Origin of the sequence: Methylophaga sp. UBA3192 (assembly GCA_002363955.1) — a bacterium.
Classification (GTDB): domain Bacteria; phylum Pseudomonadota; class Gammaproteobacteria; order Nitrosococcales; family Methylophagaceae; genus Methylophaga.
In genome coordinates this window covers 513,975-571,645 of the sequence record DEXE01000006.1, presented here as the reverse complement: position 1 = coordinate 571,645, position 57,671 = coordinate 513,975, and the positions used below count along the sequence as shown (strand labels likewise).

Annotated in this window: 58 protein-coding genes and 1 tRNA gene (1 of these 59 only partly in view); 42 read left to right on the top strand and 17 right to left on the bottom strand. The window is 44.9% G+C overall.

Translation table 11 applies throughout. The features are described from left to right. Positions 1–446 carry the beginning of an adenylosuccinate lyase gene (gene purB, locus B2337_RS09750; protein ID WP_292359283.1) on the bottom strand. Its footprint begins 922 nt before the window's first position, so the window shows 446 of its 1,368 coding nt (coding positions 1–446); its start codon is at positions 444–446; its stop codon lies beyond the left edge, outside the window. A 138-nt stretch (positions 447–584) separates the two neighbouring features. On the opposite strand from purB, the gene acnB reads away from it, so the two are divergent. After that, positions 585–3,122, top strand: coding sequence for a bifunctional aconitate hydratase 2/2-methylisocitrate dehydratase (gene acnB / locus B2337_RS09745; RefSeq protein WP_292415132.1), 2,538 nt, complete (start codon positions 585–587; stop codon positions 3,120–3,122). A 149-nt stretch (positions 3,123–3,271) separates the two neighbouring features. On the opposite strand, the gene hflD is transcribed toward acnB, so the two are convergent. Genes hflD through B2337_RS09725 form a run of 4 tightly spaced genes read right to left on the bottom strand, consistent with a single transcriptional unit; the run spans position 3,272 to position 6,003 of the window. After that, positions 3,272–3,904, bottom strand: coding sequence for a high frequency lysogenization protein HflD (gene hflD / locus B2337_RS09740; protein ID WP_292415131.1), 633 nt, complete (start codon positions 3,902–3,904; stop codon positions 3,272–3,274). After that, the gene (gene mnmA, locus B2337_RS09735) at positions 3,901–5,004 is read right to left on the bottom strand and encodes a tRNA 2-thiouridine(34) synthase MnmA (RefSeq protein WP_292415130.1); all 1,104 of its coding nucleotides are present in this window, start codon (positions 5,002–5,004) and stop codon (positions 3,901–3,903) included. The genes hflD and mnmA overlap by 4 nt, the downstream gene beginning before the upstream one ends. 2 nt (positions 5,005–5,006) lie before the next feature. Next, positions 5,007–5,384 carry an NUDIX hydrolase gene (locus tag B2337_RS09730; RefSeq protein ID WP_292415129.1) on the bottom strand — a complete coding sequence of 126 codons (378 nt, stop codon included), beginning with the start codon at positions 5,382–5,384 and terminating at the stop codon, positions 5,007–5,009. After that, positions 5,305–6,003, bottom strand: coding sequence for a pseudouridine synthase (locus B2337_RS09725; RefSeq protein ID WP_292359301.1), 699 nt, complete (start codon positions 6,001–6,003; stop codon positions 5,305–5,307). Before B2337_RS09725 ends, B2337_RS09730 begins: the two co-directional genes overlap by 80 nt. A gap of 57 nt (positions 6,004–6,060) precedes the next feature. Between B2337_RS09725 and icd the strand changes: the two genes are divergently transcribed. The 3 genes from icd (at position 6,061) to B2337_RS09710 (ending at position 8,785) form a co-directional block, all read left to right on the top strand. After that, positions 6,061–7,314, top strand: a complete 1,254-nt coding sequence (icd, locus tag B2337_RS09720; protein WP_292359303.1) for an NADP-dependent isocitrate dehydrogenase — start codon at positions 6,061–6,063, stop codon at positions 7,312–7,314. Positions 7,315–7,323: 9 nt separating this feature from the next. Further along, the gene (locus tag B2337_RS09715) at positions 7,324–7,806 is read left to right on the top strand and encodes an FKBP-type peptidyl-prolyl cis-trans isomerase (RefSeq protein ID WP_292359305.1); all 483 of its coding nucleotides are present in this window, start codon (positions 7,324–7,326) and stop codon (positions 7,804–7,806) included. Between the two features lie 70 nt (positions 7,807–7,876). Then, a complete protein-coding gene (locus B2337_RS09710; RefSeq protein WP_292415128.1) occupies positions 7,877–8,785 on the top strand; it encodes a D-hexose-6-phosphate mutarotase in 909 nt (302 codons plus the stop codon). A gap of 41 nt (positions 8,786–8,826) precedes the next feature. Here B2337_RS09710 and B2337_RS09705 read toward each other — a convergent pair whose 3' ends face one another. From B2337_RS09705 to purM, 4 genes are read right to left on the bottom strand one after another with little or no spacing between them, the layout of a single operon-like run. Further along, positions 8,827–9,429, bottom strand: coding sequence for an NUDIX domain-containing protein (locus tag B2337_RS09705; protein WP_292415127.1), 603 nt, complete (start codon positions 9,427–9,429; stop codon positions 8,827–8,829). A gap of 26 nt (positions 9,430–9,455) precedes the next feature. Beyond that, positions 9,456–10,199, bottom strand: a complete 744-nt coding sequence (locus B2337_RS09700; RefSeq protein ID WP_292359311.1) for a DUF3108 domain-containing protein — start codon at positions 10,197–10,199, stop codon at positions 9,456–9,458. 6 nt (positions 10,200–10,205) lie between these two features. Next, positions 10,206–10,796 carry a phosphoribosylglycinamide formyltransferase gene (gene purN, locus B2337_RS09695; protein ID WP_292415125.1) on the bottom strand — a complete coding sequence of 197 codons (591 nt, stop codon included), beginning with the start codon at positions 10,794–10,796 and terminating at the stop codon, positions 10,206–10,208. Continuing rightward, positions 10,793–11,854: a phosphoribosylformylglycinamidine cyclo-ligase gene (purM, locus tag B2337_RS09690; RefSeq protein ID WP_292415124.1), complete on the bottom strand. Its 1,062-nt coding sequence runs from the start codon at positions 11,852–11,854 to the stop codon at positions 10,793–10,795. Before purM ends, purN begins: the two co-directional genes overlap by 4 nt. A gap of 58 nt (positions 11,855–11,912) precedes the next feature. Here purM and B2337_RS09685 point away from each other — a divergent pair, with 58 nt between their 5' ends. From B2337_RS09685 to recJ, 6 genes are read left to right on the top strand one after another with little or no spacing between them, the layout of a single operon-like run. Next, positions 11,913–12,953 (top strand): DUF2066 domain-containing protein, encoded by a 1,041-nt coding sequence (locus B2337_RS09685; RefSeq protein WP_292415123.1) that lies wholly within the window; start codon positions 11,913–11,915, stop codon positions 12,951–12,953. Continuing rightward, complete coding sequence (locus B2337_RS09680; protein WP_292415121.1) at positions 12,950–13,504, top strand: CDP-alcohol phosphatidyltransferase family protein; 555 nt, start codon at positions 12,950–12,952, stop codon at positions 13,502–13,504. The genes B2337_RS09685 and B2337_RS09680 overlap by 4 nt, the downstream gene beginning before the upstream one ends. Beyond that, entirely contained in the window at positions 13,480–14,550 is a 1,071-nt protein-coding gene (locus B2337_RS09675; protein ID WP_292415119.1) for an AI-2E family transporter, read from the top strand. The genes B2337_RS09680 and B2337_RS09675 overlap by 25 nt, the downstream gene beginning before the upstream one ends. A gap of 13 nt (positions 14,551–14,563) precedes the next feature. Continuing rightward, the gene (hda, locus tag B2337_RS09670) at positions 14,564–15,268 is read left to right on the top strand and encodes a DnaA regulatory inactivator Hda (RefSeq protein ID WP_292415118.1); all 705 of its coding nucleotides are present in this window, start codon (positions 14,564–14,566) and stop codon (positions 15,266–15,268) included. Beyond that, positions 15,261–16,193: a hypothetical protein gene (locus B2337_RS09665; RefSeq protein WP_292359326.1), complete on the top strand. Its 933-nt coding sequence runs from the start codon at positions 15,261–15,263 to the stop codon at positions 16,191–16,193. The genes hda and B2337_RS09665 overlap by 8 nt, the downstream gene beginning before the upstream one ends. Further along, positions 16,174–17,922, top strand: coding sequence for a single-stranded-DNA-specific exonuclease RecJ (gene recJ, locus B2337_RS09660; protein WP_292415117.1), 1,749 nt, complete (start codon positions 16,174–16,176; stop codon positions 17,920–17,922). Before B2337_RS09665 ends, recJ begins: the two co-directional genes overlap by 20 nt. Here recJ and B2337_RS09655 read toward each other — a convergent pair. After that, complete coding sequence (locus B2337_RS09655) at positions 17,919–18,869, bottom strand: 1-phosphofructokinase family hexose kinase (protein WP_292415114.1); 951 nt, start codon at positions 18,867–18,869, stop codon at positions 17,919–17,921. The two genes, recJ and B2337_RS09655, sit on opposite strands and share 4 nt — an antisense overlap. 83 nt (positions 18,870–18,952) lie before the next feature. On the opposite strand from B2337_RS09655, the gene B2337_RS09650 reads away from it, so the two are divergent. Then, complete coding sequence (locus B2337_RS09650; protein ID WP_292415112.1) at positions 18,953–19,954, top strand: 2-hydroxyacid dehydrogenase; 1,002 nt, start codon at positions 18,953–18,955, stop codon at positions 19,952–19,954. Next, the gene (gene dinG / locus B2337_RS09645; protein WP_292415110.1) at positions 19,955–22,033 is read left to right on the top strand and encodes an ATP-dependent DNA helicase DinG; all 2,079 of its coding nucleotides are present in this window, start codon (positions 19,955–19,957) and stop codon (positions 22,031–22,033) included. Positions 22,034–22,075: 42 nt separating this feature from the next. Here dinG and B2337_RS09640 read toward each other — a convergent pair whose 3' ends face one another. Beyond that, positions 22,076–22,357 (bottom strand): peptidylprolyl isomerase, encoded by a 282-nt coding sequence (locus B2337_RS09640; protein WP_069295382.1) that lies wholly within the window; start codon positions 22,355–22,357, stop codon positions 22,076–22,078. 34 nt (positions 22,358–22,391) lie between these two features. After that, on the bottom strand, positions 22,392–23,069 hold the full coding sequence (locus B2337_RS09635; RefSeq protein WP_292359336.1) for a type 1 glutamine amidotransferase domain-containing protein: 678 nt from the start codon (positions 23,067–23,069) through the stop codon (positions 22,392–22,394). A 230-nt stretch (positions 23,070–23,299) separates the two neighbouring features. Here B2337_RS09635 and B2337_RS09630 point away from each other — a divergent pair, with 230 nt between their 5' ends. Continuing rightward, positions 23,300–24,571, top strand: coding sequence for an O-acetylhomoserine aminocarboxypropyltransferase/cysteine synthase family protein (locus tag B2337_RS09630; protein WP_292359338.1), 1,272 nt, complete (start codon positions 23,300–23,302; stop codon positions 24,569–24,571). 37 nt (positions 24,572–24,608) lie between these two features. Here the strand turns inward: B2337_RS09630 and pyrC are convergent, their stop codons facing one another. Next, positions 24,609–25,655: a dihydroorotase gene (gene pyrC, locus B2337_RS09625; RefSeq protein ID WP_292359339.1), complete on the bottom strand. Its 1,047-nt coding sequence runs from the start codon at positions 25,653–25,655 to the stop codon at positions 24,609–24,611. A 170-nt stretch (positions 25,656–25,825) separates the two neighbouring features. Between pyrC and B2337_RS09620 the strand changes: the two genes are divergently transcribed. The 10 genes from B2337_RS09620 to argF all read left to right on the top strand — a co-directional run bounded on the left by B2337_RS09620 (position 25,826) and on the right by argF (position 35,536). After that, positions 25,826–27,568 carry an acetolactate synthase 3 large subunit gene (locus tag B2337_RS09620; protein ID WP_292359341.1) on the top strand — a complete coding sequence of 581 codons (1,743 nt, stop codon included), beginning with the start codon at positions 25,826–25,828 and terminating at the stop codon, positions 27,566–27,568. Then, positions 27,568–28,065, top strand: a complete 498-nt coding sequence (ilvN, locus tag B2337_RS09615) for an acetolactate synthase small subunit (protein ID WP_292359343.1) — start codon at positions 27,568–27,570, stop codon at positions 28,063–28,065. The genes B2337_RS09620 and ilvN overlap by 1 nt, the downstream gene beginning before the upstream one ends. A gap of 28 nt (positions 28,066–28,093) precedes the next feature. Next, complete coding sequence (gene ilvC, locus B2337_RS09610) at positions 28,094–29,104, top strand: ketol-acid reductoisomerase (protein ID WP_292360220.1); 1,011 nt, start codon at positions 28,094–28,096, stop codon at positions 29,102–29,104. A 116-nt stretch (positions 29,105–29,220) separates the two neighbouring features. Beyond that, complete coding sequence (pssA, locus tag B2337_RS09605) at positions 29,221–29,964, top strand: CDP-diacylglycerol--serine O-phosphatidyltransferase (protein ID WP_292359344.1); 744 nt, start codon at positions 29,221–29,223, stop codon at positions 29,962–29,964. 168 nt (positions 29,965–30,132) lie between these two features. Then, positions 30,133–31,665: a 2-isopropylmalate synthase gene (locus B2337_RS09600; protein ID WP_292415108.1), complete on the top strand. Its 1,533-nt coding sequence runs from the start codon at positions 30,133–30,135 to the stop codon at positions 31,663–31,665. Further along, the gene (locus B2337_RS09595) at positions 31,665–32,159 is read left to right on the top strand and encodes a DNA polymerase III subunit psi (protein WP_292415107.1); all 495 of its coding nucleotides are present in this window, start codon (positions 31,665–31,667) and stop codon (positions 32,157–32,159) included. The genes B2337_RS09600 and B2337_RS09595 overlap by 1 nt, the downstream gene beginning before the upstream one ends. 16 nt (positions 32,160–32,175) lie before the next feature. Then, entirely contained in the window at positions 32,176–32,631 is a 456-nt protein-coding gene (gene rimI / locus B2337_RS09590; protein WP_292359350.1) for a ribosomal protein S18-alanine N-acetyltransferase, read from the top strand. Between the two features lie 61 nt (positions 32,632–32,692). Further along, on the top strand, positions 32,693–33,274 hold the full coding sequence (gene sodB, locus B2337_RS09585) for a superoxide dismutase [Fe] (RefSeq protein ID WP_292359352.1): 582 nt from the start codon (positions 32,693–32,695) through the stop codon (positions 33,272–33,274). A gap of 164 nt (positions 33,275–33,438) precedes the next feature. Beyond that, positions 33,439–34,638: an aspartate aminotransferase family protein gene (locus B2337_RS09580; protein WP_292359354.1), complete on the top strand. Its 1,200-nt coding sequence runs from the start codon at positions 33,439–33,441 to the stop codon at positions 34,636–34,638. Between the two features lies 1 nt (position 34,639). Further along, complete coding sequence (argF, locus tag B2337_RS09575) at positions 34,640–35,536, top strand: ornithine carbamoyltransferase (RefSeq protein WP_292415105.1); 897 nt, start codon at positions 34,640–34,642, stop codon at positions 35,534–35,536. Between the two features lie 7 nt (positions 35,537–35,543). On the opposite strand, the gene murU is transcribed toward argF, so the two are convergent. Both murU and B2337_RS09565 read right to left on the bottom strand, forming a co-directional pair. After that, positions 35,544–36,218, bottom strand: a complete 675-nt coding sequence (gene murU / locus B2337_RS09570; protein ID WP_292415104.1) for an N-acetylmuramate alpha-1-phosphate uridylyltransferase MurU — start codon at positions 36,216–36,218, stop codon at positions 35,544–35,546. Continuing rightward, on the bottom strand, positions 36,215–37,204 hold the full coding sequence (locus B2337_RS09565) for an aminoglycoside phosphotransferase family protein (RefSeq protein ID WP_292415102.1): 990 nt from the start codon (positions 37,202–37,204) through the stop codon (positions 36,215–36,217). Before B2337_RS09565 ends, murU begins: the two co-directional genes overlap by 4 nt. 162 nt (positions 37,205–37,366) lie before the next feature. On the opposite strand from B2337_RS09565, the gene B2337_RS09560 reads away from it, so the two are divergent. Beyond that, complete coding sequence (locus B2337_RS09560; protein WP_292359362.1) at positions 37,367–37,771, top strand: hypothetical protein; 405 nt, start codon at positions 37,367–37,369, stop codon at positions 37,769–37,771. A 26-nt stretch (positions 37,772–37,797) separates the two neighbouring features. Here B2337_RS09560 and B2337_RS09555 read toward each other — a convergent pair whose 3' ends face one another. Both B2337_RS09555 and B2337_RS09550 read right to left on the bottom strand, forming a co-directional pair. After that, the gene (locus tag B2337_RS09555) at positions 37,798–38,391 is read right to left on the bottom strand and encodes a Maf family protein (protein ID WP_292415100.1); all 594 of its coding nucleotides are present in this window, start codon (positions 38,389–38,391) and stop codon (positions 37,798–37,800) included. Positions 38,392–38,399: 8 nt separating this feature from the next. Continuing rightward, positions 38,400–40,034, bottom strand: a complete 1,635-nt coding sequence (locus B2337_RS09550; RefSeq protein WP_292415099.1) for an alpha-D-glucose phosphate-specific phosphoglucomutase — start codon at positions 40,032–40,034, stop codon at positions 38,400–38,402. Between the two features lie 127 nt (positions 40,035–40,161). On the opposite strand from B2337_RS09550, the gene B2337_RS09545 reads away from it, so the two are divergent. The 18 genes from B2337_RS09545 to fabG all read left to right on the top strand — a co-directional run bounded on the left by B2337_RS09545 (position 40,162) and on the right by fabG (position 57,513). Further along, positions 40,162–41,034 (top strand): cation diffusion facilitator family transporter, encoded by an 873-nt coding sequence (locus tag B2337_RS09545; protein ID WP_292359367.1) that lies wholly within the window; start codon positions 40,162–40,164, stop codon positions 41,032–41,034. Positions 41,035–41,044: 10 nt separating this feature from the next. Further along, positions 41,045–41,662: a nuclease-related domain-containing protein gene (locus B2337_RS09540; RefSeq protein WP_292359368.1), complete on the top strand. Its 618-nt coding sequence runs from the start codon at positions 41,045–41,047 to the stop codon at positions 41,660–41,662. Between the two features lie 2 nt (positions 41,663–41,664). After that, positions 41,665–42,588: a 5'-nucleotidase gene (locus B2337_RS09535; protein ID WP_292359370.1), complete on the top strand. Its 924-nt coding sequence runs from the start codon at positions 41,665–41,667 to the stop codon at positions 42,586–42,588. Continuing rightward, a complete protein-coding gene (locus tag B2337_RS09530; protein ID WP_292415098.1) occupies positions 42,585–44,030 on the top strand; it encodes an HDOD domain-containing protein in 1,446 nt (481 codons plus the stop codon). Before B2337_RS09535 ends, B2337_RS09530 begins: the two co-directional genes overlap by 4 nt. 67 nt (positions 44,031–44,097) lie before the next feature. Continuing rightward, a tRNA-Leu gene (locus B2337_RS09525) sits at positions 44,098–44,182 on the top strand. A 64-nt stretch (positions 44,183–44,246) separates the two neighbouring features. After that, positions 44,247–45,545, top strand: coding sequence for a trigger factor (gene tig / locus B2337_RS09520; protein ID WP_292359374.1), 1,299 nt, complete (start codon positions 44,247–44,249; stop codon positions 45,543–45,545). Between the two features lie 88 nt (positions 45,546–45,633). Further along, positions 45,634–46,269, top strand: coding sequence for an ATP-dependent Clp endopeptidase proteolytic subunit ClpP (gene clpP / locus B2337_RS09515; protein ID WP_292359376.1), 636 nt, complete (start codon positions 45,634–45,636; stop codon positions 46,267–46,269). Positions 46,270–46,298: 29 nt separating this feature from the next. Further along, positions 46,299–47,570: an ATP-dependent Clp protease ATP-binding subunit ClpX gene (clpX, locus tag B2337_RS09510; protein WP_292359378.1), complete on the top strand. Its 1,272-nt coding sequence runs from the start codon at positions 46,299–46,301 to the stop codon at positions 47,568–47,570. Positions 47,571–47,715: 145 nt separating this feature from the next. Continuing rightward, positions 47,716–50,151 carry an endopeptidase La gene (lon, locus tag B2337_RS09505; RefSeq protein ID WP_292359380.1) on the top strand — a complete coding sequence of 812 codons (2,436 nt, stop codon included), beginning with the start codon at positions 47,716–47,718 and terminating at the stop codon, positions 50,149–50,151. 27 nt (positions 50,152–50,178) lie between these two features. After that, complete coding sequence (locus tag B2337_RS09500) at positions 50,179–50,862, top strand: SPOR domain-containing protein (protein WP_292415097.1); 684 nt, start codon at positions 50,179–50,181, stop codon at positions 50,860–50,862. Positions 50,863–50,972: 110 nt separating this feature from the next. After that, entirely contained in the window at positions 50,973–51,464 is a 492-nt protein-coding gene (locus tag B2337_RS09495; RefSeq protein WP_292359383.1) for a CvpA family protein, read from the top strand. Between the two features lie 18 nt (positions 51,465–51,482). Beyond that, the gene (gene purF / locus B2337_RS09490) at positions 51,483–52,991 is read left to right on the top strand and encodes an amidophosphoribosyltransferase (RefSeq protein ID WP_292359384.1); all 1,509 of its coding nucleotides are present in this window, start codon (positions 51,483–51,485) and stop codon (positions 52,989–52,991) included. 119 nt (positions 52,992–53,110) lie between these two features. Continuing rightward, positions 53,111–53,617 carry a YceD family protein gene (locus B2337_RS09485; RefSeq protein WP_292359385.1) on the top strand — a complete coding sequence of 169 codons (507 nt, stop codon included), beginning with the start codon at positions 53,111–53,113 and terminating at the stop codon, positions 53,615–53,617. Positions 53,618–53,644: 27 nt separating this feature from the next. Further along, a complete protein-coding gene (gene rpmF, locus B2337_RS09480; protein WP_069295354.1) occupies positions 53,645–53,824 on the top strand; it encodes a 50S ribosomal protein L32 in 180 nt (59 codons plus the stop codon). Between the two features lie 13 nt (positions 53,825–53,837). Next, positions 53,838–54,857 (top strand): phosphate acyltransferase PlsX, encoded by a 1,020-nt coding sequence (gene plsX, locus B2337_RS09475; protein WP_292415096.1) that lies wholly within the window; start codon positions 53,838–53,840, stop codon positions 54,855–54,857. Continuing rightward, complete coding sequence (locus tag B2337_RS09470) at positions 54,854–55,813, top strand: beta-ketoacyl-ACP synthase III (RefSeq protein ID WP_292359389.1); 960 nt, start codon at positions 54,854–54,856, stop codon at positions 55,811–55,813. Before plsX ends, B2337_RS09470 begins: the two co-directional genes overlap by 4 nt. An 18-nt stretch (positions 55,814–55,831) precedes the next feature. Further along, on the top strand, positions 55,832–56,767 hold the full coding sequence (fabD, locus tag B2337_RS09465) for an ACP S-malonyltransferase (protein WP_292415095.1): 936 nt from the start codon (positions 55,832–55,834) through the stop codon (positions 56,765–56,767). Between the two features lie 2 nt (positions 56,768–56,769). After that, entirely contained in the window at positions 56,770–57,513 is a 744-nt protein-coding gene (gene fabG, locus B2337_RS09460; protein WP_292359392.1) for a 3-oxoacyl-ACP reductase FabG, read from the top strand. Positions 57,514–57,671: the final 158 nt, after the last annotated feature.

Genomic DNA, 57,671 nt, shown 5'->3' with positions numbered 1-57,671 from the left:
GTGTCCATTTCTGGCAGGATAACCTGTTCTCGGGCGTTTTTAAGCATAATGCCATAGGCCGTATTATTGATATCTTCTGAAGTACAGGCAAAATGCACAAACTCATTTACGGCATCCAGTTCGGCATTGTGTTTGAATTTACGTTTGATAAAGTATTCAACGGCTTTGACATCATGGTTGGTTTCCCGCTCGATCGCCTTGATTTCAGCAGCATCCTCAACCGAAAAGTTAGTCATTAAATCGTTAAGAAATTGTTCAGCTGTTTCGCTTAATTTAGGGACTTCATGAATATCAGCATTGGCGCCGAGTAAATGTAACCAACGGCACTCGACCTCAACACGGGCGCGCAGCAAACCATACTCACTGAAATAGGGGCGCAAAGCCTTTGTTTTATCGGCATAACGGCCATCAACCGGTGAGATGGCAGTAAGAGCAGTTAATTCCATGAAAACTCCATTAAAAATAAGCTGAAAATTGGCCGAAATTATAGCAGAACTCGGCCCTGTTTCTGGATTTGATTCAGTTTGATTTGTGAATTTGCGTTAAAATAGCGCCCATCTTAGTTTCAACTTCGGAGCGTTTTCGTGCTGCAAGAATATCAAAAACATGTTGAAGAGCGTGCTGCTGAGGGTTTACCGCCTTTACCGTTGGATGCAAAACAGGTGTCTGACATTATTGAAGGGCTTAAACAACCTCAAAACAGTGATAGAGAAGTATTACTTGAGTTGTTAATTCACCGCGTTCCACCGGGTGTAGACAAATCGGCCTACGTAAAAGCAGGTTTTTTAGCCGCTATTGCCAAGCAGGAAGCCCAATGTGATTTGATAACACCGGTTCATGCCACTGAATTGCTTGGCACAATGATGGGCGGCTATAACATTCAGCCGTTAATCGAATTACTGGATTTAGATGAAACTGCGGAGGCGGCGCAGTTAGCCTTATCCAAAATTGTCATGGTCTATGACGCTTACCATGATGTTGTGGAAAAGGCAGAAACCAATTCATATGCAAAACGCATTCTGCAATCCTGGGCTGAGGCCGAATGGTTTCTTTCCAAACCCATTCTTCCCGAATCGATAACCCTCACTGTATTTAAGGTTCCGGGTGAAACTAACACCGATGATTTATCACCTGCGACTGAGGCATGGAGTCGTCCGGATATTCCCTTGCATGCCAAAGCCATGCTGGTCAGCAAAATGCCCGGCGCATTAGAGAACATTATTACTCTGAAAGAAAAAGGCTATCCACTGGCTTATGTCGGCGATGTCGTCGGAACGGGTTCATCACGTAAATCTGCCATTAATTCTGTGCTCTGGCATATGGGCAACGATGTACCATTTGTGCCTAATAAACGACAGGGTGGTGTCATTTTAGGAAATAATATTGCGCCAATATTCTTTAACACGGCAGAAGATTCGGGTGCTTTGCCGATCGAATGTAATGTCGATAAGTTAGAGATGGGGGATGTCATTACCATCAAACCTTATGAAGGCAAAATTTATAATGAAGCCGGTGACGTGGTTTCTGAGTTCACTTTACGGCCGACCACTATTGCTGATGAAGTGCGTGCCGGTGGTCGTATTCCTTTGATTATTGGTCGTGGTTTAACCGATAAAGCCCGCGAAACATTGGGAATGCCTCCCTCAGAGGTCTTCAAACGTCCCGTTGAACCTGTCCACAGTGACAAAGGTTTTACACTGGCGCAGAAGATGGTTGGTGTTGCCTGTGGTGTGGAAGGTGTGCGTCCCGGTGCTTACTGTGAACCCAAAGTCACCACTGTTGGCTCCCAGGATACAACGGGTGCCATGACCCGTGATGAGTTGAAAGAATTAGCCTGTCTTGGATTTTCGTCTGATTTGGTGATGCAGTCTTTCTGTCATACCGCAGCTTATCCAAAACCGGTGGATATAAAACTGCAACACGAATTACCAGAGTTTATCAGTACCCGTGGCGGCGTTTCACTGCGTCCCGGTGATGGCGTTATACATTCTTGGTTAAACCGGATGATTTTGCCTGATACCGTCGGCACCGGTGGTGACTCACACACCCGTTTCCCGATCGGTATCAGTTTTCCGGCTGGTTCAGGTTTGGTGGCATTTGCTGCAGCACTGGGTGTTATGCCCTTAGATATGCCGGAATCCGTTTTGGTACGTTTTAAAGGTGAAATGCAACCGGGAATTACCTTACGTGACCTGGTTAATGCCATTCCTTATGCAGCGATTCAGGAAGGTTTGCTGACGGTTGAGAAGAAAGGTAAGAAAAATATCTTTAATGGCCGAGTACTGGAAATTGAAGGCCTACCGGATTTGAAAGTTGAGCAGGCGTTTGAGTTATCAGATGCCTCTGCTGAACGTAGTGCCAACGGTTGTACCGTGAGATTGAATAAAGAACCGATCATCGAGTTTTTAACTTCCAATATTTCTTTAATGGAATGGATGATTGCCGAAGGTTATGAAGATGCCAGAACCCTGCAACGTCGGATTGATGCCATGAAAGTCTGGCTGGCTGATCCTCAGCTGCTTGAACCGGATGCTGATGCGGAATATGCGGCAGTTATCGAGATTGATTTAAATGACATTAAAGAACCATTACTGGCTTGCCCGAATGATCCGGATGATATCAAACCGTTATCTGAAGTGGCGGGAGCCAACATTGATGAAGTGTTTATCGGTTCCTGCATGACCAATATCGGTCATTACCGTGCGGCTGGAAAAGTACTGGAAAAAATGGGTAATTTACCGGTCAAACTATGGGTCGCTCCACCGACCAAAATGGATCAGCATCAACTGACCGAAGAGGGGATTTACAGCATTTTCGGCCGGGTGGGTGCTCGTACTGAAACACCGGGTTGTTCATTGTGTATGGGGAATCAGGCGCGTGTTGCTGATAATGCCACTGTAGTGTCAACTTCAACCAGAAACTTCCCGAACCGACTGGGTAATGGTGCTGATGTGTATTTATCCTCAGCTGAACTGGCGGCAGTGGTTGCCAGTCTCGGAAGAATCCCAACGGTTGCAGAGTATCTTGAAAAAGTTGCCGGCATTCAGCCAATGGCAAAAGAGATATACCGTTATCTGAACTTTAATGAGCTGGAACACTATCAGCGTGCTAAAGCCAGTTAATCTGGTAAAGTGCAGAAACAAAAAAGGGCTGTTATGACAGCCCTTTTTTATATGGGTGACCCGTCCTAAATAAGGTTGACACTTTTCAATAAAGACAATTGGAGAGTGTCAACCTTATTTAGGACAAGACAGGGTTTTACTAAAAGTTTTCAGGTTTGAGCGTGTAATTCTGTTGCTGCCTGTAATAATTTATTACTTTGTAATAAAAACTGCCAGCGCCGGCCACCTTTCTGCTGCCATAAAACCGCGGCTCTTATGCCAGTTAATAATAACGCTCGAATACGATTGACGTTGTCAGCTTGTTGCAAAAATCCTGAATCACCGAATACCTGAATACGTGGTGTAAGTTCACTGAGCGTACGCTGATAGATATCGGCAAAACGGGCAATGACCTGTGGGCTGGTGATACTGCCGAAATACTCAATCTGCTGCGGAATCTGGTCCAGTTCACGGGTAATAAGATCCAGCATTGCTGGACGTTTACGCAACTTTCGCTCCAGATGTAAAATGCCAATCGCATAGCGCAACACCACGATATCGCCAGGTTGTTTACGTTTAGATAGCTGATTATTAAACTGACGAATACCGGTTTTTAAATTGCTGATACCACCATAAACTGTCTCCGTATCCGGTGCATCCATTACCAGTAAACTTTGCAGCATGGTTTGCATATCGTCGTTATCAACCTGGCCTGTTTCAGCAATCTGCTGAACCAGCGTAACCGATTGCATTACCGCGGACAGGGCGATTACCCGATCATGAATGATTGTTCTCTGACTCATGGATGCATCCCCGGCGCATTGGTATCCACAATAATGCCGCCACCCAGGCAAACATCATCCTGATAAAACACCACAGATTGTCCCGGCGTGACGGCGCGTTGTGGCTCATCAAATTCAACCTGAATATTGCCCTGTTGATCCTGAGTGATGAGACAGGACTGATCTGGTTGACGATAGCGGGTTTTGGCACTGGCACGACATGGCAATTTCGGGGCTTCGTCTGCCACCCACGAGAGTTGCTCAGCGGTCAGTTTAGTGCTGTAAAGCCACTCATGTTCACCTTGAACAACATATAAAATCCGCTTTTCCATATCTTTACCTGCGACAAACCAGGGCTCACCGCTGCTGTTTTTACGACCACCAATGCCAAGGCCCTGGCGTTGGCCGAGGGTGTAATACATTAACCCTGAATGTTCGCCAATAATTTCTCCCTCGGGGGTGCGCATTTCACCTGGCTGGGCTGGAATATAACGTCCGAGAAACTCACGGAAGCGGCGCTCACCGATAAAGCAGATCCCAGTGCTGTCTTTTTTATCATGATTAATAAAACCGGCTTTCTCAGCAATTTCACGAACCTCGGTTTTTGGTAACTCTCCAAGAGGGAAAAGGGTACGGGATAGTTGTGCCTGACCGAGTGTATAGAGGAAATAACTTTGATCTTTGGTGTTGTCGAGACCTTTTAATAACTGAAATTTTCCATCGCGCTCCCTGACCCGTGCGTAATGTCCGGTTGCAATCAGATAACCACCCAATTCCATGGCGTGATCCAAAAAAGCTTTAAATTTAATTTCACGGTTACACAAAATATCAGGGTTAGGCGTTCGTCCTGCCTGGTACTCCTCAAGAAAATGTTTGAATACATAATCCCAGTATTCCATAGCAAAATTGGCTTCGTGAAAAATAACACCAACTTTGCCGGCTACGGATTGTGCGTCTTTACGATCTTCTTCAACCGTACATTCACTTTCATCCGCATAGTCGACCCAGTTTTTCATAAACAGGCCTTCGACATCGAAACCTTGTTGCTTCAGTAACAACGCAGCGACAGAGGAGTCCACACCACCGGACAGACCGACGACTATTTTTTTGTGTTCAGACATAATTAATCAGCTAATAAATCAAGTGGGTAACGCTTACCGGAAAGATAGTCCTGTAGACACTGCTCGACCAAAGGGCTGCGATATTGTGCCCGCCGTTGCTGGATGGTGGGAGCATCCAGCCAAACTGCCTGATGAATATCACTATCCAATGGCCTATCAAGGTGTTCTCCAAGGCTTCCGCTAAAACAGAAACGTATGTAGGTATTCTGTGTTTGTTGATGTCGCCAGCGATAAATACCTATCAATGATTCAGGAATGAACTGCCAGGCAGTTTCTTCAAGTGTTTCCCGGATAACGGCTTCAACCAGGCTTTCGCCGTCTTCGAGATGGCCGGCTGGCTGGTTGAGTTTGAGTTCGCTGCCGATCATTTCCTCGACCATCAGAAATTGCTGGTCGCGTTCTATTACGGCGGCTACGGTGGTTCTTGGAGTCCAAATCATCGGCGTATTTTATCACGGTCTGAAAATTAACTTCGCACCATTGTCCCGGTTGCAGATCATTTAATTGCCATTGACCAATCGCGACACGGATCAATCTTAATGTTGGATGACCAACGGCTGCGGTCATCCGGCGTACCTGACGGTTTTTGCCTTCACTGATTTGCAGTTCAATCCACTGGGTGGGAATGGATTGCCGAAAACGAACTGGTGGATGTCTTTCCCATACTTCAGGTGGGTCGATCAGTCGAGCTTTTGCAGGTTTAGTCACTCCATCTTTTAGCAGAACGCCTTGTTGCAATTGTTTAATTGCAGAGGCATCCGGGATGTTTTCCACTTGTGCCCAGTATGTTTTGCTTAATTTATGACGCGGATCGCTGATATGATGTTGTAATCGGCCATCGTCGGTCAGCAATAATAATCCTTCACTGTCACGATCCAGGCGTCCAGCCGGGTAGACATCCGCTATATCAATGTAATCTTTTAACGTTGTTCGACCGTCTTTGTCATTGAATTGTGTCAGTACATCGTAGGGTTTATTAAAAGCAATTAATTTGGTCATGGTTATATCAGTGCCAGAGATCATGTAAAATGCCACTTTTATTTTCAGGAGCCGTGCATGGCATATCAACACATTAGTGTACCGGAACAGGGTGCAGCCATCGGCGTTAATGCCGATTATTCATTAGATGTACCAAGTCAACCGATTATTCCTTTTATTGAAGGTGATGGCATCGGTGTTGATATCACGCCGGCCATGATTGATGTGATTGATGCAGCAGTATACAAAGCTTATAGCGGCGAACGTAAAATTGCCTGGATGGAAGTCTATGCCGGTGAAAAAGCGACACAGCTCTATGGCACAGAAACGTATCTTCCAGAAGAAACCATTGAGGCTTTGAGAGAATACTCTGTCTCAATTAAAGGCCCGTTAATGACTCCGGTGGGGGGGGGGATTCGCTCTTTGAACGTTGCATTGCGACAAACGCTGGATTTATATGTTTGTCAGCGTCCGGTTCGTTACTATCCAGGTACACCGAGCCCGGTAAAATCGCCTGAAAGTATTGATATGGTTATCTTCCGGGAAAACTCTGAGGATATTTATGCCGGTATTGAATGGCCTGCAGAAAGCGCTGAAGCAAAGAAAGTCATTGCTTTTTTACAGAACGAAATGGGGGTAACCAAAATCCGATTCCCGGATACATCCGGTATCGGCATCAAACCCGTTTCACAGGAAGGTACCGAAAGATTGGTGCGCAAAGCTATCCAATACGTTATTGACAACGATCGTGATTCGTTGACCCTGGTACATAAGGGAAACATCATGAAGTTCACTGAAGGCGCTTTTAAACAGTGGGGTTATGATCTTGCTGAGAAAGAGTTTGGTGCAACACCGCTGGATGGTGGTCCCTGGAAAACCTTTAAAAATCCAAATACCGGTAAAAAAATCGTTATCAAAGACTCGATAGCCGATGCTTTTTTACAGGAAATCCTGTTACATCCTAAAGATTATGATGTGGTTGCCACATTGAATCTGAATGGAGATTATATTTCTGATGCTCTGGCCGCACAGGTTGGAGGAATCGGCATCTCACCGGGTGCAAATTTAGCGGATGCCGTTGCGATGTTTGAAGCAACACATGGCACAGCACCAGCCCTGGCTGGAAAAAATAATGCGAATCCGTCATCATTAATCCTATCGGCCGAAATGCTTTTACGGCATTTAGGTTGGGTCGAAGCGGCAGATCTGGTCGTTTCCGGCGTCTCAGGCGCCATTTCAAATGCACGTGTCACCGGTGATTTAGCTCAGGCTATTGGCGTCGATGCGTTGAGTTGTAGTGATTATGCTGCAGCTGTTATTCAAAACATGTAAGGAGTTTCCATGAAAGTTGCAGACAATAAAGTAGTCGTGATTGACTACACGCTCACCGACAACAGCGGCACAGTCATTGATAGTAGTGAAGGTGCCGGCCCGCTGGCGTATCTGCATGGTGCAGGCAATATTATCCCTGGTTTGGAAGATGCCCTGATGGGCAAAGAAACTGGCGATAAAGTTCAAGCCAGTATTGAACCAGCCAATGCTTATGGCGAACGCCATGAAGCATTAAAACAAGATGTCCCTGCTGAATTGTTCAGTGGTGTTGAAAAAGTTGAAGTGGGTATGCAGTTCCAGTCAGAAACTGAGCAAGGTCCGGTTTTAGTCACTGTCGTTGCCATCAACGATGAAACTGTTACTGTAGACGGAAATCACCCACTGGCGGGTGTTCATCTGAACTTTGATGTAGAAATACGTGAAGTGCGTGAACCGAGTGCAGAAGAGCTGGAACATGGACATGTTCATGGTGAAGGCGGCCACCAGCACTAAAAGCTAGATTTAATACTTAGTCTCAAAGGCGGGCATTGTGCCCGTCTTTTTGTTTCAGACGTAGAAATACATGCAAACTATCGAACAATTAAAACAACAATTTGCCATAACTGATCGCCTGGACTTTTCCATGGGATCTTCCGGGTGTGTGATGATCGATATTGATACCCCTTGTGCCAAAGCGCGAATAGCACTTCAGGGTGCTCAGGTTTTATCTTATCGACCAGCTGATGCAATACATGATCTCTTGTTTTTGAGCCAGTTGAGTCGCTATGGCGACAGGCGTGCAATTCGCGGTGGTGTGCCCGTTTGCTGGCCCTGGTTTGGTGATGATCCCAGTGGTAAGGGGCGACCTGCACATGGTTTTGCGCGCAATCGTATCTGGGATTTGACCGCTGTTCAGCAAACTGAAAATGATGGCATTAAATTAATACTGTCATTAACACCCGATTCACAGGATGAAATACTTTGGCATTGTGCATATGCGCTGAAAATGACAATCGTGATTGATGAGCAACTCATACTCTCTCTGACCACGGAAAACCTTGATAAAGAAAGTTTTGTTATTTCTCAGGCGTTACATACGTATTTTGCGGTAGGTAATATAGAAAAAACCCAGGTAAGGGGGCTGAGTAATCATCATTATCTCGACAAAGTCGAGAATTTCAGTGAAAAACTGCAAGCTGGCGAAATACTTTTTAATGGCGAAACCGACAGGGTTTATCTGAACAGTCCTGAAAAACTGTTTATTGAAGATACTGAATGGTCACGCCGAATTATCGTTGAGAGTGCGGGATCCAGCACCACGATTGTCTGGAACCCCTGGGAAAGGGTAACGGCGCTGAAAGATATGACTGATGATGCGTATCATTATTTTGTCTGTGTTGAAACGGCAAATGCCGCTCATGACAGTATCAGTCTTTCACCTGGACAATCTCATACTATTTCAGCAAGTTACCGTATTATGCCATTGGAATAACCCGTTACATTCTTTTGGCAGTATTCTTGGAAATTTAACGTTTAAGCCCAACGCTGACGCAACTCATCCTTATGTAATGCCAGCCATTGAATGGCAATAATCGGGATAGCCGAAATGATTTTACCGTCTTCCAGCAATGAATAGACTTCATCAAATGATAAAACACTAACGGCGATATCTTCATCTTCTTCATCTAAACCGTGCAACCCACCGATATGGGTACTATCAATACGTCCGCAAAACAAATGCAATAGTTCAGAAGTGCCACCGGGTGAGGTAAAAAACTCGTTGATTTTAATCATCTCTAAAATCTCACAGCCGGATTCTTCAGCGGCTTCACGATAGGCGACAGACTCAGGTGTTTCACCCGGCTCAATCGCACCGGCAACAATTTCCAGTAACCAGACACGTTCATCGTCCAGCTGCAATGCACCGGGACGAAATTGTTCGATAATCACCAGGGCATCTTTTTGCGGATCATAAAGTAATACGGCAACACAATTTTCTCGGTGAAATACTTCACGAGTGAGTGGAGCACTCCAGCCACCTTTATAAAGGGTATGTTTGACTGAAACAATTTTTAAACTAAAAAAACCGCTGTAAGCGGTTGTTTGTTCGATGATTTCAAATTGTTTTTTGCTCATCCGTTTTCCTGTTATCAGCGAGAAGATTAATTGTCCTGAACAAATACAGAATCTGAAATGCCATCCAGTTCATGAAGTATTGCAGTGAATTTTGTGCCGTCTTTCTCGATATGTTCAAGTTTAACCGGCAAATAATCCAGCTCTGGTGCACACCATAATGTCGTTTCCCGATCTTTATCGCTATCGCGATCCCGTTGCCGTTTAAATTTAACGGTTGCTATTTTGCCTAGCGGTGTCGAGATTGTTTCCGGTTCCAGTCTTTCAATCTGGTAGTGTTTGATACGTCCACCATCGGCGATTGCGTAATTAAAGACTTGTTTAGTGGGGTCCTGTAGTAAATCCAACCGAAGTTGCACCTGATAAATATGTTTTTCCAATGTTTTGGGATCGATTTCAAGATCCCATGGGTGAACCTTATCATCGATATGAACTGAATTCTGTTGCCAGTCAAAATCCATACGCAGGTATTTATCCTTTTTGCCACCGCTGCGTTGATAAAGATATTGATGGGGAATAATCTGCTGTTTGGTCAGGGTCCATAAGCTGGTTTCTTTAACGGTATCACGTCTGAAAACAGCAACCAGTCCTTTGGCTTTGGTGACTGAGCGAAAGCGATGCAGTCCATCCGTTAAGGTTTCAAGTTGCTGAGTTAACTCACCTGCCTGCAGACCGTTCATTTCTATTTGATAGTGAGCTGAATAGTCATCCAGACCCTGAGCAAATGACATCGATGACAGTAAAAGCAACATTAAACCGAAAAAATAGCGCATGGGTAATTAGCTCTGATGTTGTTGGATTAACAACCTTAAGGCATCGGGATAAAGCTTATGTTCCTCGAGCAATACTCTTGCTGCTAATGTTTCTTCTGTATCATCAGACATAACCGGGACTTTGGCTTGTAAAATGACCGGGCCGGCATCTAATTCTTCGGTAACAAAATGTACGGAGGCACCATGCTCCGTCTCGCCGGCATCAATTGCTCGTTTATGCGTATGCATACCTTTGAATTTGGGTAACAGTGAAGGATGTATATTAATCAGGCGATTGGCATAGTGCTGGACAAATTCCCTGCTGAGAATGCGCATAAAACCTGCCAGCACAACATAGTCGGGGTCAAAAGAATCAATCAGCTGCATTAACTCCTGATCAAAGGCTTCGCGGGTAGTGAAGTTTTTATGATCCAGGATCTCATTAGCAATACCGGCATTTCTGGCAAACATTAAGCCAGCGGCATCTGGTCGATTACTGATGACTGCGGTGACCTCAGCATCCAACTCATCTGATTGAATTGCGTTGATAATGGACTGCATATTACTGCCACGACCTGAAATCAGGATGACGAACTTAGGTTTGAAGGTTTTACTCATTTAATAATGACTTGTTCTTCAGTATTGCTGACGTCGATATGACCAATTTGCATGGCTGTTTCACCTAATGCAGTGAGTATCTGAACCGTGGCATCAGCATCTTCTTCTGCGACACAAACCACCATGCCAATACCATTATTGAAGGTTCGGTACATTTCACGATCAACCACATTTCCCTGCTGCTGCAGCCAGTCAAATACCGCAGGTCTTTTCCAGTTTTTGCTGTCAATCACAGCAGTCACATGCTCTGGCAAAACTCGGGGGATATTTTCCAGTAAGCCGCCACCAGTAATATGAGACAAAGCATGAATGTTAATTTTTTCATGTAGTTGCAATAATGACTTAACGTAGATTCTGGTTGGAGCCAGCAGCTTTTCGCCTAATGTTGCGCCATCAAACGGCATGGTTAAGTCAGCATTACTGACTTCAATAATTTTACGGATCAGTGAATAACCATTGGAATGTGGACCAGAAGAGGCAAGCCCAATAATGGCATCACCGGCTTTTACCTGTGTGCCATCAATGATGTTGTCTTTTTCGACAATACCGACACAGAATCCCGCCAAATCAAAATCGCCATCCTGGTACATGCTTGGCATTTCAGCCGTTTCTCCGCCAACCAGAGCGGCGCCTGATTGCAGGCAACCCTCTGCAATCCCGCTGACTACATCGGTAGCGACATCGATATTCAGTTTGCCCGTTGCATAATAGTCCAGAAAGAACAAAGGCTCCGCACCAAGAACCGCAATATCGTTGACACACATGGCAACTAAATCAATACCAATGGTGTCATGTATTCCAGCCTCGATTGCCAGTCGTAATTTGGTGCCGACACCATCCGTTCCTGAAACCAGAACCGGTTTTTTATATTTATCGAGTGGCAGTTCAAACAGGCTGCCAAACCCGCCTAATCCGGCCATCACACCAGATCGACGGGTTTTGGCGGCAAGCGGCTTAATTCGTTCTACAAGGGCGTTGCCGGCTTCTATATCGACACCGGCATCGCGGTAACTGAGGGCTTGGTTTGATTTGCTTGGTGGAACGACGGGATCGGTCATGCTGGCTTCCTGATTATTTGGACATCACACACAAAAAACAGCGTGTTAGAATACCACAATGCCTAGATTATTTTTCTCACTGATTTTCGTTTTCGCTGCGTCGATTGCTTCCGCTGCGGAAGTTACTGATTTGTATCAGGCGCAAGCGCCTGCAGAGTCGCAAACTGAAGAGGAACGTCAGCGACTTGCGCCGGATTTACTCAAACAGGTTGTGATTAAAGTGGTCGGTGATCGACGTGCAGTAGAACAGGCGGATATTTCTGCCCTGGTCACTGATGTAGAACGTTACATCGATCAGTATTACTATCAACAGATTCTGAATATGGACAGTGATCCACCAGAACAGCAGCTTATGCTGACTCTGGATTTCAATGCCAATGCTATTAATACTGCTTTGCAACGTATTGGTTTACCTGTTTGGGACAAAATACGGCCTGAATCGCTAATTTGGGTTGCCATAGAATACGAAGGTAATCAGCAATTGATTGGCGAGGGTGATGAGCATTCATTACTTTTGCAGATTGATAAAGCGGCTAAAAATCGAGGTATTCCTTTGTTGATACCTTTAATGGATCTGGAAGATCAGACTCAACTGACTTTCAATGATGTTTCGACCGGTAATAATACCGCAGTGAAACAGGCTTCTGAGCGCTATGGTGCTTCTGTGCTGGTGACGGCACGATTGCGAGGTAATGCCGAGTCAACAGAGATTAGCTGGCAAGCTATTTTGACTGACGATGTTGAACGTTGGTCAAGTCAGGGAGACGTGCAGACTGCAATTCGTACGGGGGTGGATGCTCTTGCTGACCACTTGGGTCGGCGGCTTAATATGTCAATCAGCACTTCGGGTGAAGCTGAGCTGGCTATTCAGGTCTCAGGGGTGAACGATTATGAAGGTTACAGCCGAATCATGGATTACCTGGAAAGCTTACAGGCGGTCTCTGATATCAAGGTGGGCAGTTTGGGCAGTGAGTCGCTTGATTTAGTGATTTTTATTCAAGCTGAACCAGAAAGATTCCGACAGTTATTATCCATTGGAGGGGTAATACAGCCTGAGATAAATGACACTACTGGTTTGCAATATCGGTTATTACCTTGAGTCCACGGGATATTCCCAATCTCATCTGTCTGTTTAGAATTTTATTGGTTGGGCCAATCGTCTGGCTGATGCTGCAAGAAAACTTTTCCGCCGCATTATTTCTGGTGGCGATTGCCGGTATCTCTGATGGCCTGGATGGTTTCCTGGCCCGACATTTTCATTGGCAAAGTCGTCTGGGTTCTATTCTAGATCCTCTGGCAGATAAATTACTGCTGGTTGCTACATTTACTACGTTAACCTATATGCAATTATTACCTTTATGGCTATTATTGCTGGTGTTTGGTCGGGACTTGGTCATTGTAATAGGTGCCTTGGCCTACCATCTTAAGTTTGGTGAATATGAACTGACTCCGCTCTGGAGCAGCAAAATCAATACAGTATTTCAAATTGCTTTAGTCTTGCTGGTGATTGTGCAACAGCAATGGCTACCGCAAATTGCGACATGGAGCACAACCATGATCTGGTTGGTGGTGGCGAGTGTCATCATTAGTGGCAGTGAATATATTCTGGTTTGGGGGACAAACGCGTGGCGTCAGATGAAAAAAAGCTGATAAGTGATACGAATAAGTTCCTGTTATTAGGGCTGTTAATACTCTGTGGTTGGCTGGTGATGGAGCTGTCAACGGTATTAACACCATTCTTTATTGCTGCTCTGTTAGCCTACCTTGGCGATCCATTGGTCGATAGGTTAGAAAAGTATCGTTTATCTCGTACCGTAGCGGTGTGCGTGGTGTTTGCCGCATTTCTGCTTAGCGCAATAATTTTATTACTGATCTTTATTCCTATGCTCGGTGCGCAGCTCACATCACTGTTTGAAAAGTTACCTGATTATATTGATCGGTTGCAGAACACAATTGAACCATTACTGGCAAATGTCGGTATTACCACAACGATGCTTGACTTTGATACGTTCAAAACGGCTCTGCAGGACTATTGGTCTGAGGCAGGTCAAATGGCCGGAAATATCATGGGTTATATGACACGTTCTGGCTTAGTGCTATTGCAGTGGCTGACAAACCTGGTGCTGATTCCAGTGCTGACATTCTATCTATTACGCGATTGGGATGATCTGGTGGCCAGATTTCGTGAGTTACTACCTCGTACACATGCAGACAAGATCACGCAAATAACGGTGGAATGTGATGACATGCTGGCTGGTTTTCTCCGAGGTCAGTTGATGGTTATGCTGGCATTATCAATTATCTACAGTATTGGTCTTACATTTATTGGTCTGGATCTGGCGTTGTTATTAGGTGTTATCGCCGGCATTGTCAGTTTCGTTCCCTATCTGGGGTTGTTTGTGGGAATTACCCTTGCTGGTTTGGCAGCGTATTTACAGTTTCAGGAATGGTTACCCGTTTTACTAGTCGTCCTGGTATTCAGTTTTGCTCAGGCTATTGAAGGCATGGTTTTAACCCCACGATTTGTCGGTGAACGAATTGGCCTGCACCCGGTGGCGGTTATATTTGCTGTGATGGCCGGTGGTACTTTATTTGGGTTTGTCGGCGTATTACTCGCACTGCCGGTGGCAGCTGTTGTGATGGTTTTATTACGCCATGCACATTATCGTTATCTGAACAGTCATTTGTATTCTTAACCGCTCTGTACCGATGAAGAAGCAAGAAATACAGCTGACACTGCACCTTACGCAGCAGGAAATCTTTCGAATAGATAATTTTATATTTGAAAATGATGAGTTAGCCTCAGTAGTTGACGTTTTCTGCCGCGAAAGAAAACCCGATTTTCTCTATCTTTGGGGAGAGTCTGGCGTTGGCAAAACGCATTTAAATCTCGCGATTGCCGAACAATTACAACAGCGTGGACGTCAGGTAAGTTATATCAACCTTCAGGAGTTACTTGATACCGCAGACCCAGAGGTATTAGCTTCGTTATTTCATACTGATGTTGTTTGTCTGGACGACCTGCAGGCAATTTGTGGTGAATCAGCCTGGGAAGAAGCATTGTTTCATTGCTTTAATCAATTACGTGAACATGAGCATAAATTATTGATTTGTGCTGACCAGAATCCGGCTCAACTGGCTATTCAATTACCAGATTTGCGTTCCCGACTTTCTACAGGGTTGATTTATCAATTACCTTCAATGACTGATGTGCTTAAACAACAGGCATTGATAAGCCATGCACAGAGCCGGGGGTTGATTCTGCCTGAAGAGGTGGCTCAATACCTTTTGCGTCATTACAGCCGTGATATGCCATCGCTGATGCTGGTCCTGAAGCGACTTGATAAGGCGTCTTTACAGGCCCAGCGTCGTTTGACCATTCCGTTTGTACGGGAAGTGATCCACCATGGCTGAAAAGCCATCGGTAACGATTATATGGCCCGGTTTAGCCACTGTAATGCAGGAAATCAATCAGTCTTTAGTGCCCGAAGCTCTGCAGAAATTATTTAAAAAAGCTAACTTTACAGTCAGCGATAATTCCTTTGAACATGAGCTTATCCAGTTATTCAGCACTAACATGCTTTCAGGACCTGATTTACCCACCGCGCAATTACGTAACCCGGGCCAATTGAGTCTGTGTGCTGATCCATGTTATCTGCATGCTGATCGTGATCGGCTTTTATTATTTCCCATCACTGATTTAACAATGGAAGAGGGCACTCAGCTCAGAGAAAGCATCCAACCACTGTTGAATGATTTCGACGCTCAACTGGTGCCCAATGATCTGAACCACTGGTCGATTTGGTTAGAAACTATGCCGGACATTAATCTGACAGCCATGTCATCCTTAATTGGTAAATCGGTTGCATCAGCATTACCGAAAGGGGCCGAACAAAATGATTGGTTACGGTTAAGTAATGAAATTCAGATGGTGTTATTTGAACATCCGGTTAATCAACAAAGGCAGTCCGCTGGCAAATTACCGGTCAACAGTCTCTGGTTCTGGGGGAAGGCTGATTGGCAGCCACAAGCAAATACCTGGCAACAGCTTTATGGTGACGCGGCGTTATTAAAGTCGCTTGCATCAGCGACTTCAACGAGCTTGCAACCCATGACTGAATGGAAATCTGAAAACACGATGACGGGTCAGCAGTTACTGGTATTTCCTGAACTGGATTTACAAAGTAACTGGCCACAACGACTGGAGCAAAATACAACGCAGCACATTTTGCCTTTGCTACGTAAATTACGTCGTTATCAAATTCGTCAATTACGTTTAATTATCCCGCAACATGGCCAGTATGTCTGGCGTTGCTGGGATGTCTGGAAACCGTGGTAATCCGATGAACATTCAACAACGAACAACAGAAGATTTAAGCGCTTTACCCAATGACTGGCCAGAGTGCATTCGCAAAATCATGGCCGCACGCGGTATCAAAAAGGCTGATGAATTAACCTTTGATTTAGCTGAGTTGCCAAAACCCTCGGAAATGTTGGGGATGGAAGCTGCCGTAACATTATTGATCCAGGCATTACAGCAGCAATGGCGAGTCATGATTGTGGCGGATTTTGATAGCGATGGCGCTACCAGCTGCGCCGTGATGATGCGTGGTTTACGCATGATGGGTTTGCAACAGATTGATTTTACAGTGCCGAATCGCTTTGTCCACGGCTATGGTTTAACCACTGAATTATTGAATGAAATTGCTGCTGAAGATCAACCGGATTTATTGATTACCGTAGATAACGGCATTGCCAGTCTGGATGGGGTTGCTCTGGCCAAACAACGTGGGATGCAAGTGTTGATCACTGATCATCATCTTGCGGCAGAACAATTGCCACAAGCCGATGCCATCGTTAATCCTAATCAACCGGATGATAACTTTCCCAGCAAAATGCTGGCAGGGGTTGGGGTGGCGTTTTATGTTCTGCTCGGTTTGCGGCAGGGCTTACGTGATATTAACTGGTTTGAATTACAAAAACTGGCAGAACCACGTCTGGTGGAATTACTGGATTTGGTGGCATTAGGCACCGTCGCCGATGTTGTGCCTTTAGACAGGCTCAATCGCACATTGGTAGATCTGGGTCTGAAACGCATGCGGCAGGGACGCGCCTGTGCAGGCATTCGTGCTTTATTACAGATTGCCGGTAAAGATCTTGAGCGATTATCTGCACAGGATTTGGGCTTTGCCATTGCGCCAAGATTAAATGCCGCCGGTCGTATGGAAGATATGGGGCTGGGCATTGATACCTTGCTGACGGATAACTTTGCCATGGCTCAGCAAGCTGCTCAGTTGCTGGATCAGATTAATCTTGAGCGTCGCTCGGTTGAACAAGGCATGCAACTGGAAGCTCTGGCGATGCTGGAAAAACTTCAGCTTAATGAAACCAGCCAGGCAACTGCTTATTGTTTATATGAAGAAAGCTGGCATCAAGGGGTAATCGGGTTACTCGCCTCTCGAATTAAAGAAAAACTGCATCGGCCGGTCATTGTGTTTGCACCGGGCGAACCTGGCGAAATCAAGGGTTCGGCACGCTCCATAACAGGCGTTCATATTCGTGATGTGCTGGTTAATGTCGCTGCTAAATATCCGGATTTAATTTTGCGCTTTGGCGGACATGCGATGGCAGCAGGGTTAACATTAAAGCAGAACGATTTTTCATTATTTGAGCAGGCATTCAGAGAAGCTATTCAGCTTGCAGCCGATCCCACTGTATTTGAACGCGCTTTGTATTCTGATGGTGAATTATCGGCGCAGGAAATGAACATGCAGCTGGCAGAGCAATTACCGGTTCTGGCGCCATGGGGACAGGCTTTTCCGGAACCACAGTTTCATGGCCAGTTTGTGTTGCAGAATTACCGTCATGTCGGTCAGCAATCGGACCATCTGCGGTTAACCATCAAACTTGATGATGGACGTGAAATCACGGCCATGGCGTTTCGGCAGACCGCCCCGGTATGGCTGCAAATCGGCCAGAAAGTTGGCTTGCATTATCGCCTGGATGTGAATGAATTCCGGCAAACAAAATCATTACAATTGCTGGTTGATAATATCTTGCCGATTTAAATATCCAGAGTGTGAATCGTCACCTGCTGTCGGAAATCGGCCAGTTCATGACCTTGAAATAATTCTGTTCCGGCGTGCATTACGGTACCGGCTCCACAGGCGATACCATAGCGCAATGCCGTTTCGGGCTGATCATCAAGACTAAACCCGGCCACCAGACCCGCCACCATGGAATCACCTGCACCCACGGTAGTATTCACTGGTACCGCTAACGCTTTCGCATAAAAACTGTTTTTCGGGCTGACTAATAAAGCACCTTGATCGCCTAAGGAGACACAGACATGGGTAACCCCGGACAGTTGCAGTTGTCTGGCGCATTCGGCAATAGCTTCTATAGTGTTGAGTTTTATTTGCAGCAGGGTTTCCAGTTCATACAGATTGGGTTTAATCAAAAAAGGTTTCGCTTCAATTGCCAAACGTAATATTTCACCATGACTGTCAACGACAGCGCGTCCGCCATGTTGCTGGATTTTATTAACTAAATCAGCATACAGAGAGGCAGGTATATTGGGTTGGCATGACCCGGTAAGAATGCCATAACCATTTCCTACGGCATCGGCAAAATTCTCCACCAATTGACTTAACTGGGCTGCCGGGACAGGTGTGCCAGCATCAGTGATTTGAAATTGAGATTGTGTATCAAGCTCAATAATCGTGCTGTTAATGCGTGTCTGTCCTGAGACAGGATGAAACATAACATTGGGTAGCTGTTCAACAAGCATGTCTCGCAGAATCTCACCAACTGAACCGGCAATAACACAGTACGTTGTTGCATCTGCCTGCATACGAAACAAAGCCCGCCCAATATTGATACCATTACCCCCTGGATCATGACGGGCAGCATCGGAACGTGATTTTTGATCGGGGATTAACTTTTTGACATGGTAAGTCACATCCAAAGCAGGGTTTAAACATAACACATGAATGTTTCCCGATGACGGCGTCATGACTGTCTCCGATAATAAAATTTGTTCGATAAAATGATGCTCAGCTGACCAATAATAAACTGCATTTCTGATAAAGGCTCCAAATGAAACCAACGCATGTCGCGGTATTCAGCGCAAAACCCTATGATCAGGCCTATCTCACGGGAATGGCCGATGAGCGCGTATCTTTATGTTTTTATGAAATGGCGTTAAATCCAATGACAGCAGCATTAGCCAAAGATGTTGAAGTGGTCAGTGCGTTTGTTAATGACGATATATCGGCTGAAACACTTAAAATGCTGGCAGAAAACGGTACCCGTTTAATTGCGATACGCTGTGCCGGGGTTAATCAGGTGGATTTAACGGCCGCTGACAAGCTTGGTATAACCGTGGTCAATGTGCCAGCTTATTCACCCTATGCTGTCGCGGAACATACCATTGCGCTGATGCTGGCATTAAGTCGGAAGATCCCTAGGGCTTATAATCGCGTTCGCGATGGTAATTTTTCTCTGGATGGTTTGCTGGGTTTTGATTTCTTCGGTAAAACCGCGGGCATTATCGGTGGCGGTAAAATTGGCTTGTTAGTAGCTGAGCGTTTACGGGCATTTGGTTGTCAGGTTTTGATTTATGACCCGCATAATGCTGAACCGGCTAAAAAAGCTGGTTTTGACGTAGTGACACTCGACAGCTTGCTCGGTCAAAGCGATATTATCAGCCTGCATTGTCCATTAAATGATGCAACGTATCATATTATCAATGCTGCCAGTCTCAGGCTGACCAAACCGGGCGTAATGCTGATTAATACCAGTCGCGGAGCTTTATTGGATACAGTCGCCGTATTAGATGCCCTGAAAGCGCTGCATATAGGCTATCTGGGAATCGATGTGTATGAACAGGAAGGCAGTCTGTTTTTTGAAGACCATTCCACCGATATTATTCAGGACGATATATTCCAGCGTTTATTAACCTTTCCAAATGTGCTGGTCACCGGACACCAAGCCTATTTCACCCGGGAAGCATTGCAGCATATCGCGCACACAACTTTGCAGAATATTGATGATTTTATGGCTGGTAAGGCACTGAAAAACCGAGTGGAAATACGTTAAGTGTTTGATGAAATATTTACCAGTATCAATAAGTTGATGCCGGACTTTAAAGCCAGATCGCAACAAGTTGAAATGAGTCGTTTTATTCATCAGCGCCTGCAACAGTCACAAAATAGAATGGCGGTAGTGGAAGCACCAACCGGCGTGGGGAAAACGTTGGCATATCTCAGCGGTGCCATTGAAACAGCTTTGAACAGTAAAAAATTGCTGGTTATCAGTACCGCAACCGTCAATCTGCAACAACAATTGATTCAGAAAGATCTGCCACAGTTTTCAGCGGCTTTGCCACAACCGATACGCTTTATGCAGATCAAAGGCCGCCGCCGTTATGTGTGCCCCAGTAAACTGGCACAACTGGCAACCACACCGGAACAGCAAGATTTGACGTTTGATGTAGATCAGAAATACCAGCAGGTATTGATGCAAACTCAGGCGAAAAATCTGTTTCAGGATTGGGATGAACATCGCTGGGATGGTGATCGGGATAGCCGTACCGATGCCATTGATCCGGCTCTCTGGCATGAAGTCTCTACGGATTCAGAAGGCTGTGCCGGAAAGAGCTGCCGATATTACATTAGCTGTCCATATTATTTGCTGCGCAAGGAAATGCAGCTGGCACAGGTTGTCGTGGTCAATCACGATTTATTACTCAGTGATGCTGACTTGGGCGGTGGGTTGGTATTACCCAATCCTGAAGAGCTGATTCTGGTGTTTGATGAAGCACATAATCTGCCGCAAAAAGCGCTTGGCCATGCGGCCAAAGCATTGAACTTTGCACAGCTTTATCAAACCGTTGAAACCGCCGACAGTCTGATGAAAAAGCTGCCAACTGCATTGGCATTCCGGCAACATGATTTTGGTTATATGTTTAAGGAAATCCGTCAGGATTTACCAGCAATTGTCAGCCTTTTGCAACAGTTACTGGATATTTTGGGCAGTGATGCCACAGTAAATGAAATGCTGGAAGGACGCATCAGTGAGCCACGTATTTTCTGGGGCAGTCCGTTACTCAATGCCTTGTTTATTCCCTGTCAGAACCTGTTACAGCGCGCCAATTCTATTTATAAACACTTTTCTTTGATTGGCAAATGGATTAAAGAAGGGCTGGAGAAAACCCAGCTAAGTAATAAAGTGGGCGAGGCGTTGCTGCCTCAAGTGGGAACTGTACAGAATATTTTTGGCTATCTGATTGATTTTATGGCGCTGTTTCTCGATGAGGATAAAGCCGAGCGCCCGCCCAATGTGCGCTGGCTGGCACAGGAACAGTTTGCCAAACAGCAAACCCTGGTGGTTCATGCCGGGCCAATGACCGCCGCAGGTTTTCTGGATCACAGTTTATGGCAGCGGGCCTATGGAGTAGTGATGACCTCAGCCACTTTACGGGGCATGGGATTGTTCCAGCGTTTCCGGGCGGACTGTGGCTTACAGCGTTACGATGAAAAACACTTTCTGGCGTTGCCTTCACCGTTTAAATATCAGCAACAGGCGGTGTTAAAACTGCCGATGATGCAGTATTTACCCAATGAAAATCTGCCGCAGTGGCAGCAGGAAGTGGTCAGTCAACTCAAATCAATTATTGATATTCAGGCGGCGACGCTAGTGCTATTCACCTCACGCCAGGTGATGTTGCAGGTATATAAGCAATTGCCATTGTCCTTGAAAAATTTGATTCTGTTACAAGGTGATCAGCTGTCACCCAAAAATATGATCGTCAAGCATATTCAGCGGATTGAAGCAGGGCGGGGCAGCATTATTTTTGGCATGGATCGGTTTGCAGAAGGCGTCGATTTACCTGGCAATTTATGCACCCATGTCATCATTACTAAACTACCATTTCCGGTATTTACCCGCCCGATTGAACAGGCACGTCAAGAGTGGATCCTCAAACGTGGCGGCCAGCCGTTTATCAGCTTGTCATTACCGGCGGTCAGCGTGAAGTTGATTCAGGCCTGTGGTCGATTGTTAAGAAAAGAAACTGATTCCGGACAAATAACTATTCTGGATCGTCGGCTGTTAACTAAAAATTACGGCAAACAATTACTCTCGCATTTACCGGATTATCAATTAATAACCGAATAAAAAAGCCCGGCGGAGCCGGGCTTTCGGGGTGTATCAGCTAACTTATTCAGTACGGCTGGTTACTTCCAGCAAATGATAGCCAAATTGTGTTTTAACCGGGCCCTGAACGGTGTTTACCGGTGCGGAGAACACAACTTTATCGAATTCCGGCACCATCATGCCCGGCCCAAACTCACCCAAATCGCCACCTTGGCGGCTGGAAGGGCAAGAAGAATTTTCTTTGGCGACAGCGGCAAAATCTGCGCCTTCTTCAATTTCGCGTTTTAGTTCCAGACAGATTTCTTCGCTGTCTACCAGAATGTGTCGTGCGGTTGCTCTAGCCATAATAGTTCCGTAATTGATTTATAGATGCTGACTCTCAAGCCAGCTGTTGTAACAGGGCTTTAGCCGTAGCCTCGGAGGAAGCCGGGTTTTGACCTGTAATAAGTATGCCATCGGTAATAACGAATGGAGTCCAGTCATCACCTTTGCTGAAAGTAGCGCCACGTTGTTTCAGGGCATCTTCCAGCAAAAAGGGTACAACTTCTGATAAGCCTACCGCATCTTCTTCACTATTTGAAAATGCAGTGAGCTTTTTACCTTTGATCCACGGATCGTCACCAATGGTTTTAATATTTAATAATACGGCGGGTGCATGACACACAGCCGCCACTGGTTTGTTGGCCAGTACAAAACTTTCAATCAGTGCAATTGACTTTTGATCCTCGGTTAAATCCCATAACGGACCATGTCCACCTGGATAAAACACTGCATCATAATCTGCGGCATGAACGTCCGCTAATTTAACCGTGTTAGCCAATTGGTTTTTAGCTTCAGCATCATTTTCAAAACGGCGTGTGGCGTCTGTTTGAAAATCAGGCTGATTACTTTTAGGATCAAGCGGTGGTTGTCCACCTTGTGGAGATGCAAGTACGATTTCAGCACCGGCATCTTTCATAGTGTAATAGGGTGCGGCTAACTCTTCTAGCCAGAATCCGGTTTTCTCGCCGGTATTGCCGAGCTTATCATGTGAAGTCAGTACCACTAATATTTTCATGGTTTTATCTCCTGAAATGTGTGGTTTGATATCTTTTTTATTGCTGTCTGATTGAGATGGGGATAGAGCGATAAAAGTTCAAGCGATATTGCATTTCATTCCTATCGTCGTAAACTCACATCAGGGTCTGCTGATCTTTCAGAGCCGCCTCTGCTGTGGCTGAAGATGCACCACAAAGCTAGGGGGAAACTGTTCTACAGACACCAAAATAATAACAGCGAGAGAAAACTATGAAAAAAGAAACTATTTGCCTTCACGAAGGTTATGAAACTGATCCCGTTACAAAATCCTGCGCGGTGCCAATTTATCAAACCGTTGCCTATGAATTTGATAATGCACAGCACGGTGCTGATCTGTTTAATCTCGATGTTCCCGGCAATATCTATAGCCGTATTATGAACCCGACATGGGATGTATTGGAAAAGCGGGTCGCAGCGCTGGAAGGCGGTCTTGCAGCGTTGGCAACATCAGCAGGGAGTGCTGCTATTCATTATGCCATCCTGACGATTGCCGAAGCGGGCGACAATATAGTGACCACGCCGCAGCTTTATGGTGGAACCTACACGTTATTTGCCCATATGCTGCCTAAACTAGGGATTGATGTACGGTTTGCTGAAACCGATCAGGCAGCTGATCTGGAAAAGCTGATTGATGCAAAAACCAAAGCGGTTTTCTGTGAATCAATCGGTAACCCTGCTGGCAATATTGTTGATATTGAACCAATTGCCACGATGGCACACAAACATGGTGTGCCGGTGATAGTGGATAACACCGTGGCTACGCCGGTATTACTCAATCCGATTGAATATGGTGCTGATATTGTGGTGCATTCGCTGACTAAATATATGGGCGGTCATGGCACAACATTGGGTGGCATTATTGTCGATTCCGGCAAGTTCCCCTGGGCCGAACATAAAGAAAGATTTCCGGTTTTGAATCAACCCGAACCGGCCTATCACGGCGTGGTCTATACCGAGCAGTTTGCAGAAGCAGCTTTTATTGCCAGGGCGCGGACAGTGCCATTACGTAATACCGGTTCTGCTTTATCGCCAATGAATGCCTTTTTATTATTGCAGGGTATCGAAACCTTATCGTTGCGTATGGAACGGCACTGTGAAAATGCCATTGCAGTCGCAAAATATCTACAGCAGCATCCCAAGGTTGAGTGGGTGAACTATGCTGGACTGGAAGGGGACAAATATTTCGATTTGGCTCAAAAATACTTTAATGGGAAACCATCCTCTATCCTGACCTTTGGCATTAAAGGTGGCTTTGATAACGGCGTTAAATTCTATGATGCGTTGAAGTTAGTTAAACGCCTGGTGAATATTGGTGATACCAAGTCACTGGCATGTCATCCCGCTTCGACCACACATAGACAGTTAGAGGAAGCTGAATTGAAAGCAGCTGGAGTGACCCCCGAAATGCTTCGACTGTGTATTGGTATCGAGCATATCAATGATATTCTCGGAGATTTGGAACAAGCTTTTTCTGCGGTTTAAAATCAATAATCCCGGCCTGTAACAGGGCCGGGATTTTTTAAATGAGCTTCCAGCGAATACTTTCACCTGCACGCATGGGTACCAATGTCTCATCAGCAAATTCCAACGTGTCGGGAACCTGCCAATCCGCTTTTTGCAACGTGATTTGCCGGGTGTTTCTGGGCAGTCCATAAAAGTCTGCGCCATAGAAGCTGGCAAAACCTTCCAGTTTGTCTAAACATTCGTGCGTATCAAATACTTCAGCATACAGTTCGATAGCTGCATGTGCGCTGTAAATTCCGGCACAACCGCATGCGTTTTCCTTGCTGTTGCGGGTATGAGGCGCACTATCGGTTCCCAGGAAGAATTTTGGATTGCTGCTGGTGGCTGCGACAATCAATGCTTTCTGATGGGTATTGCGCTTGAGTACAGGCAAGCAGAAATGATGGGGTCGGATTCCGCCTACCAGCATATCGTTACGATTTAGCAGCAAATGATGAGGTGTAATGGTCGCGGCCACAAAATTACTGGCCTGGGCAACGAAATCAGCCGCATCTTTTGTCGTTATATGTTCAAAAACAATTTTCAGTTCCGGAAAGTCACGTAATAACGGAATCAGCTTTTCATCGATAAAAACTTTTTCACGATCAAAGATGTCGGTTTGACTGTGCGTGACTTCTCCATGCAGTAATAAAGGCATGCCAGCCTGCTGCATGGTTTCCAGTGTTTTATAACAGTTGCTGATATTGGTTACGCCAGCATCTGAGTTGGTTGTCGCGCCAGCAGGGTAAAGTTTCACTGCTTTGATAAAACCAGCTTGTTTAGCCTCGACAATATCCTGAGGCTGAGTATTATCAGTCAGATACAAGGTCATTAATGGTTCAAAGTCAGACGCTGCTGGCCGGGCATCAAGGATTCGCTTTCTATAGGCCGCGGCCTGTTCCACATTGGTGACCGGTGGACGCAGATTGGGCATGACGATGGCCCGATTAAAACATCTTGCTGTATCGGCAACGGTGCGTTGTAATGCTTTATTATCGCGCAAGTGAAGATGCCAGTCGTCAGGCTGAGTAATCGTAATCGTGTTCATTGCTTGTTTTGTCATACAGCAAATTATGCCATAGCTATTTACTTTTGCTGCTGAAAAATTGTTTTGCGTTGAATAGAAAGGTAGCATCAGAAGGTGGTTTTTCTTGACCTTGACGGGCATTCACAGTAACTTTACCCGTTTGATATTTTGAAGCAGATCGCGTTAGCGATACGAGAGAGGAAGACGTGGAATTAAGCGGTGCCGAGATTCTGGTCCATTGTTTAAAAGACGAAGGGGTTGAGTATTTGTTTGGCTATCCGGGTGGTGCAGTGCTGCATATTTATGATGCGCTGTATAACCAGGAAGAGGTCAAGCATATCCTTGTGCGCCATGAACAGGCAGCGACTCATGCTGCAGATGGTTATGCGCGCGCTACCGGTAAGCCGGGTGTGGTGCTGGTAACTTCAGGTCCTGGTGCCACAAATGCGGTTACCGGTATTGCTACTGCTTATATGGACTCCATTCCAATGGTGGTTATTACTGGTCAGGTAGCCACGGCCAACATCGGCAGTGATGCTTTCCAGGAAGTGGATTCCGTTGGTATTACACGTCCATGCGTTAAACATAACTTTTTAGTTAAAGATATTAACGATCTGGCGGAGACCATCAAAAAAGCTTTTTATGTAGCAACTACAGGTCGTCCCGGTCCGGTTGTGGTTGATGTACCGAAAGACATTACGGATCCGAACATCAAGATTCCTTATGTTTATCCCGAGAGTGTTCATATGCGCTCTTATCAACCCATTACCAAAGGCCATCCGGGTCAGATTAAACGTGCAGTGGAGTTATTGCTTACTGCCAAAAAACCAATGGTTTATACCGGAGGGGGGGTAGTGTTAGGCAATGCCGCTGAGCAGCTACGGACTTTTGTCAATACTTTAGGGTATCCGGTTACGTCAACACTGATGGGTTTAGGCTCTATACCATGGGATGATAAACAGTTTCTCGGTATGTTGGGCATGCACGGAACCTATGAAGCCAATATGGCGATGCACGATTGTGATGTGCTGATTGCCATTGGTGCGCGTTTTGATGATCGCGTTACCGGAAAAATTGCAGAATTCTGTCCACACGCCAAGATTATTCATATCGATATTGATCCGTCTTCGATCTCCAAAACTATTTCAGTAGACGTTCCGATTGTTGGCAATGTTGGAGATGTTCTGGCTGATATGAATCATTTGCTGGAAGTAAGCAAAACACAGCCGGATCAAGCAGCCTTGGCGGAGTGGTGGGCTGTTATTGATGGATGGCGTGCCAAAAGATGTATGTCTTATGATCGAAGTAGCGACCAGATCAAGCCTCAGGCAGTAGTTGAAATGATTCATGAGATCACCAGAGGCGATGCTTATGTAACATCAGATGTTGGACAGCATCAGATGTGGGCGGCCCAATACTATGGTTTCAGCAAACCGAATCGCTGGATTAATTCGGGCGGTTTAGGAACCATGGGTTTTGGTTTACCCGCCGCAATGGGTGTTCAATTGGCATTCCCTGAAGAGACAGTGATTTGTATTACTGGCGAAGGCAGTATCCAGATGTGTATTCAGGAGCTGTCTACCTGTCTGCAATATGGTTTGCCGGTTAAAATTGTTGCATTGAATAATCGTTACCTAGGCATGGTGCGTCAGTGGCAGGAATTTTTCTATCAGAACCGTTATTCGCATTCTTATATGGAATCGTTACCTGATTTCGTCAAATTAGCCGAAAGTTATGGTCATGTTGGTATTCGTATCGAACGAGTAGAAGATTTGCGTCCTAAACTGGAAGAGGCCTTTGCGCTGAAAGATCGACTGGTATTTCTGGATATAGTCACTGATCAAACCGAAAATGTGTATCCGATGATTGCACAGGGCAAAGCCCACAATGAAATGCACATGTCGCCTTACTGCGATTTACCCCAGGATCCAGAACGGGAGCTGTCATAATGCGTCATATCATTTCGATTTTGATTGAAAACGAAGCCGGTGCTTTATCACGTGTTGCAGGTTTATTTTCTGCGCGTGGTTATAATATTGAGTCGTTAACTGTTGCTCCGACTGAAGATGCGTCCTTGTCCCGTATGACAATTGTGACAACCGGAACCGACCGGATTATTGAACAGATCACCAAACAGCTGAATAAGCTGGTTGATGTGGTCAAGCTTATGGAATTGTCTGACGGGCCGCACATCGAACGTGAAATGATGCTGATCAAAGTCAAAGCAGCCACCATGGATCAGCGTGATGACGTAAAACGTCTGGCGGATATTTTCCGTGGACATATTATTGATGTGACGGCATCAACCTACACGATTGAACTGACCGGTGCCGGAAGCAAACTGGATTCGTTTATCGAAGCACTGTCCGAGCATAAAATACTTGAAACTGTACGCAGCGGTGTTTCCGGGATTGCCCGTGGCGAAAAATGCCTGCAATTGAATTGATTTAAAAACGAAGGAATTAATAATGAGTTTGAATATTTATTACGATAAAGATTGTGACCTGTCGCTTATTCGTGGCATGAAAGTCACCATTATCGGCTATGGCTCACAGGGCCATGCTCACGCCTGTAACCTGAAGGATTCCGGTGTGGATGTGACAGTTGCATTGCGTTCCGGTTCATCTTCGATTGCCAAAGCTGAAGGCGCTGGTTTGAAAGTCGCTGATACGGCTTCTGCAGTCAAGCAAGCTGATCTGATCATGGTGTTAACGCCGGATGAATTCCAATCATCTTTATATAAAGATGAAATCGAACCGAATCTGAAGCAAGGTGCTGTTCTGGCTTTTGCTCATGGTTTTGCAATTGTTTATAACCAAATCCTGCCACGCAAGGATTTGGACGTCATCATGATTGCGCCTAAAGCACCTGGTCATACTGTTCGCAGTGAATTTACTCGTGGTGGTGGTATTCCTGATTTGATCGCTATCGAACAGGATGCTTCCGGCAAAGCCAAAGCCATTGCTTTATCCTATGCCTCAGCCATTGGTGGTGGCCGTACAGGTATTATCGAAACCACTTTCCGTGATGAAACTGAAACTGATTTATTCGGTGAACAAGCCGTGTTGTGCGGTGGTGCAGTTGAGCTGGTTAAAGCCGGTTTTGAAACGTTGGTTGAAGCCGGCTATGAGCCGGAAATGGCTTATTTTGAATGTTTGCATGAATTGAAACTGATTGTTGACTTGATGTATGAAGGCGGTATTGCCAACATGAATTATTCGATTTCCAACAATGCCGAATATGGCGAATATGTTACTGGTCCTAAAGTCATTAATGAAGAAAGTCGCTGGGCGATGCGTGAAGCGTTGAAAAACATTCAGGAAGGCAAGTATGCCAAGCAGTTTATTCAGGAAGGTCAGTCAGGTTATCCTGAAATGACGGCAATGCGTCGATTGAATGCAGAACATCCAATTGAAAAAACCGGTGCAAAACTGCGTGAAATGATGCCGTGGATTCAAAAAATCGTTGATAAGTCTAAAAACTAAAAACTTTTTTTGGTTGTCCCTGACAAGGGCAGGTTGCTTGGCAACCTGCCCTTGTTTTGTTTATTAAGGTGCGGATGTCATAATGCAATCACTTCTTCTCTGAATACAGGAAATTTATGGTTAATCATGAAGAACAACAAAAACGTGGCATATATCTGTTACCGAATTTATTTACCACAGCCTGCCTGTTTGCCGGTTTCTACGCTATTGTTGCTGCCATAAGAGGCGACTTTACCACTGCAGCAGTAGCGATCTTTGTTGCGATGATTATGGATGGCCTGGATGGGCGTATTGCTCGTTTAACCAATACCCAAAGTGCTTTTGGTGCTGAATACGATAGTCTTGCAGACATGGTTGCCTTTGGTTTGGCGCCCGCATTAGTTATGTTTGAATGGGCCTTGAATGGTCTGGGTAAATTTGGCTGGATGGTGGCATTTATATATGCGGCTTGTGGTGCATTGCGACTGGCACGTTTTAATACTCAGGTGGGTATTGCTGATAAACGTTACTTTCAAGGACTTCCAAGTCCCGCGGCAGCAGCCTGTATCGCTGGTTGGGTGTGGGTAGGACATAATAATCAACTGGATCCGGCATTACTGTCATTTGTAGGGGTGCCATTGACCTTTGCTACGGCTATTCTGATGGTCAGTACTGTTCGCTATCATAGTTTTAAAGAACTTAACTTGCGGGGCAAGGTACCTTTCATGGTGATGTTGGGGTTAGTCCTGGTTTTTGCGCTTATTGCTACTGATCCGCCAATCGTTTTATTTACTGCCTTCCTGTTGTATGCGATTTCAGGCCCAGTATTAACTCTGGTACAGCTTCGGAAACATCGCAACGAACGCGCACAATCAAAATAAAATTAACAAGATACTGAGGACGTACTGTTACTCAGAATAGCTTGATAATGGGTATGGACTTTACAGAATAAAAATTTATTGAAAAATCTTCTGTAGCCCTTACCTATCCTAATTATAATGACAATAAATACTTGCTCAGTGATGAGCAGAATGTTCGGAGCGAGCGAGATGAAAGACCAACTAATCATTTTTGATACAACCTTGCGTGATGGTGAGCAGAGTCCTGGCGCGTCAATGACCAAAGACGAAAAGGTACGAATTGCCAAGTCCCTTGAGCGTATGCGCGTGGATATTATTGAAGCCGGCTTTCCCATTGCCAGTATTGGTGATTTTGAATCCGTACAAGCTGTTGCCAAGGCCGTTAAAGACAGCCGTGTCTGTGGTCTTGCGCGGGCGTTGGACAAAGATATTGATCGTGCCGGCGAAGCGCTTAAATCAGCTAATGCATCACGCATTCATACGTTTATTGCGACCTCGCCAATTCATATGCAGATGAAATTGCGGATGCAGCCCGATGAGGTGATTGAAAATGCTGTTAAGGCGGTTAAACGTGCGCGCCTGTATACAGATGATGTTGAGTTTTCTCCTGAAGATGCTGGCCGAAGTGATCTTGACTTCCTTTGCCGGGTGCTTGAGGCGGTCATTGATGCCGGTGCCAAAACCTTAAATATTCCGGATACGGTGGGCTATAACTTGCCACAACAATTTGGTGAGTTAATCAAAAATCTGCGTGAGCGCATTCCAAATTCGGACAAAGCCATTTTCTCGGTGCATTGTCATAATGACTTAGGGTTGGCGGTAGCTAATTCCTTATCCGCAGTGATGAATGGTGCGCGTCAGGTGGAATGTACTATTAATGGACTTGGTGAACGCGCAGGTAATGCTTCTCTGGAAGAAGTGGTTATGGCAGTACGTACCCGCCAGGATATGTTTGATTGCGATACCCGTTTGGACACGACGCAAATACTGGCCGCATCCCGCTTAGTCTCTGGTGTAACCGGATTTGTCGTACAACCAAATAAAGCTATCGTTGGTGCGAATGCCTTTGCGCATGAGTCCGGTATTCATCAGGATGGGGTACTGAAAAACCGCGAAACCTATGAGATTATGCGTGCTGAAGACGTGGGCTGGAATACGAATCGAATGGTGCTCGGTAAACATTCTGGACGAAATGCCTTTCGTTCACGGTTGAAAGAATTAGGAATTGAACTGGAGTCAGAGGAAGATTTAAACAGTGCCTTTACCCGGTTTAAAGAGCTCGCCGATAAAAAGCATGAAGTTTTTGATGAGGATATTCAGGCACTTGTCAGTGATACATTAACTGAAGATAACGAGCGTGTACGTTTGATTTCGATGCGCGTATGCAGTGAAACGGGTGAAATACCCGTTGCCAGCGTGACCCTGGCAGTTGATGATAAGGAAGTCAAAACTGAAATGAGTGGCAGCGGACCGGTTGATGCCGCTTTTAAAGCCATAGAATCAATGGTGCAGAGCAATACTGAGTTACAGCTGTATTCAGTAAATAATATCACCAGCGGTACAGACTCTCAGGGTGAAGTCAGTGTCAGACTGGAAAAAGGGGGACGAATTGTCAGTGGGCAGGGTACCGATACTGATATCGTGATTGCCTCGGCAAAAGCTTATATCCATGCACTGAATAAAATGTTGCTGCCGGCTGATCGGGCGCACCCGCAAGTCTGATGCAATTATCTGCCGCACAACAGTTTGCCTTGAGTGAGATGGGTATCCCTGTCTGGGTCCAGCGTCAGGACGATGTTAGTATTTCGGCTGCGTTGAGTAGTGATAATGATATTGTCAGCCAACTTGATTTTCAAAAAAACTGGTTGGTCATCGCGGATGAGTCAGTCACAACGGCAGAAAAACGGTTATTAAAAGCGATCTTCGCCAGTATCGATGTCGGACTTGGCGATGTACTGGTGATTAATCCGCAGCAAGCCACATTATTGGCAAAGTGTTCTGCGGACAAAACTGTCGTTCTGGTTTTAGGTGAACAATGGTCGAGAAAACTTAATGTTCAGCCTCATAATTCGTTAAGCTGTCAGCAAATTGGTCATGGTTTACTAACATTGACTGGCCCCTGTTTGCGAGATTTACTGGATCAGCCTCAACGTAAATTTGAAATGTGGCAGGTTGTACTAAAATTACGGAACTTAAGGGCCGCGCATCTTGACTGAGTTAGCGGTTACTCAAATGCAATTGGCGGACATTGATAAAGTTTTTCATATTGAAAAGCTGGCAAACCGTTTTCCCTGGACAAAAGGCAATTTCGAAGATTGCCTGAAAAGCGGTTATCGAACCTTTCTTTATTCAGCTGATGATGAGTTGATTGGGTACAGCGTTGTACAATCGGTGCTGGATGAAGTGCATTTACTGAATATTTGTGTAACCCCCGCTCATCAGGGAAATGGTTATGGCAGAAAGATCCTGAGTCATATAATTGATGTTGCTGTGGAACAGTCTGCTGTAATTGTCGTGTTAGAAGTGCGAGCCAGTAATTTCAGGGCTCAACAACTTTATCTGTCGACAGGGTTTAATGAAATGTCAGTGCGCCGGGGGTACTATCCTGCCGAGCAGGGCCGGGAGGATGGTGTACTGATGGGTTTGGAACTTGGCATGTTATCTCAGCTTGGTCAAAGCTTGCTATAAGACATGCCCTCACATAAACTAACGTGTTTACGTTGGTTATTATCAATCAAGGAGATTTATTATGGCTTTTGAATTGCCACCACTTCCATATGCAAAAGATGCTCTGGAACCGCACATCTCTGCTGAGACGCTTGAATATCATTATGGTAAACATCATCAAACGTATGTTAATAACCTGAATAATCTGGTTCCTGGCACCGAATTTGAAGGTCAATCATTGGAAACCATTATCACTAAATCAAGTGGTGGTGTTTTCAATAATGCTGCACAGGTCTGGAATCACACTTTTTACTGGAACTGTCTGACACCTAATGGTAAAGACGCTGTATCTGGTGACCTGGGCGCTGCAATTGATGCCAAGTTTGGTTCTTTTGCTGAGTTCAAAGAACAATTTACTAAATCGGCTACCACTAACTTCGGCTCCGGCTGGACATGGCTGGTAAAAAATGCGGATGGTAGCATTGAAATTGTGAATACCAGCAATGCGGGTTGTCCGCTGACGGCTGGCCAAATCCCCTTGCTGACTTGTGATGTTTGGGAACATGCTTATTATATTGATTACCGAAATGCCCGTCCTAAATACCTGGAATCATTCTGGACACTGGTAAATTGGGACTTTGTTGCAGCAAACTTTGCAGCATAAACTATAGAATCAGTCAGTAGTCTTATGACTACTGACTGATTCGTTATATAATTTACAGTTTTTGGAATATGGCAGTTTTCTTTTGAAACTGCCATTTTTCGTTTTAACCAGCAGAAATAACTGCTGACATTACGCCTTGAAATACAGGCAGGGAGTTAAATGCCATGACCGAATCTGTCATGCCTACTTATGGTCGTTTAGATATTTCTTTTGCTAAAGGGGAAGGTGCTTGGCTGACTGATACCCGCGGCGAGCGATATCTGGATGCATTAAGTGGTATTGCGGTTTGCAACCTTGGGCATTGTCACCCTGCAGTGACGCGTGCTATTTCTGAGCAGGCAGCAACCTTGATACATACCTCAAATATGTACCATATTGAAAAGCAGCAGTTATTGGCGGATAAGTTGACCCAGCTCTCCGGCATGGATCAGGTGTTTTTCTGCAATTCCGGTGCTGAGGCCAATGAAGCGGCTATCAAACTTGCACGTAAGTATGGTCATAGCAAAGGTATTGATAAGCCAGTCATTATAGTGATGGAAGGTAGTTTCCACGGTAGAACAATGGCCACGTTGACAGCAACAGGTAATGCCAAGGTTCAGGCCGGGTTTGAACCCTTAGTCCCCGGGTTTGTACGTGTCCCATATAATGATTTTGATGCAATTCGTATGGCGGTCAGTCACTGGCCTGAAGCGGTTGCGATTCTTGTCGAACCTGTACAGGGAGAAGGCGGCATCAAGGTTCCGGACAGTGAATATCTGTCTGCTATACGGGATTTATGTACACAACGTAAATTACTGATGATGCTCGATGAAGTGCAGACGGGTGTTGGCCGTACCGGTAAATGGTTTGCGTTTCAGCATAAGCAGGGGGTGTTACCGGATGTGATGACCTTGGCAAAAGGCCTGGGCAATGGTATGCCGGTGGGTGCTTGTTTAGTTGCGGGTCTGGCTAAAGGTGTTTTACAGGCTGGCAATCATGGCTCAACATTTGGCGGTAACCCGTTGGCCTGCAGTGCTGCAATAGCCGTACTGGATAGCATCGAGAAGCAGCATCTGCTGGACCATGTCAGCAGGCTTGGTGAGCAGATGCATCAGCACTTTAAACAACAGTTAGGTAAGACAGATGGTGTTAAGGATATTCGTCATTTGGGATTTATGTTTGGTATTGAATTAACGGTTCCGTGTGGTGACTTGGTCAAATTGGCTCTGCAGGAAAATATCCTGATTAATGTAACGGCGGAAAAAGTGATTCGTTTACTCCCACCATTGATTATTAATGCTCAGGAAGCTGAATTGATCGTGACTAAAGTCAGTCAGTTGGTCAAAGCTTTTTTAGCGACTCGCCCCATTGAGAGCGTAGCCTGATATGAGACATTTTCTGACGCTTAAAGACTTATCGCCGACTGAATTGACCCAATTGATTACGCGGGCTTCTGAACTCAAAAAAATGCACCAGGCAGGTGAGATTTATCAGCCCTTAAAAAACAAAGTGCTGGCGATGATTTTTGAAAAATCATCAACCCGTACCCGGGTATCATTTGAGTCTGCCATGGTGCAGTTTGGTGGTGGTTCAATCTTTTTATCGCCGGATGATACGCAACTGGGTAGAGGCGAGCCGATTGAGGATTCTGCCAGGGTTATTTCCAGTATGGTTGATGCGGTCATGATCCGTACATTCGAGCACAGTAAAGTGGAAACTTTTGCCAAATTCTCGTCAGTACCGGTGATTAATGCGTTGACCGATGACTACCATCCATGTCAGTTATTGGCCGATATGCAGACCTATCAGGAACATCGGGGTGATATTCGTGGCAAAACCGTTACATGGATTGGTGATGGCAATAATATGTGTCATTCCTATATCAATGCGGCGCAACAATTTGGTTTTACCTTAAACATTGCGACACCGATTGGATATGAACCTAAAGCTTCTATTGTCAATGACGTTGATGCACCGATTCATCTGTTTAACGATGCAATTCAGGCTGCAGAGCATGCTGATCTAGTAGTGACTGATGTCTGGGCCAGTATGGGCCAAGAAGAGGAACAGCGGAAACGTGAAGCTGCATTTGCTTCGTTTCAGGTTGATAAAAAGGTCATGCAACAAGCTGCTGCAGATGCATTATTTATGCATTGTCTGCCAGCACATCGTGGTGAAGAAGTCACCGCGGAAGTGATCGATGGTCAGCAAAGTGTCGTTTGGGATGAAGCTGAAAATCGTTTACATGCCCAAAAAGCCTTACTGGAATTTCTCTGCGCTTAATGTGCTGTTAAACGTCGAGTTGCTTAGCCAATGCGGTTAAGCGCTCGACCGTTCCAATATCAGACCACTGTCCCTGATAATGCTGTCCAGTGACTTGCTGATGCTTCATTGCTTCAACCAAAAAAGGTTTCAAGGCCAGTTTGGCGACCGGATGATCTGCAAACATCTCTGGACGATAAATTCCAATACCACTGAACGTCAGTTTGGGGTCACCTTCGATTGATAGCAAACCATCGGCATTAAGATAAAAATCCCCATCAGGATTGTGCGCAGGATTGTTCACCATAACCAAATGGCATAGTTGCTCTTTGATAAGAGTGAGCTTATTCAGAGCTGCAAAGGGAAAATCTGTCCAGATATCACCATTTACCACCAGAAAAGGTTCATTGCCCAATAGCGGTAACGCCTGAATAATTCCACCAGCCGTTTCCAGCCCGCCAGTGATTTCTGCTGAATATTCAAAATTAGCGTGGTAACGTTCACCATTACCTAATATGGGCTCAAATTGCTCACCAAGGTGGGCATGATTAATCACAATATCCTTAAGTCCGGCATCGACTAGTTTCTCAATCAGATATTCAATCAAGCGTTTTGGCCCGGCATGCAGCAAAGGTTTGGGCGTGTGATCAGTGAGTGGTCTGAGCCGTTCACCGCGACCTGCTGCGAGAATCATTACTTTCATTTAATGGCCATTATTTTGGGTTGTTCAATAAGATATTGATAGAGATCCTGTAGCTCTGGATAGCGCTCACATACTTGATAAACGTAATTTAAAGTCAATGCTAAATCATTCATATAATTAGGTTTATTGTCGCGGTAATTCAGTCGGCAGAAGATCCCCAGTATTTTAAGATGGCGTTGTAAGCCCATTAAATCAAACCAGCGAGGGAAATGTTCTGCTTGCTCGCAAGTTAACAATCCATGCTGTTGTGCCTGCTCTATATAATATCCAACCCACTGCTGTTGTTCAGCCGGAGACCATTGAATATACACATCACGCAACAATGAAACCAAGTCATAACTAATGGCGCCAATCACTGCATCCTGAAAATCAATGATACCGGGAGCTTGTCCGGGTAAAAACATCAGATTACGTGAATGAAAATCCCGGTGCACCAGGACTTGAGGTTGAGACAAGGCATTGTCGATTAACAAATCATAGGTAACTGTTAACCAGTCAGGTGGTGTTAACTGTAAATGTTTTTGCAGAAACCACTCATCAAATAAACGCATCTCACGATATAACAAGGCTGAATCATATGTAGGTAATTGCTGATGATTACCAGGAATCTTCTGTAATTTAATCAGGCTATCAATGGCTTTTTTATAAAGCGCATCGGCTGTGGTTGCCGATAACTGAGAAAGATAGGGTGTGGAACCAAGATCGCTCAGGATAAGAAAACCGGAGTGCGTATCCTGCTGATAAATATGCGGGACATTCAGGCCATATTGTTCCAGTAATGTGGCCACTTTGATAAAAGCATGATTATCTTCATGCTCCGGAGGTGAATCCATAATGATCTGGCTGCTATCGTTTTGTGTCAGTCGGAAATAACGTCGAAAGCTGGCATCACTGGAGGCGGGCACTAAAGAATAATTTTTATCGGTTACAAAGTTTTGTAACCATTGTTGCAACTGTTGAAAGCGTATATCTTGTGTGTTGTTCATCTGGGATGTGCGTTATGAGTTTGAAAAATCAGACTGAAAAGCCTGATTACTGATTTGATTATGTCGGCAGATTGTAGCGTATTCACACACAATGGGATAATTTGCCTACTGTGCCAGTCCTAGTTTGGCACCAAAAAACTATAAATATCTGGAGAGGATGAAATGATTAAGCACTACCTGGCTGCTGGCTCACTGGCCGTCTTATGTTCAACAGTTTTGGCAGAAGAGTCTATGTTGACTCCGGGCGATATGCCACAGGAAGCAATTAATGAAATGACCAATAATATTACCGCCTACAATAAATGTATGATGGAGTCACGTTTAAAAACCAGTAAAAGCGGTAAAGACGCCACACAGAATGCTGATGAAATTCTTCAGTCATGTGAGCCTCGGCTGGATGAATTAAAGCAATTATTGACAGATAATAATGTTAATCCCGGACTCACAGAAGGCATGGCCAGAAACTTACGTTCAAAGGCTGCTCGCCAGTTAATGGGACAGGCAATGAATAATATGGCTGCCCAGGCTGCGGCCATGGAAAACGCTGAAAAAAACAAACAGCAATAATCCAGGTCCTGAAATCGCAACAAATCCTAAACGGACTGCTGCGCCAGCACATCGACACCTTCGTTGGCCAGCAGTTCAATTAACCGGATCAGCGGCAGTCCAATCAGGCTATTGGGATCCTGACCACGAAGCTCCTGAAACAGACTTATTCCAAAACCTTCTGATTTAAAACTGCCGGCACATTGATAGGGCTGTTCTGTCTGTAAATAAAAATCAATTTGTTCTGCCGTCAGATTTCTGAATATCACCTCATAATAATCTACCAAAGACTGCATTTTGTCAGTTGCTGCGTTATATAAAGCCAGGCCGGTGATAAAGATAACCTTGTTTCCAGCGGCTGCACAAAGCTGTTCAGTGGCTTTGGTATGATTTCCGGGCTTGCCCATTATCTGCTTGTTTAAAACGGCAACCTGATCCGAACCAATAATCAGGCTGTCTGGATAATGTTCTGCAATTTTACGGGCTTTGGCTTCCGCCAAACGTTTTACCAGTTGTTCGGGGTTTTCATTGGCTAGCGGGCTTTCATCAATATCCGGTGATACAGTAATGAATTTCAAATGTAATTTAGCCAGCAGTTCAGCCCGAAAAGGCGAGCTGGAACCTAAAATCAATGTTTGCATGAATAAACCTAAGTAATAACAGTCGGCGCATTACGGCCTGTAAATAATTTGATACCCGCTAAGCTATCGGCCAGCTCAATGAGATCTTGCAGTCTTGTCTGGGTATCTGCAAACAATTTATCGGGATTATCTTCAATCGCTTCAATATAGACCCTTAATGTTGCGCCTTGTGTACCGGTACCGGAAAGTCTGAAAATAATACGACAACCATCGGTAAATCCAATACGAATGCCCTGATTTTCAGCAATGCTGTTATCCACCGGATCGTGATAACCGAAATTATCAGCATATTTCACGATATATCCGTTCATCTTTTGTCCCGGCAGTTGTGGCAGTTGCAGTTGCAATCTTTCAATTAACTGATTCGCTTTATTAGTGGGGATTTCTTCATAATCATGGCGAGTGTAATAATTACGCCCATATTTCTGCCAATGCTGGCGCACAATATCCAGTACCGACTGCTGTCTGACGGCCAGAATATTCAGCCAGAATAATACCGCCCACAGACCATCTTTTTCACGAATATGATTTGACCCGGTTCCAAAGCTTTCCTCACCACACAATGTCGCCAGATTTGCATCAAGCAGGTTTCCAAAAAACTTCCAGCCTGTCGGGGTTTCATGCAACGGAATATTCAGCGATTTTGCGACTTTATCTGCAGCCTGACTGGTCGGCATTGATCGGGCGATACCTTTGAGTCCTTCTTGATAAGCGGGAACGAGATCTGCATTCGCTGCCATAATAGCCAGACTGTCTGAAGGTGTGACAAATATTCCATGGCCAAGAATCATGTTTCGGTCGCCGTCACCATCTGATGCTGCACCGAAATCCGGACCATTTTCGGCGAATAATTCTGCCACCAACTCAGGTGCATAGGTAAGATTAGGATCTGGATGGCCGCCGGCAAAATCAGCTTGTGGGATACCATTAATCACTGTACCAACTTCTGCGCCCAGGCGTTTTTCGAGGATTTCTTTTGCATATGGTCCGGTAATGGCATGCATCGCATCAAAACGCATTTGAAAGCGGCCGTTACACAGCAATGCACGAATGGCCGGAAAATCGAAAATATTGGCCATCATCTCAGCATAATCAGTAACCGGATCGATGATATCGATCTGCATATCCTGTAGATACTGGGTTCCAATATCAGACAAAGAAATGTCCTCACATTCGAAAATACGATAGGAAGAAATTTTCTGACTTAGCTGATAGATAGCTTCTGTAATACTTTCCGGCGCTGGGCCACCATTTCGAATATTGAATTTGATACCAAAATCACCCTCCGGACCTGCAGGATTATGGCTGGCCGAGAGGATAACCCCGCCAAAAGCCTGATATTTTCGAATAATGCACGATGCTGCCGGAGTTGAAAGCAGACCATGCTGACCGATAATCAATCGTTTGAAACCATTGACTACTGCCATTTTCACAATGGTTTGAATCGCTGTTTCATTGTAAAAACGTCCATCGCCGCCGATGACCAGGGTTTGATTCCTGGTGTTCCCAATGGCATCAAACATCGCCTGTACAAAGTTTTCCAGATAATGTTCCTGCTGGAATACCTTAACTCGCTTACGCAGACCTGATGTGCCAGGACGTTGATCAGTAAACGGCTGACTGGTGATGTTGATGATCGGCATGATATTTCTTTCCTGAAAAGGCAGTTAATCTGTTGGTAAATGCAGTTCATTACCGCTTTGCACAAAGGTTGGGTCTCACTATACTGACAACATGTTACGGTCTCAACAATTCAATAATGCAGCGCTCATGCGTATCGCAAGCTACGCTTCAGTTGTCACTGCATTATTGCTGATTACAGCCAAGCTTATTGCCTGGTATAGCTCGGACTCCATCAGCATTCTGGCAAGCCTTATTGATTCCAGTCTCGACTTGCTGGCATCGCTCGTGAATTTGCTGGCTATCCGGCACGCCTTGCAGCCGGCCGATAAAGAACATCGTTTTGGTCACGGTAAAGCAGAACCTCTGGCGGCGTTAGGCCAATCAATGTTTATTGCTGGTTCAGCAATTATGTTGTTGTTTCAGGCAAGTGGCAGGTTGGTCAATCCTCAGCCTCTGACATCTGGAATAGAGTTCGGTGTGGCGGTAATGGTCATTTCGATGATTGCTACTATTGGGTTATTAATGCTTCAGCGTTATGTCATCGCCAAAACCAATTCATCAGCCATTCGTGCGGATTCATTACATTACAAGTCAGATCTGTTGGTCAATTTCAGCGTGATCATTGCTTTGTTATTAACGCAGTTCGGCTTGCTCTGGTTCGACCCATTAATGGCGGTAATGATTGCCATGTATGTCTTGTTCAGTGCATGGAAAATTCTCAGGGATGCCATTGATTTATTGATGGATCATGAAATCTCTGAGGCTGAGCGGCAACAGATAATACAATTGGTATTTACGCATCCCCAAGCCAAAGGTCTGCATGATTTAAGGACCAGACGTTCAGGCACGACGGTTTTTATTCAGTTGCATCTGGAATTGGATCCTGAGCTGAGTTTACAGGAAGCGCATAATGTCAGTGATAAAGTGAGTCGCGAAATTCGTGGGTTATTTGATGATGCCGAAATCATTATTCATCAGGACCCGCAAAACGATAAGGCAAATGCACAAAGCCTCATCTGAACGCCGTATAATGTCTGAAAAATTTAGGAGTGGTACTCGTTTGCTTGAAGAATTTTCTATAGAAACGGCCGGTGCACTGGGCGTATTTGTTATATTCGTTATCTGGTTATTCTATCGGCATTTTGTTCGGAAAAGTCATTCAGAGATTCAGATTGAGCAAGTGTTAAAACCCTATAAACAGGACGAACTTAAGAATTTGGTCCTGCCGGATGGATTAGGCGGTTTGCTGGAAATTGAAAAGCTTTTTCTGTTGGAACAAGGCATATTGATTCTGCGTGATTACCCGATAAGTGGTCACCTGTTCGGGGCCGAAAAAATTGAGGAATGGACGCAAATTGTCGACGGTCGGAGTTATAAGTTTACCAATCCGTTGCATCATCTCGAAAATGCTCGTCAGGCTGTCCGTTCGATAATCCCCAAAATGCCGGTGTTCTGTCATGTGGTTTTTACCGCTGACAGTGATTTTCCTAAAGGCAAACCGGCATCGGTATCTGTACTGACCAGTTTTGAACAGGATATGCAAAGATTATTTAACAGCCCGAAGTTACCAGCTGAAGCCAGAGAAAAAATGTGGAACGTCATTAAACAGAATGCTCATTTAGATGCTCAATCATTAATCAGGGAGTAAACGTGGAAACGCCGACAAAACCATTGGTGGTGGCTATTTCATCGCGTGCATTGTTTGATTTGGATGAAAGCCATCGAATTTACGAGGAGCAGGGTACTGAAGCCTATTGCCAGTTTCAGATTGAAAATGAGGATGTGCCATTATCTCCGGGTGGTGCGTTTAATCTGGTGAAGAAGTTACTGGCTTTAAATGATAATAATCCCAATACTCCACGTGTTGAGATCATCTTGTTATCACGTAACAGTGCCGATACCGGCCTAAGAGTGTTCAACTCGATCCAACACCATAAATTAGCCATTATCCGTGCTGTGTTTACCTCTGGTAGCAGTCCTTATAGATATGTAGCACCGTTCAGTGCCAACCTGTTTTTATCCACTAGTCCTGAAGATGTTCGTATGGCGCTTGAAGCGGGTATCGCTGCTGCGACAATATTGCCATCCAATCTGGGGAATAACTCTGAATCCGAGCAACTTCGTATTGCCTTCGATGGGGATGCAGTTTTATTTTCGGATGAGTCCGAGCGGATATTTAAAGAGCGTGGACTGGAAGCTTTTACTCAGAACGAGCAGCAAACGGCCCGTCAGGCATTATCGGGTGGCCCGTTTAAAGACTTTTTAATGGCATTGAATCAGATCCAGACGCAATATCCGGAAAACAGCTCACCGATTCGCACCGCACTGGTAACAGCTCGTTCTGCGCCCGCTCATGAAAGGGTAATCCGTACCTTACGTGAATGGGGGATTCGAATTGATGAAGCTATTTTTCTGGGAGGTATGGAGAAAGGTCCGTTTTTGAAATCATTTGGTGCCGATATCTTTTTTGATGATCAGGAACGTCACTGTATTTCTGCAAGAGATCATGTTGCTACCGGCCATGTTCCACATGGCATCGCTAATCAGCTGGTTGCGAAAGAAGACAGCGAATGACACTGACGCCAATACCTGTCGCAGCTCAACGGTTTATCCGTCAACTGACAGATAAGCATATGCCGGTATTTCCCAATACCATGCTGGAAATCAATCAAATTCTGGAACAGGAAGACAGTGCCGCGGTCGATGTGGCACAGGTTATTCTACGTGATGCGGCTTTGACCGGGCGTTTATTAAAAATGGCCAACAGTGTGTATTACAATCCGCAAGGTCATCACATTAATACCGTTTCCAGAGCCTTAATGCTGCTAGGTTTTGAGCAGGTCAAAGTGTTGGCACTGACACTGGTGTTAATTGATTCATTAAAAGCCAGTAAACGACATGAAAAAGTATTGAAGGAAATGGCTATATCTCTGCACGCTGCTGTGCAGGCACAAAATATGGCGACGCTTTGTAAATCGGAAATGCCGGAAGATATTTTTATTGCCGCGTTATTGTCACGACTGGGACATCTGACGTTTTGGGCCTTTGCTGATGAAAAAACCGTCGCAGCATTTGAACAAACCGAATCAAATGTATCCGCCGAAACAGATACTTTAGGATACACCCTGAATCAACTCACACAGGGACTGGCGGAAGCCTGGGCATTAAATGACTTATTAATTGAAAGTTTTCGCCCTCATGTAAAGACCGAAGCGGTAAAGATCATTCGTTACGCGGGGCAATTGGCAATTGATACCAGAAAATCATGGAATGTCAGTAAGTTAGCGCCATGGTTTGACGGTGTCGCGGAGCTGACTCACAGTAAAACTGAAACAGTAAAACCAACTGTCTATGCCAGTGCCCTTGCTGCCCAGCAATTACTTAACCTGACCGGTATAGAGCGTGCACATGGATTGATCCCTTTGCCTGATGAAGTCCAGGCCGAAGGGGAGTCAGAGAACTTCATCAGTGACATTGAACTTACAGCCATTTATCAGGTACCGGACCAATCTATCCAGCTACGCATTCTGCAGGATATTTCGCAAGCGATTCAGGAGCATAGGGGAATTAATCAGATACTTGAAATGGTGATGGAAGGTATTTATCGTGGTACAGGCATGGATCGCGTGATTTTTGCGGTGATATCAGCGGATAAAAGCCGGCTGAATTGTCGTTATGCTCTTGGCAACCAGGATGAACAATTCTGTGAGTTGTTTCAGATAGACATTCTGAGTAAACCGTCAATATTTAGTGATTTACTGTCTGCAGAAGATGCTTTGTTGGTCGATTCATCACAGCAGAATGCGTTAAAAAAACTGCAAACAGAAAGTAAAGATTTATTAAGTGTCAACGCAGTCCTGGCAATGCCATTAAAAAAAGCCAATAAACCCGTGGGGTTATTTCTGGCTGACAGACAGGCATCCGGCAGGGAATTAGATCGACAGGATCTTATCGCTTTTCGCCAGTTTTGCCAGCAAGCAGCCCTGGCATTCGCATTTTTGACAATACAAGGCTAGTTTTGGTCAGTTTATCTGGCTATAATGGCCGACTTAATTAGATATGTAAGCATATCTGTAACGATTTGCGAGAGTGGCGGAATTGGTAGACGCGCTGGATTTAGGTTCCAGTAGGGTAACCTGTGAGAGTTCGAGTCTCTCCTCTCGTACCATTTACAATTGTCGGCGCTAAAATGTCTGACGATGCGCTTAATCCCCGTGTTTGAGGTTTAAAGAATGCAAGTAACTGTAGAAAATGTCAGCGAACTCGGTCGTAAAATGACCATCACTGTGGAAGATGCGAATATTGAACAAGCCGTTCAACAACGTTTGTCATCTATCCGTCCATCAGTTCGGATGGCTGGTTTCCGTCCCGGCAAAGTTCCGATGAAAATGCTGGTTAAAACGCATGGTCCCTCAGCACGTCGCGAAGTGATTGATCAAATAGTCCAGGACAGCATGCGTGAAGCGTTCACTCAAGAAAATGTCAATCCTGCCAGTCCACCTCATATCGACAGCATGAAAGAAGAAGAAACAGCGTTAATCTACACGTTGAATTATGAAATCTTTCCTGAACTTGAAGCTGTAAAGCTGGATGACATCAAGCTGGAAAAAACCGTTGCTGCAGTCACGGATGAAGATGTCGATAAAATGCTTGAAACCTTGCGCGAGCAGCGCATGACTTGGGATCCCCTCAAACGTGCAGCCAAGGAAGAAGATGGCGTGACCATTGATTTTATCGGCAGTATTGATGGTGAAGAATTCCAGGGCGGTAAAGGTCAGGATGTATTAGTCGTTATTGGCAATGGCAGCATGTTGCCTGAATTCGAGCAACAACTCGTAGGTGTGAAACAGGATCAACAGCTGACTATTTCAATGACTTTCCCTGATGACTATCGTGCAGAACATTTACGTGGTAAAAAAGCGGATTTTGCTGTTACGGTTAAACAGGTTGCCAAGAAAAAACTGCCTAAATTAGACAAAGAATTTGCAGAGATGTGTGGTGTTGACGGTGGCATTGCTGCATTGAAAAAAGAAGTTCGTTCAAATATGGAACGTGAACTTGCCGGTGCATTGAAAAATGTGAACAAGCGCAAAGCGATGGATAGCGTAGCAGCGAATAATGAAGTTGCTTTGCCGGAAGCTCCGGTAGAACGTGAAGCCAATTATTTGATGGAACAAGCAAAAAATAATTTACGTAACCAGGGTGTGAACGTTGAAGGTTTACCTTTTGAGCTGAGCAACTTCAAGGAAAATGCAGAAAAACGTGTCAAACTCAGCCTGCTGATCGGTAAGATAATTTCCGATAACAAAATTCAACCTGAAGAAAAACGGGTTCGCGAAGCAATTGAAGCGATTGCCGCCAGTTATGAAGATCCAGAAGACGTTATGAATTACTACATGACCAATCAGGATAAATTATCTGAAATCCAGATGATGGTTGTTGAAGACGCCGTAGTTGAATGGATTTACGATCATGTTACAGTTGAAGAAAAAGCATCTTCCTTTTCAGAAGTGATGAATGCTGTAGCCTAAAGGCACAAGCACGTTTTTTACAAAGACAGCCCGTGCTCAAACTTTTGGGCACGGGTTATTTTTTATTTGGCATGAAAACAGGACCGCTATGAGCAATATATTTTCTGAGCATCTCAATCCAGTTCAAAATGCATTGGTTCCAATCGTCGTTGAGCAGACTTCACGTGGTGAACGTTCCTACGATATTTATTCCCGGCTGCTGAAAGAACGTATTATTTTTTTAGTGGGTCAGGTGGAAGACCATATGGCGAATTTGATTGTCGCCCAGATGTTATTCCTCGAATCTGAAAACCCTGATAAAGACATTCACCTTTATATCAATTCTCCAGGTGGTGCTGTGACCGCTGGTCTGGCAATTTATGACACAATGCAGTTTATCAAACCGCAGGTCAGCACGTTATGCATCGGTCAAGCGGCCAGTATGGGCGCTTTACTCTTAACGGCCGGAGCCAAAGGCAAACGTTTTGCATTACCAAATTCACGCATTATGGTGCATCAGCCGTTAGGCGGTTTTCAGGGACAGGCATCGGATATTGATATCCATGCCAAGGAAATTTTAAGTATTCGTGATCGATTAAATGGAATTATGGCCCATCACACTGGTCAAGATATTGAGAAAATTGAACGTGATACTGATCGTGATAACTTCATGAATGGTGAACAGGCAGCAGAATATGGTTTAATTGATGCTGTAATGAATAGCCGACCTGCAGAGAAATCTTGAGCAATCACAAAAGTTAGGAAAGTAGAGCGATGAGCGACGACAAAAAAAACGACGACAAATTACTTTACTGTTCATTCTGCGGTAAAAGTCAGCATGAAGTAAAAAAATTGATCGCTGGCCCTTCGGTATTCGTCTGTGATGAATGTGTTGAGCTTTGCAACGATATTATTCGGGAAGAGTTACAAGAAAAAACCGATGAAAAAGCGGATTCCAGACTACCATCTCCTCATGAAATTGATTCGGCACTTAATAACTATGTTATCGGCCAGGTCAAAGCAAAACGGGTGTTATCAGTAGCGGTTTATAACCATTACAAACGTTTGCGTCATGGTACTAAAAATGATGATGTGGAATTATCCAAAAGCAACATTCTGCTGATAGGGCCAACCGGTAGCGGTAAAACCTTATTGGCTGAGACGCTTGCCAGACAATTGAATGTACCCTTCACTATGGCCGACGCAACAACATTGACCGAAGCTGGCTACGTTGGTGAAGACGTTGAAAACATTATTCAGAAATTACTGCAAAAATGTGATTACGATGTTGAAAAAGCTGAAACAGGAATCGTTTATATTGATGAAATTGATAAGATTTCAAAAAAATCAGACAATCCATCAATAACGCGTGATGTATCTGGTGAGGGCGTTCAGCAGGCATTGTTGAAATTGATTGAAGGTACGATCGCTTCTGTTCCTCCTCAAGGCGGCCGAAAACATCCTCAACAGGAGTTTTTGCAAGTTGATACCAGCAAAATTCTGTTTATTTGTGGTGGTGCCTTTGCTGGGTTGGACAAAGTTATCCGCAACCGTACTCACAAAGGTGGTATTGGTTTTTCTGCCGATGTTAAAAGTGTCGATACCAATTCGCCTTCAAGTGAGGCGTTACGTGTAGTAGAGCCAGAAGATTTAATTCAGTATGGCTTGATACCGGAATTTGTAGGCCGACTGCCGGTAGTTGCCACGCTTGAAGAACTTGATGAGGCCGCTTTGGTACAGATTTTAACTGAGCCAAAAAATGCATTAACCAAACAATATGAAAAATTGTTTGAACTTGAAAATTGTGAATTAGAGTTCAGGGCGGATGCTTTACGGGCGATTGCTCGCAAAGCCATGGAGCGTAAGACCGGTGCTCGTGGTTTGCGTTCAATTATTGAAAATGTATTGCTGGATACTATGTTTGACCTGCCGTCTTTGGATAACGTCACCAAAGTGGTGGTTGATGAAAGTGTTATCAATGGTGAAAACACGCCTATTTTGATTTATGAAGATCAACCCGCTGATCTCGCTTCAGGTGATAAATAGTTCCTACCTGATTGATCTTTAAACACTTCGGCTGATTTTAACGCGTCCGGTTTCTCCGGACGCTTGATTTCTTTATGCCTGTCCCCATATTGTTTTCACGAACACGATAACCGTGTCTGTTGACTCCCTAAAGAGGTCTGCATTGATGGAAAAAGAATTTGAAGCTACATCAACTGATGACAATGCATTGCAAAAAGTGCCTGTATTGCCACTACGTGATGTTGTTGTATATCCGCATATGGTTATTCCTTTATTTGTTGGACGAGAAAAATCCATCAAAGCACTGGAACACGCTACGGATGAAAATAAACAAATCCTGCTGGTAGCCCAAAAAGATTCTGGCGAAGATTCTCCTGCGCCAGAAAATCTGTATGAAACAGGAACCCTTGCCAATATTCTGCAGTTATTAAAGTTACCGGATGGCACAGTAAAAGTATTGGTTGAAGGTACACAACGCGCTAAAGTTGCTTTATACGACAATACCAATGCTTTTTGCGAAGCTGAAGTTGCCAGTTTTATTGATGAGCATCCTGATCAGCGTGAAGCTGATGTATTAATGCGGACACTGCTGGGACAGTTTGAGCAGTACGTTAAACTCAATAAGAAAATTCCACCTGAAGTGATTGCTTCTTTATCCAGCATTGAAGATCTGGCTCGTATGGCAGATACCGTTGCTGCGCATATGACGCTCAAGCTTGAAGACAAACAGCTTTTACTTGAAATGTCTGACGTCAAAGACCGAATTGAAAAGTTGATGGCATTCCTGGAATCGGAAATCGATATCCAGCAAATCGAAAAACGTATTCGTAACCGTGTTAAAAAACAGATGGAGAAAAGCCAGCGCGAGTACTATCTGAACGAACAACTTAAAGCGGTTCAGAAAGAACTTGGTGAACTGGATGACAGTGGCAACGAAGTTGAAGAACTAGCGGAAAAAATTGCGGCGGCGGGTATGAGTACAGAGGCTCGTGATAAAGCTGAGTCTGAACTGAAAAAATTGAAAATGATGTCGCCAATGTCTGCAGAAGCAACAGTGGTTCGAAACTACATTGAATATTTACTTGAGGTACCGTGGAAAAAACGCTCACGGGTGACGCTGGATCTGGACCATGCACAGCAGGTTCTGGATGAAGATCACTATGGACTGGAAAAAGTTAAAGAACGCATTATTGAATACCTCGCGGTACAGAAACGTGTTAAAAAGCTGAAAGGTCCTATTCTTTGTCTGGTTGGACCTCCAGGGGTCGGTAAAACCTCTATTGCGCAATCTATTGCCCGTTCGACTAATCGTAAATTCAGCCGCATGGCATTGGGTGGTGTGCGCGATGAAGCGGAAATTCGTGGTCACCGCCGTACTTACATTGGCTCTATGCCGGGTAAAGTGATTCAGAATATTTCCAAAACAGGTGTACGTAATCCACTGTTTTTATTGGATGAAATCGACAAAATGGCTCAGGATTTCCGTGGTGATCCGGCTTCTGCCTTATTGGAAGTGCTTGATCCTGAGCAAAACTCAACATTTGCCGATCACTATCTTGAAGTCGAATATGATTTGTCGGATGTAATGTTTGTCTGTACTGCAAATACATTGAATATTCCGGATGCACTGCGTGATCGAATGGAAATAATTCGTCTTGCAGGGTATACCGAAGATGAAAAATTGAATATCGCATTGCAGTATTTGTTGCCAAAAGCGATAAAAGACAATGGTCTGAAAGCGAATGAGATTGAAATTACCTCTGATGCAGTGATGGAAATCATTCGGCGTTATACACGTGAAGCAGGTGTGCGTAATCTGCAACGTGAAATTTCGAAGATCTGTCGCAAATTAGTTAAGCAAATCCTCAGTGAATCACCAACCGAGAAGGTTGTTGTGACAGCAGATAATCTGGAAGACTATTTAGGCGTCTATCATTATCAGTATGGTGTTGCTGAAGAAGATGATCGCATTGGACAGGTCACTGGTCTGGCCTGGACCGAAGTGGGTGGTGAGTTACTGACTATCGAATCGGCGGTAATGCCGGGTAAAGGCAAAGCCAGCTATACAGGTAAACTGGGTGATGTGATGCAGGAATCCATTCAGGCGGCTACCACCGTTGTTCGTTCTCGGGCAGTAGAGTGGGGCATTGCCGAGGATTATCTGCAAAGTCACGATTTACATATTCATGTACCCGAAGGTGCGACACCAAAAGATGGCCCAAGCGCAGGTATTGGTATGTGTACTGCACTGGTTTCAGCGATAACCGGTATACCGGTTAAATCCAATGTGGCCATGACAGGCGAGATCACGTTGCGTGGCGAGGTGTTGGCCATTGGTGGTTTGAAAGAGAAATTGCTGGCCGCACATCGTGGTGGCATTGATACCGTTCTGATTCCTAAAGATAATGTGAAGGACTTACGGGAAATTCCGGATAATGTAAAATCCGGGCTGGAGATTATTCCTGTACGCTGGATTAATGAAGTATTGGAAAAAGCCTTGCAGCATATGCCAACCAAGGTATTACCTACTCCGGATACTGCGACTGTAATGCCACCAGATCAGGCCAGTTTTCACGAAGTCAATACACAAAACCGGCATTAACCTGTTTAAAGCGAGCAACGGAGATTTATGATGACTCAAAAACAACAACAGCGTTTAATCGGGACGCTTTTGCTTGTCTTTTTCATCGCCGTGCTCGCTTATATCGTTTTATCTAAAGTCAGTCAGACAGAATCAGGGAGGCAAGTTCAAGAAGCAGAGCCGATTCAGTTTTCTTCGGTGATTGAAGCATTACAGGAAGAAACTGATGATGAATCCCTGATGGGAGATGAGACTTCTCTAGCTGAAGAAGCTTTTGTTGATATTGGTTCTGCTGATACAGAGAGTATTCCTCAATCTTCCGTATCTGATAAGCCGGTAGAAACCGATTCTTCAACAGAAAAAACGCCAGAACCAGAAATTATTTCAGAAAAACCGGCTCCTGCTCCTAAACCAGAACCCGAACCTGTTGCTGAGACGCCCGAACCGTCTCCGCCACCAGTGAGCCAACCTGAACCTTCCACATCAGCTGACTCAGCTTCACGATGGATTCTTCAATTGGGTAGTTTTTCGGTAGAAGCCAATGCAACCAGCCTGAAAAAGCAGTTGGAAGATATTGGATATAAACCGATGATTGAACAAACCCGGTCAGGAGAGACTGTAATCTACCGTGTCAGGCTTCAACCAGATGCTGATAGAGCTACTTTGGAACGAACCGCGGCTTCAATTCGTGAACAATTGAATTTGAATACCCAGATATTTCCTTATCCATGATGAATTCTTTGGTCATCTTTTTGTAATCGGATAAGCGTAAATATATTGGGTTAGCTTTCGCAATTCTGATAAAATTCTCTTTTTAACACGCTGCTCGATGCGGAGTCATAATGAACTGGGTAGATTATTTAATAATCGGCATTATTTTGATTTCGTCGGGCATCAGTATCGTTCGTGGATTTATAAAAGAAGTACTTTCATTAATCAGCTGGATAGTGGCGATTTGGGTCGCCTTTATGTTTTATGCAAATTTCGCCAGCTTGTTAACGCCCTATATCGATACAGTTACCATACGTTTATTTATCGCTTTTTTTGTCTTATTTGTTGTCACATTAATACTCGGTGCCCTGGTTAATCATTTGATTTCACAATTGGTTGAAAAAACAGGGCTTAGCGGTACAGACCGGGCACTCGGGGTGATTTTCGGTATTCTTAGAGGTGTTGCAATCGTTACACTTTTGGTGTTGGTTGCAGGTGTAACACCCATGCCATCAGATAGTTGGTGGCAAAACTCATTATTGTTACAACACTTTGAAGATCTGGCGGTTTGGGTCAAGCAGCTGTTACCGGCTGATGTTGCTGAACACGTTAACTTCAACTAATCCTGACAGGGTGTTTTTATGTGTGGAATTATTGGTATCGTTGGTCATTCAGAAGTCAATCAAGCGTTATATGATGGTCTGACAGTTCAACAACATCGTGGTCAGGATGCTGCGGGCATTATGACTTGTGACCAAACCGGACGGTTTTATCTTCGTAAGGATAATGGTCTGGTAAAAGATGTGTTTCATACGCGTCATATGATTCGGCTTAAAGGCTCGATGGGAATAGGACATATTCGTTATCCGACCGCGGGATGCTCCAACTCAGCTGAGTCCCAACCTTTTTATGTCAATTCACCTTTTGGTATCGCACTGGCACACAATGGCAACCTGACCAATACGCAGCTCTTATCTGATCAGTTATTTAAAAGCGATCGTCGGCACCTGAATACCGGCTCCGACTCGGAAGTTTTACTGAATGTACTGGCTCATGAGTTACAGACTTCTGGAAAACTCAAACCACAACCAGAAGATATTTTCAACGCTGTTGTCGAAGTTCATAAACGCTGTAAAGGGGCATATGCTGCCGTCGCCATGATTGCCGGTGTCGGTATGCTGGCATTTCGTGATCCTTACGGTATTCGTCCTGCGGTTATCGGCAAACGTGAGACCGAGCAAGGCACCGAATATGTTGTGGCTTCTGAAAGCGTTGTCATGGATACGCTGGATTTTGAATTTATGCGTGATGTGCAGCCGGGCGAATGCATCTTTATTGATATGGAAGGCCGTTTCCATAATAAGCAATGTGCCGAAAATCCAATTAAATCACCTTGTATATTTGAATATGTATACTTTGCTCGCCCTGATTCAATGATGGATGGTATTTCGGTACATAAAAGCCGCATGCGTATGGGAACCAAACTGGCGGATAAAATTAAACGCGAATTTCCTGACCATGATATTGATGTGGTGATCCCCATCCCCGACACCAGCCGCAGTGCTGCATTACAACTGTCTTATGATTTAGGCGTGGTATACCGCGAAGGTTTTATTAAAAATCGTTATATTGGCCGCACCTTTATTATGCCAGGTCAACAACAGCGCAAAAAATCGGTTCGGCAGAAATTGAACGCAATCGATCTGGAGTTCCGCGATAAAAATGTTCTGCTGGTTGATGACTCAATTGTTCGTGGCACTACTTCTCAGCAAATCGTGCAAATGGCCCGGGATGCAGGCGCTAAAAAAGTCTACCTGGCATCCGCAGCGCCACCGGTTCGTTTCCCTAATGTGTATGGTATAGATATGCCATCACCATCTGAATTTGTCGCGCACAATCGTAACGTCCAACAAATTGCCGAAGAGCTGGGTGTGGATTGGTTAATTTATCAGGATTTGAAAGATCTGGTCGAAGCCATTAACAAGAAAAGTGATGTTGAACGTTTTGATACCTCATGCTTTGATGGCGATTACATTACCGGTGATATTGATGAGACCTACTTGTACTATATTGATGCGCTGCGTAATGACATGTCAAAACAGAGTGCTGAAGAAGGTAACGTGACCATTGAGCTGCATAATGACGTTTAAAGTCATCGTCCATCGCAACAATTCTAAAAGTTCACTTCCTGCTGAATTCGGCAGGAATAAACAGCTTTTTGCTGTTTGATACCAATTCTTATATAATCCCGTCGATTATGCATCAGCAATTGCCAAAAGAGTTAGATCCGTTTCGTTTTGCTCATAGCGGTTTACAGATAGCGGGCGAAATCCCGGTCAGTAAAATGTCGCGCTTGAGTGAAATGCTTTATGACGATTCGGGGACGGTGAAAGTCGATATGCTGTTTGATATTGATACGACCGGCACACCTTTTATGCGTGGGCAATTTGCTGTAACAGTCAAACTGCTATGTGAACGTTGTATGGAGCCTATGGCCCATACAATGGATATAGTCACAAAGCTGGCCTTGGTACGACACGAAGGAAAGATTGAAGGACTGGCTGAACAATATGAGCCTTGGATCTTGAATGATGCAAAACAAGTTGATCCGGCACAGATTGTGGAAGATGAGTTGATACTCGCTTTGCCAATCGTGCCAAAACATGATTATCCATGTTTGCCTGAAGAATTATGGCAAGCGGGGGAAGAAGAAATTGAGGCTGAGAAACCGGTCTCACCATTTGCAGTGTTATCTGCATTGAAATCGAAAAAGTAATTTATTTTGGGTTTAGGAGTTTAAGCCATGGCTGTTCAAAAGAGTAAAAAGAGTCCTTCACGTCGCGGCATGCGTCGTTCACATGATGCATTGACAGAGTCAACATTATCTGTTGATTCAACTTCAGGTGAATTACACCGTCGTCATCATGTAACCGCTGACGGTTACTATCGTGGCCGTAAAGTCATCGCTGACAAGAGTGAATAAGGCTTAACAGAAATTGACTTTAACAATTTCGATCGACGCTATGGGCGGGGATCACGGACCACAAGTCGTGATCCCCGCTGCCATATCAACGCTGGAAAGGCATACCGATGTAGAACTGATTCTGGTGGGCGATGAAGCCACCATATCAGCAGAGTTAGCCAAACATCAGCTTGCTGACAAGCACCGGATTAAAATTCACCATGCTTCTCAAACGGTTGGCATGGATGAAGCCCCTTCATCAGCACTTCGCGGTAAAAAAGATTCTTCAATGCGGGTGGCCATAAATCTTGTAAAAGAAGGGCAGGCTGCTGCCTGTATCAGTGCCGGCAATACCGGCGCATTGATGGCAACGGCACGTTTTGTATTAAAAACCCTGCCAGGAATTGAACGTCCAGCCATCATTACAGCCTTGCCCACCATGCGTGGACACACCTATGTTCTCGATCTTGGGGCCAATGTGGACTCCACAGCCGAACATCTGGTGCAATTTGCATTAATGGGCTCCGTGTTGGCCGAGTTGATTGATGGAAAACCAAATCCGACAGTGGGCCTGCTTAATGTTGGTGCTGAAGAAATTAAAGGTAATGAACGGGTAAAAGAAGCGGCTCGTTTATTGGCTAAAACAGACTTGAATTATTATGGTTATGTTGAAGGTGATGGTCTTTACCATGGCGAAGTTGATGTACTGGTCTGTGATGGGTTTGTTGGTAATGTGGCGTTAAAAGCCAGTGAAGGCGTCGCGCATATGATTCGTCATTATCTGCGTCAGGCATTTAGTCGTAATATTTTCACTAAAATTGCCGGTTTGATTGCCTATCCGGTTTTGAAACATTTCAGTAAAGAACTCGATCCTCGATCATTTAACGGAGCCAATTTGATTGGTTTACAAGGCATCGTGATCAAAAGTCATGGTGGTGCTGACGCGTTTGCGTTCGCCAATGCGATAAATATTGCCATTCTTGAAGCCAGAAAAGACGTACCGAAGAATATCACTAGACATCTTGAAACTCTTCTAGAGGAACAAGTATTGTGATTTATTCCAGAATTGCCGGGACGGGCAGCTATTTACCGGAAAAATTTCTGACAAACATTGATTTAGAATCAATGGTTGAAACCAGTGATGAGTGGATTACCGATCGTACCGGTATAAAAAAAAGACATATTGCTGCCACTGACGAAACCACAACTGATTTAGCGTACTTTGCTGCCAAAAATGCCATCTCTTCTGCAGGATTAAAGTCTCGCGACATTGACATGATTATTGTCGCAACAACAACTCCGACACGCATTTTTCCAAGCACCGCAGCACTGGTTCAGCAACGGCTGGGGATTCATGGCTGTCCAGCGTTTGATATTCAGGCCGTTTGCACGGGTTTTGTTTACGCATTAACTATTGCCGACAAGTTTATTAAGTCAGGCAGTGCTAAAAATGTACTGGTTATTGGAGCAGAAACCTTGTCGCGCATAGTCGACTGGACTGACCGCAATACCTGTGTGTTATTTGGTGATGGGGCGGGTGCCGTCGTGCTTCAGGCTTCTGTTGAGCCTGGTGTACTGTCTACACATATCCACTGCGATGGCAGCTTTAATAATCTGTTACATGTGCCGACCGGGCCAGGCAGTGCTATAACCGAAGATCCAGCTTATATCGAAATGCAAGGCAATGAAGTTTTCAAGGTGGCCGTCAAAACCCTTAGTAAGATCGTCGACGAAACACTTGAAGCCAATCAATTAGATAAACACGATATTGATTGGCTGATACCGCATCAGGCGAACATCCGAATTATTGCGGCGACAGCCAAAAAATTGAGCATGTCCATGGACAGTGTTGTCGTTACCGTTCAAGACCATGGTAATACCTCTGCGGCATCTATTCCACTGGCTTTAGATGTAGCCGTGCGTGATGGTCGTATCAAGCGCGGCGAAACATTATTGTTTGAAGCGTTTGGTGGTGGGTTTACCTGGGGCTCTGCGCTCATCAAATATTAATCTGAGGTGTTTTTAGCAATGCATTCAGCTTTTGTCTTTCCCGGTCAGGGTTCTCAATCAGTATCCATGTTAGCCGAGTTGTCTGAAAGGTTTCCGCAAGTTCAGCAAACATTTTCAGAGGCCAGTGAGGCCCTTGGTTATGATTTATGGTCACTTGTTCAAAATGGACCTGAAACTGAATTAAATCAAACTGATAAAACCCAACCAGCCATGCTGGCCGCCGGTATTGCTGTCTGGCGTTGCTGGGAGGCGACGAGCCAGTATAAGCCAGCTTATCTGGCAGGTCATAGCCTGGGTGAATATACTGCACTGGTAGCAGCACAGGCTCTGGATTTTAAAACAGCCATTAAGCTGGTCGAAAAACGCGGTCAATTGATGCAACAGGCCGTTCCTTCAGGTGAAGGCGCTATGGCGGCTATACTTGGTCTGGACGATGATGTCGTCAAAGCTGTCTGTCAGAAAGCCAGTGATATAGGCGTCGTTGAAGCGGTTAATTTTAACTCACCGGGCCAGGTAGTGATTGCCGGAACTAAATCTGCCGTTGATAAAGCTGTTGAAATTGCGACTGAAAAAGGCGCAAAACGTGCTCTGCTATTACCTGTCAGCGTACCCTCGCATTGTGCGTTGATGCGTCCGGCTGCTGAAGAATTACTTACAGAGCTGGAATCCGTCACTCTTCAAGCTCCCCAAATTCCTGTAATTCATAATACAAGTGTGAGCACAACTGCCGATCCTGATGAAATTCGTCAATTATTAGCACAACAGTTATACAATCCGGTTCGTTGGGTTGAAACGGTCGAATGGCTTGCTGCACAGGGTGTGGATACGCTGGTTGAATGTGGGCCGGGGAAAGTACTGGCTGGCCTGAGCAAACGTATCGATAAATCTTTGCAGGCTTTACCGGTATTTGATTCAGTAACTCTGCAGAAAACTCAAGAAGCGTTAGGAGAATAATCATGAGCCTACAAGGTAAAGTTGCTTTGGTAACGGGGGCCACCCGTGGTATCGGACGTGCCATTGCATTGAGTCTGGGCGAGCAGGGTGCAACGGTTATCGGCACCGCCACCTCAGAAAATGGCGCCGCTGCCATCAGTGAATATTTGCAATCAGCAGGCATTCAGGGCAAAGGCATGGTATTGAATGTCACGCAGGATAATGCGATTGATGAGGCCGTCACAGCGATTGAAACAGAATTTTCTGCGCCGGATATTCTGGTCAATAACGCCGGAATTACCCGTGATAATTTACTGATGCGCATGAAAGATGAAGAATGGGACGATATTATCAATACCAATCTCACACCTATTTTTAAACTGAGTAAACGCTGCGTCCGCGCGATGACCAAAGCCCGTTGGGGCCGAATTATTAATATCACCTCCGTTGTTGGTGTGATGGGGAATGCTGGTCAAACTAATTATGCCGCAGCTAAAGCGGGTGTGATTGGATTTAGCAAATCTTTGGCTCGTGAAGTCGGGGCACGCGGTATTACTGTAAACAGTGTTGCGCCAGGGTTTATTGATACCGATATGACCAGTGGTCTGCCAGAAGCGCATAAAACAGCGTTACTGGAACAGGTTCCGATCAAACGCCTCGGTGAGGCAGAAGAAATTGCCGCTGCTGTCAGCTTTTTGGCCAGTCCTTTAGCAGGATATATTACCGGCGAAACGCTGCATGTAAACGGCGGCATGTATATGAATTGAGGGCCTGAATCTGCAGAGACTCAGGTTTTTTTATTGTGGAGATATTTTCGGACAAGGCTTCCAGCTTGTCTCCGCAGTGCTCGCACTATAAAATGCCAGCACGTTGTTTGTACTTAACCACCAAAGGAAACAGATGTTATGAGTGATATTGAAGCTCG

Excerpts from the sequence above, each read along its gene's own strand:
- B2337_RS09560 (WP_292359362.1), top strand. The coding sequence starts at position 37,367 with ATGATTAAGCACTACCTGGCTGCTGGCTCACTGGCCGTCTTATGTTCA.
- B2337_RS09655 (WP_292415114.1), bottom strand. The coding sequence starts at position 18,869 with ATGACGCCGTCATCGGGAAACATTCATGTGTTATGTTTAAACCCTGCT.
- B2337_RS09685 (WP_292415123.1), top strand. The coding sequence starts at position 11,913 with ATGCCTAGATTATTTTTCTCACTGATTTTCGTTTTCGCTGCGTCGATT.
- B2337_RS09730 (WP_292415129.1), bottom strand. The coding sequence starts at position 5,384 with ATGGTCGAGGAAATGATCGGCAGCGAACTCAAACTCAACCAGCCAGCC.
- B2337_RS09545 (WP_292359367.1), top strand. The coding sequence starts at position 40,162 with ATGCGTATCGCAAGCTACGCTTCAGTTGTCACTGCATTATTGCTGATT.
- fabD (WP_292415095.1), top strand. The coding sequence starts at position 55,832 with ATGCATTCAGCTTTTGTCTTTCCCGGTCAGGGTTCTCAATCAGTATCC.
- recJ (WP_292415117.1), top strand. The coding sequence starts at position 16,174 with ATGTCTGGAAACCGTGGTAATCCGATGAACATTCAACAACGAACAACA.
- B2337_RS09495 (WP_292359383.1), top strand. The coding sequence starts at position 50,973 with ATGAACTGGGTAGATTATTTAATAATCGGCATTATTTTGATTTCGTCG.
- fabG (WP_292359392.1), top strand. The coding sequence starts at position 56,770 with ATGAGCCTACAAGGTAAAGTTGCTTTGGTAACGGGGGCCACCCGTGGT.
- B2337_RS09705 (WP_292415127.1), bottom strand. The coding sequence starts at position 9,429 with ATGAGCAAAAAACAATTTGAAATCATCGAACAAACAACCGCTTACAGC.
- icd (WP_292359303.1), top strand. The coding sequence starts at position 6,061 with ATGGCATATCAACACATTAGTGTACCGGAACAGGGTGCAGCCATCGGC.
- purM (WP_292415124.1), bottom strand. The coding sequence starts at position 11,854 with ATGACCGATCCCGTCGTTCCACCAAGCAAATCAAACCAAGCCCTCAGT.
- B2337_RS09700 (WP_292359311.1), bottom strand. The coding sequence starts at position 10,199 with ATGCGCTATTTTTTCGGTTTAATGTTGCTTTTACTGTCATCGATGTCA.
- hflD (WP_292415131.1), bottom strand. The coding sequence starts at position 3,904 with ATGAGTCAGAGAACAATCATTCATGATCGGGTAATCGCCCTGTCCGCG.
- purF (WP_292359384.1), top strand. The coding sequence starts at position 51,483 with ATGTGTGGAATTATTGGTATCGTTGGTCATTCAGAAGTCAATCAAGCG.
- B2337_RS09710 (WP_292415128.1), top strand. The coding sequence starts at position 7,877 with ATGCAAACTATCGAACAATTAAAACAACAATTTGCCATAACTGATCGC.
- pyrC (WP_292359339.1), bottom strand. The coding sequence starts at position 25,655 with ATGACAAAACAAGCAATGAACACGATTACGATTACTCAGCCTGACGAC.
- B2337_RS09630 (WP_292359338.1), top strand. The coding sequence starts at position 23,300 with ATGAAAAAAGAAACTATTTGCCTTCACGAAGGTTATGAAACTGATCCC.
- mnmA (WP_292415130.1), bottom strand. The coding sequence starts at position 5,004 with ATGTCTGAACACAAAAAAATAGTCGTCGGTCTGTCCGGTGGTGTGGAC.
- clpX (WP_292359378.1), top strand. The coding sequence starts at position 46,299 with ATGAGCGACGACAAAAAAAACGACGACAAATTACTTTACTGTTCATTC.
- B2337_RS09650 (WP_292415112.1), top strand. The coding sequence starts at position 18,953 with ATGAAACCAACGCATGTCGCGGTATTCAGCGCAAAACCCTATGATCAG.
- rimI (WP_292359350.1), top strand. The coding sequence starts at position 32,176 with ATGCAATTGGCGGACATTGATAAAGTTTTTCATATTGAAAAGCTGGCA.
- B2337_RS09600 (WP_292415108.1), top strand. The coding sequence starts at position 30,133 with ATGAAAGACCAACTAATCATTTTTGATACAACCTTGCGTGATGGTGAG.
- B2337_RS09640 (WP_069295382.1), bottom strand. The coding sequence starts at position 22,357 with ATGGCTAGAGCAACCGCACGACACATTCTGGTAGACAGCGAAGAAATC.
- B2337_RS09595 (WP_292415107.1), top strand. The coding sequence starts at position 31,665 with ATGCAATTATCTGCCGCACAACAGTTTGCCTTGAGTGAGATGGGTATC.
- clpP (WP_292359376.1), top strand. The coding sequence starts at position 45,634 with ATGAGCAATATATTTTCTGAGCATCTCAATCCAGTTCAAAATGCATTG.
- hda (WP_292415118.1), top strand. The coding sequence starts at position 14,564 with ATGAAGAAGCAAGAAATACAGCTGACACTGCACCTTACGCAGCAGGAA.
- purN (WP_292415125.1), bottom strand. The coding sequence starts at position 10,796 with ATGAGTAAAACCTTCAAACCTAAGTTCGTCATCCTGATTTCAGGTCGT.
- B2337_RS09500 (WP_292415097.1), top strand. The coding sequence starts at position 50,179 with ATGATGACTCAAAAACAACAACAGCGTTTAATCGGGACGCTTTTGCTT.
- lon (WP_292359380.1), top strand. The coding sequence starts at position 47,716 with ATGGAAAAAGAATTTGAAGCTACATCAACTGATGACAATGCATTGCAA.
- B2337_RS09550 (WP_292415099.1), bottom strand. The coding sequence starts at position 40,034 with ATGCCGATCATCAACATCACCAGTCAGCCGTTTACTGATCAACGTCCT.
- ilvN (WP_292359343.1), top strand. The coding sequence starts at position 27,568 with ATGCGTCATATCATTTCGATTTTGATTGAAAACGAAGCCGGTGCTTTA.
- B2337_RS09665 (WP_292359326.1), top strand. The coding sequence starts at position 15,261 with ATGGCTGAAAAGCCATCGGTAACGATTATATGGCCCGGTTTAGCCACT.
- B2337_RS09725 (WP_292359301.1), bottom strand. The coding sequence starts at position 6,003 with ATGACCAAATTAATTGCTTTTAATAAACCCTACGATGTACTGACACAA.
- pssA (WP_292359344.1), top strand. The coding sequence starts at position 29,221 with ATGGTTAATCATGAAGAACAACAAAAACGTGGCATATATCTGTTACCG.
- B2337_RS09635 (WP_292359336.1), bottom strand. The coding sequence starts at position 23,069 with ATGAAAATATTAGTGGTACTGACTTCACATGATAAGCTCGGCAATACC.
- B2337_RS09565 (WP_292415102.1), bottom strand. The coding sequence starts at position 37,204 with ATGAACAACACACAAGATATACGCTTTCAACAGTTGCAACAATGGTTA.
- tig (WP_292359374.1), top strand. The coding sequence starts at position 44,247 with ATGCAAGTAACTGTAGAAAATGTCAGCGAACTCGGTCGTAAAATGACC.
- B2337_RS09555 (WP_292415100.1), bottom strand. The coding sequence starts at position 38,391 with ATGCAAACATTGATTTTAGGTTCCAGCTCGCCTTTTCGGGCTGAACTG.
- B2337_RS09530 (WP_292415098.1), top strand. The coding sequence starts at position 42,585 with ATGACACTGACGCCAATACCTGTCGCAGCTCAACGGTTTATCCGTCAA.
- murU (WP_292415104.1), bottom strand. The coding sequence starts at position 36,218 with ATGAAAGTAATGATTCTCGCAGCAGGTCGCGGTGAACGGCTCAGACCA.
- rpmF (WP_069295354.1), top strand. The coding sequence starts at position 53,645 with ATGGCTGTTCAAAAGAGTAAAAAGAGTCCTTCACGTCGCGGCATGCGT.
- B2337_RS09580 (WP_292359354.1), top strand. The coding sequence starts at position 33,439 with ATGACCGAATCTGTCATGCCTACTTATGGTCGTTTAGATATTTCTTTT.
- B2337_RS09540 (WP_292359368.1), top strand. The coding sequence starts at position 41,045 with ATGTCTGAAAAATTTAGGAGTGGTACTCGTTTGCTTGAAGAATTTTCT.
- B2337_RS09715 (WP_292359305.1), top strand. The coding sequence starts at position 7,324 with ATGAAAGTTGCAGACAATAAAGTAGTCGTGATTGACTACACGCTCACC.
- sodB (WP_292359352.1), top strand. The coding sequence starts at position 32,693 with ATGGCTTTTGAATTGCCACCACTTCCATATGCAAAAGATGCTCTGGAA.
- argF (WP_292415105.1), top strand. The coding sequence starts at position 34,640 with ATGAGACATTTTCTGACGCTTAAAGACTTATCGCCGACTGAATTGACC.